51 protein-coding genes and 1 pseudogene (1 of these 52 only partly in view) are annotated in these 57,072 nt (G+C 63.8%); 33 read left to right on the top strand and 19 right to left on the bottom strand.

Annotated elements, in window-relative coordinates; translation table 11 throughout:
- Together CKO40_RS13475 and CKO40_RS13470 are read right to left on the bottom strand one after the other, a co-directional pair.
- Nucleotides 1-899 carry the beginning of a serine hydrolase domain-containing protein gene (locus CKO40_RS13475; RefSeq protein ID WP_200346745.1) on the bottom strand. 997 nt of this gene lie to the left of the window's left edge, so 899 of the gene's 1,896 nt are visible here — the first part of the coding sequence; it begins with the start codon at nt 897-899; the stop codon falls past the left edge of the window.
- Between the two features lie 278 nt (nt 900-1,177).
- Nucleotides 1,178-1,741, bottom strand: coding sequence for a carboxymuconolactone decarboxylase family protein (locus tag CKO40_RS13470; RefSeq protein ID WP_200346744.1), 564 nt, complete (start codon nt 1,739-1,741; stop codon nt 1,178-1,180).
- A gap of 298 nt (nt 1,742-2,039) precedes the next feature.
- Here CKO40_RS13470 and CKO40_RS13465 point away from each other — a divergent pair, with 298 nt between their 5' ends.
- Nucleotides 2,040-2,309, top strand: coding sequence for an HvfA family oxazolone/thioamide-modified RiPP metallophore (locus CKO40_RS13465; RefSeq protein ID WP_200346743.1), 270 nt, complete (start codon nt 2,040-2,042; stop codon nt 2,307-2,309).
- 185 nt (nt 2,310-2,494) lie between these two features.
- Nucleotides 2,495-2,677 carry a type II toxin-antitoxin system VapC family toxin gene (locus CKO40_RS13460; RefSeq protein ID WP_200346742.1) on the top strand — a complete coding sequence of 61 codons (183 nt, stop codon included), beginning with the start codon at nt 2,495-2,497 and terminating at the stop codon, nt 2,675-2,677.
- A gap of 118 nt (nt 2,678-2,795) precedes the next feature.
- On the opposite strand, the gene CKO40_RS13455 is transcribed toward CKO40_RS13460, so the two are convergent.
- Entirely contained in the window at nt 2,796-3,764 is a 969-nt protein-coding gene (locus CKO40_RS13455; protein WP_200346741.1) for an alpha/beta fold hydrolase, read from the bottom strand.
- Nucleotides 3,765-3,838: 74 nt separating this feature from the next.
- Entirely contained in the window at nt 3,839-4,576 is a 738-nt protein-coding gene (locus CKO40_RS13450; RefSeq protein WP_200346740.1) for a hypothetical protein, read from the bottom strand.
- Nucleotides 4,577-4,765: 189 nt separating this feature from the next.
- On the opposite strand from CKO40_RS13450, the gene CKO40_RS13445 reads away from it, so the two are divergent.
- Nucleotides 4,766-5,374 (top strand): TetR/AcrR family transcriptional regulator, encoded by a 609-nt coding sequence (locus tag CKO40_RS13445; RefSeq protein ID WP_200346739.1) that lies wholly within the window; start codon nt 4,766-4,768, stop codon nt 5,372-5,374.
- 173 nt (nt 5,375-5,547) lie between these two features.
- On the opposite strand, the gene CKO40_RS13440 is transcribed toward CKO40_RS13445, so the two are convergent.
- On the bottom strand, nt 5,548-6,993 hold the full coding sequence (locus CKO40_RS13440) for an aldehyde dehydrogenase family protein (protein WP_200346738.1): 1,446 nt from the start codon (nt 6,991-6,993) through the stop codon (nt 5,548-5,550).
- Nucleotides 6,994-7,251: 258 nt separating this feature from the next.
- On the opposite strand from CKO40_RS13440, the gene CKO40_RS13435 reads away from it, so the two are divergent.
- The 5 genes from CKO40_RS13435 to CKO40_RS13415 are packed head-to-tail and all read left to right on the top strand — an operon-like array spanning nt 7,252 to nt 10,564.
- The gene (locus CKO40_RS13435; protein WP_200346737.1) at nt 7,252-7,542 is read left to right on the top strand and encodes a BufA1 family periplasmic bufferin-type metallophore; all 291 of its coding nucleotides are present in this window, start codon (nt 7,252-7,254) and stop codon (nt 7,540-7,542) included.
- A gap of 16 nt (nt 7,543-7,558) precedes the next feature.
- Nucleotides 7,559-8,497 carry an MNIO family bufferin maturase gene (gene bufB, locus CKO40_RS13430; protein ID WP_200346736.1) on the top strand — a complete coding sequence of 313 codons (939 nt, stop codon included), beginning with the start codon at nt 7,559-7,561 and terminating at the stop codon, nt 8,495-8,497.
- Nucleotides 8,491-9,381, top strand: a complete 891-nt coding sequence (locus CKO40_RS13425; protein ID WP_200346735.1) for an HvfC/BufC N-terminal domain-containing protein — start codon at nt 8,491-8,493, stop codon at nt 9,379-9,381. Before bufB ends, CKO40_RS13425 begins: the two co-directional genes overlap by 7 nt.
- Nucleotides 9,382-9,386: 5 nt before the next feature.
- On the top strand, nt 9,387-9,896 hold the full coding sequence (locus tag CKO40_RS13420) for an RNA polymerase sigma factor (RefSeq protein ID WP_200346734.1): 510 nt from the start codon (nt 9,387-9,389) through the stop codon (nt 9,894-9,896).
- Nucleotides 9,893-10,564, top strand: coding sequence for a hypothetical protein (locus tag CKO40_RS13415; RefSeq protein WP_200346733.1), 672 nt, complete (start codon nt 9,893-9,895; stop codon nt 10,562-10,564). The genes CKO40_RS13420 and CKO40_RS13415 overlap by 4 nt, the downstream gene beginning before the upstream one ends.
- Before the next feature lie 9 nt (nt 10,565-10,573).
- Here CKO40_RS13415 and CKO40_RS13410 read toward each other — a convergent pair whose 3' ends face one another.
- From CKO40_RS13410 to CKO40_RS13390, 5 genes are all read right to left on the bottom strand, one after another.
- Entirely contained in the window at nt 10,574-12,253 is a 1,680-nt protein-coding gene (locus CKO40_RS13410; RefSeq protein ID WP_242477028.1) for an FMN-binding glutamate synthase family protein, read from the bottom strand.
- A gap of 15 nt (nt 12,254-12,268) precedes the next feature.
- Complete coding sequence (locus CKO40_RS13405; protein ID WP_200346732.1) at nt 12,269-13,903, bottom strand: acetolactate synthase large subunit; 1,635 nt, start codon at nt 13,901-13,903, stop codon at nt 12,269-12,271.
- Between the two features lie 128 nt (nt 13,904-14,031).
- Nucleotides 14,032-14,598: a carboxymuconolactone decarboxylase family protein gene (locus CKO40_RS13400; protein WP_200346731.1), complete on the bottom strand. Its 567-nt coding sequence runs from the start codon at nt 14,596-14,598 to the stop codon at nt 14,032-14,034.
- A 93-nt stretch (nt 14,599-14,691) separates the two neighbouring features.
- Nucleotides 14,692-15,150, bottom strand: coding sequence for a response regulator (locus CKO40_RS13395; protein WP_200346730.1), 459 nt, complete (start codon nt 15,148-15,150; stop codon nt 14,692-14,694).
- Nucleotides 15,143-15,673, bottom strand: a complete 531-nt coding sequence (locus CKO40_RS13390) for a sigma-70 family RNA polymerase sigma factor (protein WP_200346729.1) — start codon at nt 15,671-15,673, stop codon at nt 15,143-15,145. The genes CKO40_RS13395 and CKO40_RS13390 overlap by 8 nt, the downstream gene beginning before the upstream one ends.
- A 208-nt stretch (nt 15,674-15,881) precedes the next feature.
- Between CKO40_RS13390 and CKO40_RS13385 the strand changes: the two genes are divergently transcribed.
- Nucleotides 15,882-16,103: a hypothetical protein gene (locus CKO40_RS13385; RefSeq protein WP_200346728.1), complete on the top strand. Its 222-nt coding sequence runs from the start codon at nt 15,882-15,884 to the stop codon at nt 16,101-16,103.
- Nucleotides 16,104-16,233: 130 nt separating this feature from the next.
- Here the strand turns inward: CKO40_RS13385 and CKO40_RS13380 are convergent, their stop codons facing one another.
- The 3 genes from CKO40_RS13380 to CKO40_RS13370 all read right to left on the bottom strand — a co-directional run bounded on the left by CKO40_RS13380 (nt 16,234) and on the right by CKO40_RS13370 (nt 17,258).
- The gene (locus CKO40_RS13380; RefSeq protein WP_200346727.1) at nt 16,234-16,671 is read right to left on the bottom strand and encodes a PIN domain-containing protein; all 438 of its coding nucleotides are present in this window, start codon (nt 16,669-16,671) and stop codon (nt 16,234-16,236) included.
- Entirely contained in the window at nt 16,661-16,882 is a 222-nt protein-coding gene (locus CKO40_RS13375; protein WP_200346726.1) for a hypothetical protein, read from the bottom strand. The genes CKO40_RS13380 and CKO40_RS13375 overlap by 11 nt, the downstream gene beginning before the upstream one ends.
- Nucleotides 16,883-17,078: 196 nt before the next feature.
- Entirely contained in the window at nt 17,079-17,258 is a 180-nt protein-coding gene (locus CKO40_RS13370) for a hypothetical protein (RefSeq protein ID WP_200346725.1), read from the bottom strand.
- Between the two features lie 96 nt (nt 17,259-17,354).
- On the opposite strand from CKO40_RS13370, the gene CKO40_RS13365 reads away from it, so the two are divergent.
- Together CKO40_RS13365 and CKO40_RS13360 are read left to right on the top strand one after the other, a co-directional pair.
- A complete protein-coding gene (locus CKO40_RS13365; protein ID WP_200346724.1) occupies nt 17,355-17,606 on the top strand; it encodes a hypothetical protein in 252 nt (83 codons plus the stop codon).
- A 291-nt stretch (nt 17,607-17,897) separates the two neighbouring features.
- Nucleotides 17,898-19,343, top strand: coding sequence for a TrkH family potassium uptake protein (locus CKO40_RS13360; protein WP_200346723.1), 1,446 nt, complete (start codon nt 17,898-17,900; stop codon nt 19,341-19,343).
- 93 nt (nt 19,344-19,436) lie between these two features.
- Here CKO40_RS13360 and CKO40_RS13355 read toward each other — a convergent pair whose 3' ends face one another.
- Complete coding sequence (locus tag CKO40_RS13355) at nt 19,437-20,639, bottom strand: cation:proton antiporter (protein ID WP_200346722.1); 1,203 nt, start codon at nt 20,637-20,639, stop codon at nt 19,437-19,439.
- A 228-nt stretch (nt 20,640-20,867) separates the two neighbouring features.
- On the bottom strand, nt 20,868-21,479 hold the full coding sequence (locus CKO40_RS13350) for a glycoside hydrolase 100 family protein (RefSeq protein ID WP_200346761.1): 612 nt from the start codon (nt 21,477-21,479) through the stop codon (nt 20,868-20,870).
- Between the two features lie 283 nt (nt 21,480-21,762).
- Between CKO40_RS13350 and CKO40_RS13345 the strand changes: the two genes are divergently transcribed.
- From CKO40_RS13345 to CKO40_RS13325, 5 genes and pseudogenes are all read left to right on the top strand, one after another.
- The gene (locus CKO40_RS13345; RefSeq protein WP_200346721.1) at nt 21,763-22,332 is read left to right on the top strand and encodes a phosphate ABC transporter substrate-binding protein PstS; all 570 of its coding nucleotides are present in this window, start codon (nt 21,763-21,765) and stop codon (nt 22,330-22,332) included.
- A 27-nt stretch (nt 22,333-22,359) separates the two neighbouring features.
- A pseudogene (arsJ, locus tag CKO40_RS13340) lies at nt 22,360-23,637 on the top strand (organoarsenical effux MFS transporter ArsJ); the annotation flags it as partial.
- An 859-nt stretch (nt 23,638-24,496) separates the two neighbouring features.
- The gene (locus CKO40_RS13335; RefSeq protein ID WP_200346719.1) at nt 24,497-25,078 is read left to right on the top strand and encodes a Uma2 family endonuclease; all 582 of its coding nucleotides are present in this window, start codon (nt 24,497-24,499) and stop codon (nt 25,076-25,078) included.
- A 442-nt stretch (nt 25,079-25,520) separates the two neighbouring features.
- Complete coding sequence (locus CKO40_RS13330; protein ID WP_200346718.1) at nt 25,521-26,483, top strand: permease; 963 nt, start codon at nt 25,521-25,523, stop codon at nt 26,481-26,483.
- A 131-nt stretch (nt 26,484-26,614) separates the two neighbouring features.
- On the top strand, nt 26,615-26,872 hold the full coding sequence (locus CKO40_RS13325; protein ID WP_200346717.1) for a thioredoxin family protein: 258 nt from the start codon (nt 26,615-26,617) through the stop codon (nt 26,870-26,872).
- 46 nt (nt 26,873-26,918) lie between these two features.
- On the opposite strand, the gene CKO40_RS13320 is transcribed toward CKO40_RS13325, so the two are convergent.
- The 3 genes from CKO40_RS13320 to CKO40_RS13310 all read right to left on the bottom strand — a co-directional run bounded on the left by CKO40_RS13320 (nt 26,919) and on the right by CKO40_RS13310 (nt 28,362).
- Nucleotides 26,919-27,314 (bottom strand): glycoside hydrolase 100 family protein, encoded by a 396-nt coding sequence (locus tag CKO40_RS13320; RefSeq protein WP_338074174.1) that lies wholly within the window; start codon nt 27,312-27,314, stop codon nt 26,919-26,921.
- Nucleotides 27,268-27,897, bottom strand: coding sequence for a hypothetical protein (locus tag CKO40_RS13315; protein WP_200346715.1), 630 nt, complete (start codon nt 27,895-27,897; stop codon nt 27,268-27,270). The genes CKO40_RS13320 and CKO40_RS13315 overlap by 47 nt, the downstream gene beginning before the upstream one ends.
- A 183-nt stretch (nt 27,898-28,080) precedes the next feature.
- Nucleotides 28,081-28,362: a hypothetical protein gene (locus CKO40_RS13310; protein WP_200346714.1), complete on the bottom strand. Its 282-nt coding sequence runs from the start codon at nt 28,360-28,362 to the stop codon at nt 28,081-28,083.
- A gap of 383 nt (nt 28,363-28,745) precedes the next feature.
- Between CKO40_RS13310 and CKO40_RS13305 the strand changes: the two genes are divergently transcribed.
- From CKO40_RS13305 to CKO40_RS13290, 4 genes are all read left to right on the top strand, one after another.
- Complete coding sequence (locus tag CKO40_RS13305; RefSeq protein ID WP_200346713.1) at nt 28,746-29,210, top strand: hypothetical protein; 465 nt, start codon at nt 28,746-28,748, stop codon at nt 29,208-29,210.
- Between the two features lie 504 nt (nt 29,211-29,714).
- Complete coding sequence (locus CKO40_RS13300; protein WP_200346712.1) at nt 29,715-30,155, top strand: hypothetical protein; 441 nt, start codon at nt 29,715-29,717, stop codon at nt 30,153-30,155.
- A gap of 120 nt (nt 30,156-30,275) precedes the next feature.
- Nucleotides 30,276-30,836 (top strand): TlpA family protein disulfide reductase, encoded by a 561-nt coding sequence (locus CKO40_RS13295; RefSeq protein ID WP_200346711.1) that lies wholly within the window; start codon nt 30,276-30,278, stop codon nt 30,834-30,836.
- 54 nt (nt 30,837-30,890) lie between these two features.
- Nucleotides 30,891-31,685, top strand: coding sequence for an SRPBCC family protein (locus CKO40_RS13290; RefSeq protein WP_200346710.1), 795 nt, complete (start codon nt 30,891-30,893; stop codon nt 31,683-31,685).
- Between the two features lie 61 nt (nt 31,686-31,746).
- Here CKO40_RS13290 and CKO40_RS13285 read toward each other — a convergent pair whose 3' ends face one another.
- Nucleotides 31,747-32,232, bottom strand: a complete 486-nt coding sequence (locus tag CKO40_RS13285; RefSeq protein WP_242477027.1) for a YceI family protein — start codon at nt 32,230-32,232, stop codon at nt 31,747-31,749.
- Nucleotides 32,233-32,389: 157 nt separating this feature from the next.
- Here CKO40_RS13285 and CKO40_RS13280 point away from each other — a divergent pair, with 157 nt between their 5' ends.
- From CKO40_RS13280 to CKO40_RS13220, 13 genes are all read left to right on the top strand, one after another.
- Entirely contained in the window at nt 32,390-33,448 is a 1,059-nt protein-coding gene (locus tag CKO40_RS13280; protein WP_200346708.1) for an MBL fold metallo-hydrolase, read from the top strand.
- A gap of 249 nt (nt 33,449-33,697) precedes the next feature.
- The gene (locus CKO40_RS13275; protein WP_200346707.1) at nt 33,698-34,141 is read left to right on the top strand and encodes a thiamine pyrophosphate-dependent enzyme; all 444 of its coding nucleotides are present in this window, start codon (nt 33,698-33,700) and stop codon (nt 34,139-34,141) included.
- 42 nt (nt 34,142-34,183) lie between these two features.
- Nucleotides 34,184-36,697 carry a beta-ketoacyl synthase N-terminal-like domain-containing protein gene (locus CKO40_RS13270; RefSeq protein ID WP_200346706.1) on the top strand — a complete coding sequence of 838 codons (2,514 nt, stop codon included), beginning with the start codon at nt 34,184-34,186 and terminating at the stop codon, nt 36,695-36,697.
- On the top strand, nt 36,694-39,849 hold the full coding sequence (locus CKO40_RS13265) for a type I polyketide synthase (RefSeq protein ID WP_338074173.1): 3,156 nt from the start codon (nt 36,694-36,696) through the stop codon (nt 39,847-39,849). Before CKO40_RS13270 ends, CKO40_RS13265 begins: the two co-directional genes overlap by 4 nt.
- A complete protein-coding gene (locus tag CKO40_RS13260; RefSeq protein WP_200346704.1) occupies nt 39,849-42,503 on the top strand; it encodes a MupA/Atu3671 family FMN-dependent luciferase-like monooxygenase in 2,655 nt (884 codons plus the stop codon). Before CKO40_RS13265 ends, CKO40_RS13260 begins: the two co-directional genes overlap by 1 nt.
- Nucleotides 42,493-43,989, top strand: a complete 1,497-nt coding sequence (locus tag CKO40_RS13255; protein ID WP_200346703.1) for an NAD(P)/FAD-dependent oxidoreductase — start codon at nt 42,493-42,495, stop codon at nt 43,987-43,989. Before CKO40_RS13260 ends, CKO40_RS13255 begins: the two co-directional genes overlap by 11 nt.
- Complete coding sequence (locus CKO40_RS13250) at nt 43,986-45,890, top strand: AMP-binding protein (protein ID WP_200346702.1); 1,905 nt, start codon at nt 43,986-43,988, stop codon at nt 45,888-45,890. Before CKO40_RS13255 ends, CKO40_RS13250 begins: the two co-directional genes overlap by 4 nt.
- A gap of 482 nt (nt 45,891-46,372) precedes the next feature.
- The gene (locus CKO40_RS13245; RefSeq protein ID WP_200346701.1) at nt 46,373-46,693 is read left to right on the top strand and encodes a hypothetical protein; all 321 of its coding nucleotides are present in this window, start codon (nt 46,373-46,375) and stop codon (nt 46,691-46,693) included.
- Entirely contained in the window at nt 46,690-48,027 is a 1,338-nt protein-coding gene (gene chrA, locus CKO40_RS13240) for a chromate efflux transporter (RefSeq protein ID WP_200346700.1), read from the top strand. The genes CKO40_RS13245 and chrA overlap by 4 nt, the downstream gene beginning before the upstream one ends.
- Before the next feature lie 50 nt (nt 48,028-48,077).
- Nucleotides 48,078-48,239, top strand: a complete 162-nt coding sequence (locus CKO40_RS13235; protein ID WP_200346699.1) for a hypothetical protein — start codon at nt 48,078-48,080, stop codon at nt 48,237-48,239.
- 105 nt (nt 48,240-48,344) lie between these two features.
- Nucleotides 48,345-50,486, top strand: coding sequence for an FAD-dependent oxidoreductase (locus CKO40_RS13230; RefSeq protein WP_200346698.1), 2,142 nt, complete (start codon nt 48,345-48,347; stop codon nt 50,484-50,486).
- A gap of 227 nt (nt 50,487-50,713) precedes the next feature.
- On the top strand, nt 50,714-55,870 hold the full coding sequence (locus CKO40_RS13225) for a PAS domain S-box protein (RefSeq protein WP_200346697.1): 5,157 nt from the start codon (nt 50,714-50,716) through the stop codon (nt 55,868-55,870).
- A complete protein-coding gene (locus tag CKO40_RS13220) occupies nt 55,867-56,790 on the top strand; it encodes a diguanylate cyclase domain-containing protein (protein WP_207173640.1) in 924 nt (307 codons plus the stop codon). Before CKO40_RS13225 ends, CKO40_RS13220 begins: the two co-directional genes overlap by 4 nt.
- Nucleotides 56,791-57,072: the final 282 nt, after the last annotated feature.

Here is a 57,072-nt window from a genome sequence, read left to right as displayed (position 1 = left end):
ATCATCGCCTCGATCAGACTCGGCTCAATCACCTGCCTGCCCTCAAGCGCGCCGGCACAGAGCAGCGCGATGCTCAGGCGCGCCATGTCCGAGGCGCTGGTCTCCAAGCCCTGCGCCGGCAGGTCGCGCAGCGGCAGCGGCGCAAAGCGCTGGCCATGACGGTGGCCGATGGCAAAGGTGTCATCGCGCGTCGGCTGCGCGGCAAATCGCGTCTGCGACAACCCCAGCGGCTCGAACAGAGCCTGTTGGGCGTGCTCGGCGAAGGGCGTCTGCGTGACCACCTGCAGCAGATGACCGAGCAGGCTGTAGCCGAGGTTGGAGTAGTTGAAGATCAGGTTCGGCGGAAAGGCGGCGTATTCATCGCGCAAGCGCTCACGCACCTCGGTGAAGGGCTCATCCGACCAGAGGCCCTTGTTCAGATCGGACGGCAGCCCGGAGTGATGACTCAGGAGCTGGCGGACGGTGATCGGCTGCGCGGTCTGGTCGAAACGGGCCTGGAGGCGAAAGCCCGGCAGCACCGAGCCGATCGGCTGGTCGATGTCGATGGTCCCTCGGGCCTGCTGGGCCAGGACCAGAAGCGCGGTGATCGGTTTTGCCAACGACCCGGCGCGGTAGCGGGTCTGGGCCCGGGCCGGGCGTTGCTGCTCGGGGTCGGCGAGGCCGAAGCCCTCGAGCCAGAGGGTGCGGTCGTGGCGCACCAGCGCCAGACTCAGACCGGGGATCTGGTAGTCGGATTGCGCGGCCCGGATCAGTGGGGTCAGGGCCTCACGCAATGGTGCCATCTCATCGACGATGATGGCCCCAGGCTCGGCCTGCACTGGCGCAGGTGCAGGCTCTGGCGCAGATTCAGGCTGGGGCTCGGCCGCAGCCATCGTACTCAGGGCCAGGAGCAGTAACAAGGCGCGTCGTCCCAGTTGCGTCATGTCGCGGTTGTCTCAATCGCAGCAGCAATGCCGGCAGTGTAGACAACGAAAACCACCCAATACAAAAAAAGACGCCGAGTCCAATCCTGGGCTCGGCGTTGCTTGCACCGACCTCAGCCGCCGGTCGGCTCATTCGGGAGACTGGTCTTAGAGGCCCTATCAAAACAGCCGCTTGACTCGCGCAACCTACTGATCTATCTGGCTAGAGTGGGCATTCTGATAGGGCTTCTTAGAAAGTGAAGCGCTCGATTCTTTCAACCCGCCTCACTCGCCCGCCAGGCGCGATGCTGAAACGAGGCGTCCAGCTCGGTGCCGGCAATGTGGTTGGTGTAGTTCGACAGGGTCTTCATGCCGACCCCGAGCACGACCTCCAACACCTGCTGCGCGTCGTAGCCGGCCTCCTGAAACGCGGCGACCTCTGACTCATCGACCCAGCCGCGCGCCTCGACCACCGCGGTGGTGAAGCGGCGCAGCGCCTCGAGTCGCGGGTCAGGCAAGGGTTGACCGGCCCGCAGCGCGTCGGTCACCTCCTGCGGGACCTTGGCCATGTCTGCGAGCACGCTGTGCGCACCCATACAGTAGCCACAGCGGTTCTCACGACTGACACTCAGTAGAACGATCTGCTGCTCCGCCGGCGAGAACGAGGTCTGCTCGAACAGCTCACCCAAGGCCAGGTAGCCCTTCAGGAGCGCTGGCGCGGTGGCCATCTTGCGCATCAGGTTGGGCAGCATGCCGAACTGGCGTTCGGCCTCGGTCAGCGCCGCCACGGCCTCCTGCGGTGCAGAGGTTGTATCGTGATAGGGAAAGCGCGATTGCATACTGTTCTCCAGGGCTCGGTTGGGATGCTCACTGACGGTCACCTACAGAGAACGGACCGGATCAGGCGCCCTATCGTTGCAGCCAGTCAACGGACTTCATCAAAGCGCCACCCTCAGCGATCGCGCGCCTCGGCGCAGGCCGAGCGCGGGATCAGCCCATCGTCATCAACAGCGGTTGAAAGATTCCACCGACCACCGCGGTCTTTAGCGAGTGAGAGCCACTGAACCAGTGCAAGCCGACCGCGGCTGCCGCCAGGGCTGTCAGCCTATCAACCTTATCGTCGTTCGGAGTCATTCCATGTCCAAGCAGATCATCACCCCCGCCGCCATGATGGCCGGCGCCACCCTCGCCGGCACCCTGAGCGTCGCCAATCTGGCCCAGGCCAGTGACAACCCCTTCGTCACCGAACAACTTGAGAGCGGCTATCTGCAGCTAGCCGAAGGCAGCTGTGGCGAGGGCAAATGCGGCGCCAAGGACGATGGCGAAGGCAAGTGCGGCGAGGGTAAGTGTGGCGCCAAGGATGACGGCGAAGGCAAGTGCGGCGAGGGCAAGTGCGGCAGCAGCTAAGGCGATTTCTGTCAAAGCTCATACCGCCTTGCTGGTCTTTTCGCTCGCCTTCTTCGTCGCGCCGCCGCTCACATAGCCCGGCTATGCTCCCGGCGACGCTCCTCGAAGGCAAACGAACATCCTGCGCAATTCGGTACGAGCTTTTCCGGCAATCGCCTTAGCGGGTCGCTAGCCGATGTAATTGGATGACGCGCGAAGATATCCATCGTGCTTGGGACGTCTTCAGGCAATTCTCGGACAAGGGCTGGAGCTTCACTGACTGCACCAGTCGCGTCGTCATGGAGCACGTTGGCCTCACGACAGCCTTTGCGTTCGATGACCATTTCCGGCAATTCGGCCTCGGTCCAGTCGTGCCGATGGACACCTGAGCAACGAACGCAACCGCCGGCAAGGGGCTAACGCTGTCAGGGTTAATCGACGGCTGCATGGTCGTATGGGTGATGCTGCCCTGATGGGAACAGACCCCGGCTGTTCCGTTCCCATCCATTATCCGCTCTCGTCTCGTTTGCTAAACGTCTTCTTGGACCAGTCGCGAATCGCGCCGACGATCGCCTCCGGGGCATCTTCCTGAATGAAGTGGCCCGCACCTTCCAGCAACACCGTTTCGTGATCAGGAAACAGGGACTCAAAGCGATCGCGCTCCGGTTTCTGGAAGGCGAAGTCCTTCTCTCCCCAGAGCAACAGCACGGGTCGGTCGGATAGACGCGGGAGGTTGCGGTAGACATCGCCTAGAAAATCGCTGGCGTTGCGCAGCTGGGCCGGAAAGATGTGGGTCGGCGAACGGCTGTCGGCACGCGAGAAGGGGCCGAGATACATGGCTAGCTCAGGGGCGCTGAGCTGACCGGCGACGCCGCGCGACATGAAGGCCCGCACCACGCCATTGCAGCACCAGGCGCTGAGCTGGCCGGGCCATCCCCCCATCACCATGCTGAAGACCTTGTGCCGCAACCGCTCCAGTGGCCAGGCCCAGGTATTGCCGATCACAAAGCCTTTGAAGCGCTCGGGCTGCTGCAGCGCGAGCTTGAAGCCGATCGGGCCACCCCAGTCCTGCATTAGGATCAAGGCATCCTGGAGATCGAGCCTCTCGACCAGCTGACCAACCGCCTGTGCATGTTCTGCAGGGGTAAAGCCATAGCCGCTGCTCGCCGTCGAGAGGCCGAATCCAGGGTAGTCAGGCACGACCAGTCGGAACTCGTCCTTCAGTCCATGGATGAGCTGACGGTAGAGGAAGGACCAGGTCGGGTTGCCATGCAAGAGCAGCAACGTCGGACCTTGACCCTCGTCGAGGTAGTGGAGACGACTGCCGTCCGGCAAGTCCATGAACTGCGATTGGAACGGATAGCGCGCTCGGTCAAGCACGAACCCATCCGGGGTCGGGTCGGTCAGGGACAGCCAGACGACAGCGCTTGCGATTCCGAGGGCGAGCAGACTCAGCACGAAGACGATGGCATTCATGGCGAGCACTTGAACCACATCGAATGGGACGACACCGAATGGGACGATTTCGAATGGTTTGAAATCGAATCGACCTAAGCCGAGGGATCAACGGTTGGCGTGCCTCTGGTCGCTGCCTGTTCCCGGCGCCCAGGCGCATCGCTTGCGGCTCCAAGGGTGGTCAACCGTTGCAGCGAGACGAGATGCAGCAGCAGGAAGATCGGCACCACGTAGAGCGGAATCAGATCGAATGCGATGTCCGGCGAGTGATCACGCAACACGATCAAGACACCCAGCGTAAGCACCACGACAAAGTCCAAGATCCCAACCAGATTGCCTCCAATGATGGCCCGACGCTCGCGATCCGCATCGAGCCGGTCCGATCCGGTTCTCAGATGCCTGAGGGCGAGGAAGGCGCCGATGCCTGCGGCGATATCGCCCAACCCGCCAAGGTATTGAAACCACAGAGGCAAGGCCGCGGTAAAGAAGAACATGACACCGAACACCGCCCGCATCTGCTGAAGGCGCAGGACATCCCTCGTCGAAATGGCGTCGACGACCTCTCGCAGGGGCCTCCAAGCGCACGCCATCAGAAAACCGATCGCCGTCAGGAGCACGACCGTCAGAAAGAAGGCCAACTGGGGCAGCCCAGTGGCACTGAAGAAACCATTCGCCAGCAGCAGATAGACGCCGGCGAGCCAGAGCATGCAAGTCGAGCCAATGACGGTCAAGAGCGGCGCCCTCGCCCCCGATGAGCGCAAGACGGCCAGGAGCATCAGGGTGAATAGGATCTCGAGGACGACGAGGGTCGCGGCGTAAACGGGTTCGTTCATGCGTTCCTCCGGTCAATGAGCGGGTTGCTTGCGGTCTTGGTGCGAGTCGGGCTCTCTGGGTGAGTACGGACCATGGCTTCAGCAGACTAAATGGTCTTCTGAATCGGAGGATAGAACAGACCAACTGGTTTGTCTATAGTGTGCGAGCCGCTTGATGAGACCACACACAAGGTCACCAGGAGTCCTTCGATGACGAGCAGAAACCCGCAACAGACCAGAGATAACCTGGTGCAGACGGCCTTTCAGGAGATTCATCGTCACGGGTTCCAGGGCATGCGGGTCGATGAGGTGTTGCGGCTATCCGGCCTGAGAAAGGGCGCGTTCTACCATCACTTCAGCAGCAAGACGGCGTTGGGCTACGCGGTGGTAGAGGAGCAGATCAGACCGCTGGTGCGCTCGATCTGGCTCGAGCCCCTTGCAGCGATGGACGACCCCGTTCGTGAGCTGCCCCGGATGCTGGACGCGCTGCCGGAGCGGATACCTCCGATGATGCGCGAGCACGGCTGCCCGCTAAATAACCTGGCCCAGGAGATGGTCGATCAAGACGACGGGTTTCGTCAGCGTCTCCTCGAGGTGCTCAACGAGTGGATCGATGCGCTGGAGGCGACGGTCGAGCGCGGCAAGATACAAGGATACCTGCGCGACGACATCGACAGCCGGGCCGTTGCTCGCTTCATCGTCGCCGCGCTGGAGGGCTGTATCGGCCTCGCCAAGGTTGACCGATCACCAGAGCAATGGAACGCCTGTCGGTCTCAGATTGCAGGCTATCTGGAGACACTGAGGCCGGTCGCAGGGTAGCGCTGTCGTTCTCTCACCAAGGATCGCGATCGGCCGAAATACGCACTGGGAGCATGCCGCGCCAAGGCGATGCTCACTCCGCAGCAGATGAGGTTCAGGGGCCGCTAACACCTGTGTCAATCATGCCGTGATAGCGCGTTGGAAAGGCTGATCCAGCGTGCTCGAACACAGCCTCAATCCGCCCGCCAAACCACCAACTTCTCGATGCGCATGTCCTCGAAGGTATAGGGCATGCCGCCGGTGCCCAGTCCCGATTGGCGTAGTCCGGCAAACGGCATCCAATCGGTGCGGAAGGCGGTGTGGTCGTTGATCATCACCGCCGAGGCTGCGAGCCGATCAGCAGCATTCCGTGCAAAAGCCAGCTCACGCGTGAACACCGCCGCCTGGAATGCAAACGGCAAGGCATTGGCCGCCGCGATCGCCGCATCGATCTCGGCGTAGGGATAGACGCAGATCACCGGCCCGAACAGCTCCTGTGTACTGACCTTGGCCGTGGCCGGCGGATCGAACAGCACCGTCGGCATATAGCAGGTTTGCGAGAGCGGCTCGCCCCCACAGAGCAAGGTCGCACCCTGACCGAGCGCCTCGCGCACCCATTGGTCCACGCGCTCGACCTCGGCCGGGCGGATCAACGGGCCGATGGCGGTCTCGGCCAGGATCGGATCATCGACCTGCATCCCGGCCGCTGCTTCGGCCAGCGCCTGCGCCAGACTCAGCGCCTGATCCTGATGCACGTAGACGCGCTGCACCGAGACGCAGACCTGGCCGGCATGATAGAGACCGCCCTTGGCCAGCAAGGGCGCGACCTGCTGCAGATCGACGCCCCGATCGACCAGCACCGGCGCCGCGCCGCCATGCTCGAGCGCGCAGCGGGCGCCGGGCGCAAGCCTGGAGCGCAGGTGCCAGCCGACCCGCGCACTGCCGATGAAGCTCAGGAAGGCCACCCGCGGATCGGTTGCCAGCGCCTCGGCGGTCGCCGGCGAATCCGTCACCAGCGCCTGCGCCCAGGCCGGCGGCAGGCCGGCCTCGCGCAGCAGATCGATGAACTGCAGGCACGACAGCGGTGTGTCCTCGGCCGGTTTGACGATCACCGGACAGCCGGCCGCGACCGCGGGCGCCACCTGATGCACGATCAGGTTCAGCGGATGGTTGAAGGCGCTGACCGCCACCACCGGACCGATCGGCTCATGGGTGCTGAAGGCCCAGCGCCCAGCACCGGCGGCGGTCGCCTGCATCGGCACCTCGCGCCCGCCGCTGTGGCGTGGCAGCTCCGCGCAGCAGCGCAGGCCGTCGACTGCCCGCTCGGCCTCGACCCGTGCATCGGTCAGCGGTTTGCCGCCCTCGCGGGCGATCAGCAGGGCCAGCTCGTCGATGCGCGTGGTCATCAGCTCGGCGGCCCGGCGCAGGATCGCCATGCGTTCAAAGTCGGGCAGCCAGCCGTCGCGCTGCCGGTAGCAGGCGTCGGCCACGGCGAGCGCTCGCTCGACGCCTTCAAGATCGACAGTGTCGACGGTCGCGATCGGGTGCAGATTGAACGGATTCAGCACCTCGAGCGACCCCGCGGCGCGCACCTCGGCGGCGATGCGATGGCGATGATGTGGATTCCGATCGTCGTTCATGTAGCAGTCTCCGTTGTTCGGCGAATGGCTCGGCAATGCCGAACAAGACCGGATGTTGGCAGATGGTTCATTCAACCATGGTCCTGACTGATTCGTCTGCGGGCTGGACTGATGCCGGCTGGACGAGCACCCGGGGATCGCCCCGGCAATCCCATCCTAGAATTGTGGTAATGCAATAGTCCAGGATCGAGAACCGTCTTGAAGGAGGACAGCGCGCGCCGCTGCCACTTGTTTCTTCAACATCAGAGGATCGCCTCCATGAACGACACCAAAACCTGTGTTGCCAATCATATTGCCGGCATCTTAGCCGCCGGCGCGCTGCTCGCCGCCGGCCAGGCGCAGGCGGTACCGGATGCCCCAACCGCCTGGGAGAAGTGTGCCGGCATCGCCAAGCAGGGCATGAACGATTGCGGCGCACTGGATGGCAAGCACGCCTGCGCCGGCCAGGCCAAGGCCGACGGTGAGCCCACCGAGTGGGTCTATGTGCCCGAGGGGACCTGCACCAAGATCGTCGGTGGCACCGTCGCTGCGACCAAGCCGGCGAAGTAAGCACCCCGTTCGCATCATGCAATACTCCGTGGTCGACGCCACCGACCGCGGCCATGCCCGCTCCGATGATCGGTCGATCGCCGGAGCGGGTATCGGCCTGCGTCATTGCCATCTCGAGCAGGTGCTGCGTGAGCGCCCGCCGGTGCCCTGGCTCGAGCTGCTCGCCGACAATCACCTGGCCGCGGGCGGTCTGGAGCATGCCGGGCTCGAGGCGATCAGCGTTCGCTATCCGCTGACCCTGCACTGCGTCGGCATGAACCTCGCCGGATGCGACCCCTTGGACCACAAGTACCTGCGGCAGATCATCCAGCTGCGCGAGCGCACCGGGGCAGCCTGGGTCTCCGATCACCTGTGCTTCACCGCGCACAACCGCCGCCACTACCACGAGCTGCTGCCCTTCCCGTACACCGAAGAAGCGCTGCGCCACGTCAGCGAGCGGGTGCTGGCGGTACAGGATCTGCTGCAAGCACCGCTGGTGGTAGAGAACGTCTCGGCCTACCTGCGCTTTGCCGATTCCAGCCTGAGTGAGGCGGAGTTCCTCGCCGCCCTGACCCATGCCACCGACTGCGAGCTGCTGCTCGATCTGAACAACCTCTACGTCAATCACGTCAACCACGGCGACGACGTCGACGCCTATCTGGCGGCGTTGCCGCTCGCGCGGGTGCGCGAGGTCCACCTCGCCGGCCATGCGGTGAAGCCGGGCTACCTACTCGACGCCCACAACGATCGGGTGAGCCCGCCGGTGTGGGCGCTGTTCCGACGCCTGGTGCAGGCGCTGCCCGAGGTCCCGGTGCTGATCGAATGGGACAACGACATCCCGGCCCTGCCAGTGTTGCTGGCCGAGGCCGAGCGCGCACGTACCGAGCGCGCCACGGCCTTGGCCGCTAGGACCTCGGCTGCAGGCGTGGCTGCTGACGGACGCACTCAAACCGCCGAGTCGGTCAGCCCATGCTGAGCCAGCGCCAGCGCCAGCGCCAGCGCCAGAGCCAGAGCCAGAGCCAGAGCCAGCGCCCAAGCCTCGCCGAGATCCAGCGGCGGCTGGCCGCTGCGATCGACGATCCCGCCGCGGCCGAGCACCTGGCGCCTTGGCTCGCTGCCAGCGCCCCGGGCCCGCAGCAGGCATCGCCCTCAGCGCTTGAGCGTGTGGCCATCTATCGCGACAGCAGCCGGCGCGCGCGAGAGCGAACGCTGGAGGCGATCTACCCCGTCTGCCGACAGATCCTCGGGCCGCGCTGCTTCGCCCGGCTGGCGGCGGACTACATCGACGCCTTTGCATCACGCCAAGGCAACCTGAACCGCTATGGCGCCGCCTTCGCGTATCATCTGGCCGCGGTGCAGAGCCACCAGCCCGCCTTGGCCACCCTGGCCTACCTGCCGGACTTGGCGCGCTTGGAATGGCACTGGCACGCGATCTACTACGCCGCCGACGCGCCGCCGCTGGACGCCGCGGCGCTGGCACAGCTGGCGCGGCCGGAACAGGCCGCGCGCGTGCGGTTGCGCCTGAGCAGCGCGCTGCGTCGATTGGCCTCTGCCTATCCGATCGCCGCGATCTGGCTGCGCCACCGCGAGGGCGCTGGCATCGTCCATATCGCCGCCGGCGACGGCGATCGCTTGGTGATCCATCGCCGTGACGGGCGCCCGCAGGTCACGCCCGTCACGCCGGCCGTCTTCAAGCTGCTGGCCGCACTGGGGCGTCCGTCGACACAGGCCGCAACGCTGCGCTCAACCTGGAGTCCAACGCTGGGCGAGCTCGCGGCCGCTGGCTATGATCTGACGCCGCTACCTGACTGCATCGCCGCTGGCTGGATCAGCGGTTGCACACTGGGCGAACCGGGCTGAGCGCGATGGCAGACGGCCCCTTCGATCGCGCGATGTTGAACCGCCTGTATCGCTATTGCCTAGCCTTGACCAAGCACGAGGCCGCCGCCTACGACCTGCTCCAGGACGGACTGGAGCGCTATCTGCGCTCGGCCCCGGCCGATCCGGACGACCCGATGGCGCTGCTGCGCCGTATCCTGCGCAATCGCTTCGTCGACGGGCTGCGCAATCGGGGTGAGCAGCTGCTCAGCGAGGCTGTGCCGCTCGAGCCCGAGTGTCTCGCGATCGGCTTCGGTTCCCTGGAGGACATCGCGATCACCACCCAGACCCTGGAGCAGATCTGGGACCGGCTCGGCCCCTTCGACCGCGAGCTGCTGCTGCTCTGGGCGCTCGAGGGGCGGACCGCGCGTGAGGTCGCCGAGCTGCAAGGCGTGCCGCACGGCACCGTGCTGGCCCGTATCCATCGGCTGCGGCGGCGGCTGTCGGCCCAGGCCGAGCAGGATGCCGATGCAATACCGGCGAGGGGCAACGGATGAGCAACCTACGCGAGGCGCTGCGTCAGCGTATCGAGCGCGACCGCCTGAGTGAGGAGCGCCTGGCGGCCTTGGAGGCCCTGCAAGCACGGGCCGAGCGAGCGGTGCCAGCCACCGCTCCTGGCCCTGCTTCGACTCAGCATCAGCCATGGCGCACCCGCCGATGGGCGCTGGCCGCGCTGCCGCTAGTCGTCGTGCTGCTGGTCGTTCTCTGGTGGTGGCAGTTCCCGCCTCCGGAGCAGTCCGAGGCCACGCGGCTGGCGCAGATCGCCGACGAGGTCGCAGGCCAGCATCTACACCTGAAGCCGCTCGAGGTGGAGGCTGGCGACCTGGATCAGGTGCGCCGCTATCTCAACCAGCTCGACTTTCGCCCGCTCGCGAGCGACGCGCCGGCGCTGGCCGATCTCAACCTGCAGGGCGGGCGATACTGTTCGATCCAGGGCGTCCCCGCCGCCCAACTGCGTCTTCGCCCCGACGCGAGCCAAGGCGAGGCGAGCGGTGAAGACGTCGGCGTGCAGACGCTGTATCAGGCCCGCTACGATCCCGAGCACCACGGCCCCCTGCCCGACCGCGACCGCGGCGAGGCACCGGTGCGGCTTCGCGCACGCGGGCTCACCGTGCTGCTGTGGGTCGAAGGCGGCGTGGTATTCGCGTTGGTGCGCGACGATTGAATCGACTATTCATTTCGTCGGCGCGTGCAGCGGCGGCGTAGACTTCCTCGCCGCAACCACAGGCTCAAGGGATGACTCGCGCGGTGGTTCAAGCGGACTGGGCCGCGACCTGTGCTCGGACGCGTGCACAACTTCGATCTGATCACGCGACCAGGTCTGCGGCCAGCTCAAGGCCGCGACGATCTGCCGCTCGGACTCCGGATAGAACTGATCGAGACCAATGGTCCGTCCATCGGCCTGCACCAGATGGGCATGGAAGCGCCGCAGCTCACGCGGGCTGCGCACGCCACAAGAGTGCGCGATGATGCCGACCTCTTGGGAGAGGTTCTGCACGTAGGCGGCGACGCGCACGGCCTTGGTCGGTGAATGCAGGCCACGCTGGAACTTGCGCTGATGGGTGGTGATGCCGGTCGGACAGGTATTCTTGTTGCACTGCAGCGCCTGGATGCAGCCGAGCGCGAACATGAACCCACGCGCCGAGGTGATGAAATCGGCACCGATACAGAGCGCCCAGGCGACATCGGCCGGGGTGATGAGCTTGCCGGAGGCGATCACCCGAATGCGCTCACGCAAGCCGTATTCGTTGAGCTTATCGACCAGCATCGGCAAGCTGACACGCAGCGGCAGGCCCATGTCGTCCATCAACGGCATCGGCGCCGCACCGGTGCCGCCATCGGCGGCATCCACGGTGATGAAGTCTGGCGCTGAGGCCACACCGCGCGCATGCACCATGCCCAGCAGCTCATCGAGCCAGCCATAGGCGCCGAGCACCACCTTGAAGCCGACCGGCTTGCCAGTGACCCGCCGCACCCGCTCGATCAGATCGAGCAGCTCGGCGGTCGTGCCGACATCGGGATGGCGATTCGGGCTGATGCTGTCGACCCCGACCGGGATGCCCCGGATCTCGGCGATCTCGGGGGTGATCTTGGCCGCCGGCAGGATGCCGCCCTTGCCGGGTTTGGCGCCCTGACTGAGCTTGATCTCGAACATCCGCACCTGCGGATGGGCGGCGACGGCCTGCAGGCGCTCATCGCTGAGGTTGCCGGCGGCGTCGCGCACCCCGTACTTCGCGGTGCCGATCTGAAACACCAGGTCGGCGCCACTCTCCAGATGGTAGGGTGAGAGCCCGCCCTCGCCGGTGTTGAGCCAGCAGCCAGCCTGGGCCGCGCCCTTGCCCAGCGCCTCGAGCGCCGGTTTGGAGATGGCCCCATAGCTCATGCCGGAGATGTGAAACAGCCCCGCAGTGGTATAGGGCTGCCGCGCAAAGGGGCCGATGGTGATCGGCTCCGATGGCACCGCATCCTCGCCCAGGGTCGGGAACGGGCAGTTGACGAAGATCACCTGCCCCGGCACCGTCAGGTTACGGGTCGAGCCGAAGGCCACTGTGTTGTCGATGCCCTTGGCCGCACGGTAGACCCAGTTGCGCTGCGCCCGGTTGAACGGCAGCTCCTCGCGGTCCATGGCAAAGAAGTACTGACGGAAGAACTCGCCGAGACGCTCGAACAGATAGCGAAAGCGGCCGATGACCGGATAGTTGCGGCGGATCGCCTGTGACTTCTGGGTGCTGTCGACCAGATAGGCGTAGACGGCCCAGAGGGCGACCAAGCCGATGACGAAGATGAACAGCGCCGACATCAGCTGCAAGGACGTCAGCAGGAAGTCTTGGGTGGAATCGAACATCGAGAGCATCGTCAGCACTCCTCTTCAGACCGGGCACTGCAGCGCGGCGAGGCGCTCGGTCAGTTGCATGTTTTGGGCGTAGTCGACCTGGCAGTCGACCACGGCGACGGTGCCGCAGTGCAGCGCCTCATCGAGCACCGGGATCAGCTGCTCAGCCGATTCGACCCGGTAGCCACGGGCACCGAAGCTCTCGGCGTACTGAACGAAGTCCGGGTTGTTGAAGCCGATCTGGGTCTCGCGGCCGAAGCGTTTGTCCTGGTGCCACTTGATCAAACCGTAAGCGCTGTCGTTCCAGATCAGCACCACGAACGCGAGCCCGAGGCGCAACGCGGTCTCGAGCTCCTGGGAGTTCATTAGGAAACCGGCATCGCCGGTGATGGTCAGCACACGCCGCTCGGGGTGGACCAGCGTTGCCGCCAGCGCCCCGGGCACACCGATGCCCATGGCGGCAAAGCCATTGGAGATGAGGCAGGTATTCGGCGCCTGTGCCTGCCACATGCGCGCGATCCACATCTTGTGCGCCCCCACATCGGAGATCAGGATGTCCTCGGGCGCCAAGACCTGCCGCAGGTCCCAGAGGATCTTCTGCGGCTTGAGCGGAAAGCCGTCGTCCTCGGCGTATTCACGGTTCTCTTGCTGGATCGCCTGATTGAGGCCCAACGCCCAGTTCTCCGGACGGCCCCTGAGGCGTCGGATCAGGCCGTGCAAGGCCGCATTGAGATCGCCGACGACGCCGACCGCGACCGGATAATGGGCATCGACCTCGGCCGGCTGCTGGCCGATGTGGATCACCGGCTGCTCCGGATTGCGGTGCCAGCGCTCGGGATGGTACTCGACCATGTCGTAGCCGACGCAGATCACCAGGTCGGCCCGCTCGAAGCCACAGGCGATCAGGTCGTTGCCCGAGAGCCCGGCGGTGCCGAGCGAGAGCGGATGCTCGCGCGCGATCACGCCCTTGGCCATGAAGGTCTTGGCCACTGGGATGTTCAAGGTCGCGGCGAAGGTATCCAAGGCCGCGGCGGCTTGCGCGCGGATGACGCCATTGCCGGCCAGCACCATCGGCCGCTCGGCCTGCGCGATCAGCGCCGCGGCCTCGGCGAGGCGATCCTCGGGCGGCCAGGGTGTGCGCGGATTCTGCACTCGCAGGGGCGCCAGCTCCGCGACCTCCGCGGCGGCGATGTTCTCGGGCAGCTCGATGAAGCTCGCCCCCGGCTTCTCCAGGGTCGCCTCCTTGAACGCCTTGCGCACCACCTCCGGGATCACCTCCGGCTCGCGCACCGAGGTCGCGTACTTGGAGATGGGCGCGAACAGATTGACCAGATCGACGATCTGATGGCTCTCCTTATGCAGCCGGTGCGTCGAGCCCTGCCCGGCAATCGCCACCACCGGCGCGCGGTCGAGATTGGCATCGGCGACACCGGTGATCAGGTTGGTCGCGCCAGGACCGAGCGTCCCGAGGCAGACCCCAGGTCGGCCGGTGAGGCGGCCATAGACATCGGCCATGAAGGCCGCGCCTTGCTCATGGCGGACGGTGATGAACTGGATCGGGCTGTCGATCAGCGCATCCATCAGGTCGAGGTTCTCCTCACCGGGGATGCCGAAGAGGTACTCGACATCTTCGTTCTCGAGACAGCGGACAAAGAGCTCGGCGGCATGCATAGGGTACTCCAATGATTGAATCGGTCGCCGTCCGAACAGCAGCTTGCATGCCAAGCTCTAAAGAGCTGTTTCAGCGAGCCTTTTTTGCCGGGCGCCGCAACGTCTTCACGGTACGTTACAACGCTTCGTTACACCGATGTATCGGATCGCTTGCAGGCCAGACACGCGGCGGGAAAGGACTGCCCATCGGTGCCGGGGATCTGGTCGCTATAGTGCGCGAGCGTCTTCATGCCGACCCCGAGAATCACCTCCAAGACCTGCTGCCGCTCATAGCCGGCCTCCTCCAGCGCGGCGATCTCGGCCTCATCGATGCGCCCCTGTGCCTTGGCCACCGCGGCAACGAACTGTCTGAGGGATTCCAGGCGTTGATCGGGCACGCAGCTTCCCGCGCGCAACGCCTCGGTCACCTCCGTTGGCAAGTCCATCATGTCTGCAAGCAGACCGTGGGCCCCCATGCAGACGGCGCAGCGGTTCTCGCGACTGACGCTCAGCAGCACCACCTGTTGCTCTTCGCACGAGAGTGAGGTCTTCTCCAACAAGGCACCGAGCGCCAGGTAGCCTTTCAAGGACGCGGGCGCCGCCTCGAGCGTGCGCATTGACTTGGGTAGCCTACCGAAGCGGCGCTCGGCTTCACTCAGCGCCAGCACGCTGTCCTGCGGCGCCGATTGATCATCCGGGTCCAGGCGCGATGGCATAGCGATCTCCTGGCATCGGTGGAGAGGGGGCATTGCGCCGGTGCGGCGACTGGCAGAGCATCGGCGCAACCTTGACCACGATTCGGGAACGGATCAGCGGCTGCTAGCGCACTGGCGCGGATGCTCGTCGGTGGCGGCAAACAGCTGATGAATGCTGTTCAAGTTCACCGGCTTTCGCAGAAAGGCGCGGACATGGGGCGCAAGCCCGGGGTCAGGCTCTAGACCATGGGCGCCGCTCATCAGCACGATCGCGAGCCCCGGAGCGCGTGCGGCCAGCTCCGCCCCGAGCGCCCGGCCATCGCCATCCGGCAGGCGGATATCGATCAGCGCGAAGCGCAGCAGCGGCTGGCGGTCGATGAGCGCTCGGGCCTGGACGCAACCGCTGGCGGCGCAGACCTGGTAGCCGAGCTCGCTCAGCTCCCAGCTCAGCATCTGGCGCAGCGCTGCGTTGTCCTCGACCAGCAGCAGCGGCGCCTCCAGGCGCGGCCCGAGGCCTGCACCCGGGACCGAGCCCCACTCGCCTGGGCTCGCGACGGTCATCAGCTCAGCCACGCTCGCCCAGCGCCTCGCGCAACTTTTGGCGGGCTCGGAACAGCCGTGTGCCCGCGCCCGCGGCGGTCAGCCCCAGCTGCACGGCGATCTCCTGCTGCGAATAGCCGTGCAGCACCTGCAAGATCAGCGGCTCACGATACTCAGCGGGCAGCGCCCGCAGGGCCCCGCGCAACACGAAGGCCTCGGTGGAGGTGTCATACTCCTGGGCGCGCTGAGCGGGGAGCTCGTCGGTTGGCATGGCGCTCTCGCGCGGCTGCGCACGCTCGAAGCGCCGGGCGTTCTCGCGCCGCACGATGGTCTTCATCCAGCCCAAGGCAGCCGCTGGGTTCTTTAAGCGTGCGAACGAGCGCCAGGCCCGCAGCAGACTGTCTTGGACCAGGTCCTCGGCGACCTGCTTGTCACCACAGAGCCGATAGGCGTACTTGAGGAGACTGTGCCGATGGGTCTCGGCGAGGACCTCGAAGCTGGGTGCCTCGATGGCGGTAGTCGATGGGCCGGAGGCCAGTGCAGCAGAAACAGACATGGGCAGGACTCCCGAAGTCGATGAACGAACCTACCCACCCTAAGGCAGCCGGCGTGCCAGTTTTTAACTCACTGTTTTTATTGCACTCCTGAGAGAAGCGATCGTTTGGATAGAACGTTTCGTTAAAACGATCCGTTGCAACGAGGTATCGATTCGCTGTATTGCGCGTGAGCGCGATCCGCAGTGTCCAGAGCACCGCGACCACCCCGTGGCCACCAGCTCCAACGATACCGACGAACTCTCGTTGGTTCCCGGCATGTTCGATGTGACCTTCGGTGATGCGCTCTGGCGCAATGTGGCACTGCGTGCCGATGAGACCGTCGTCCTGCAACCCGCGGTCATACAGATGCAGGGCATCCCCGACGTAGCGTCGAGTTCGCCATCCTTGGCCTGGGTCCCGGCATCCTGGCGGCTGGTTAGAGACCCTTGACGACCCGAAACCCGAAGTGGTCGTTGCCCTTGAAGCGCTCGTCGCTGGCGCGGGTCGCCGACTTCAAGGTCGACTCGTGGTAGTTCCAGGAGCCATGGTGATCCTTGCGGTTCGGCGTCAGCCGCAGGGCTCAATGGGCGCCGCCTGGCAGGAAGGGGTTGGTGATGGTCAGGCCGTCGATGACTTGGCCGTGCTGGAGGTCTTCGCTGAACAGCGTGGAAGAGCTCATCTCTTGCGCCGCCGCGATGATCAGGCTGTCGTAGAGGCCGTAGCCATAGCGCGCCTGGAGCTCAATGCCGCGGTGATAGAGCCGATCGCTCGGCATGACGCGCCAGAGCGGAATCAGAACGGTGTCGAGATAGCGCCGGGCGGTGTCGGCGTCGAGCGGCACTCGAGCCTTGCGTAGGCCGACGTTCAGGCATTCCTGCACTACCTGGAAGCTGATGCAGGCGTTACCGGTCTCGAGGGCGGAACGGACGAGGCGCTCGGCGACCCGGTGCTTGGTCGGATCGGCGTCGTCCAAGTGGTAGACGAGGATGTTGGTGTCCAGGAAGGCCTCAACGCTCATTCATCTCGTCCCGGCTGAGCTTGCGCCCGACACGCACCTTGCCGCGCAGGTCCTGCATGAGCCGGTCGTAGTCCGCCAGGCGCTCATGCTTGCGCGCGTACTCGCTGAGCCAGATGCGGAACTGGTCATTGAGGGTGGTGTGCTCGGCCGTGGCCCGTGCACGGGCGGCCTCGATGCACTGCTCGTCGGCGCTGAAGGTGATGTTCTTCATGGTCGGGCCTCGCATTTCAGTGGCTGCGACACGAGTATAGTGCACACGATGCTCGTGTTCCCAGACGTCGGTCATTACCAACCGATTCCGACCAACGGCGGCGTCTTACAGTCCGAGGTGGTGGATGAGATGGGTCGGCTGGCCCTCGGCACGATATTTGTCGGCGTAGCCGCGGGCCTTGATCTGAGCCAGCTCACTACCCTCTCGCTGGTCTCGTGTCGCCGCGCTGAGCGGGGAGCTCGTCGGTTGGCATTGCACTCTCGCGCGGCTGTGCACGCTCGAAGCGGCGGGCGTTCTCGCGCCGCACGATGGTCTTCATCCAGCCCAAGGCGGCGGCCGGATTCTCCAGCCGCGCGAACGAGCGCCAGGTGCGCATGAGCGCGATCGGTCATCGGTTTGAAAGATCGCCGGCGCTCGGTGGGTCTTCCTCCGATATCAAGTCGCTGTCCGCTTCGCGCAGAGGGCTCAACCCGTGAACTGCCTCGCCTTTCGTCGCCAACTGTTGGTCGATCCGCAAGCACGACAAGCCGATCTGCAGGCCCATGCGGCCCAGTGCGCCCCCTGTGCGCGCGCGCTGCAGCGCGCCCTGGTCTTCGAGGCGAGCCTGAAGGCGGCGTTGTTGATGTACGAAGCCGATGGCGATAGCACGCAGCACGAGGACGAAGCCGATGACAGCAGTGATGCCGACCCGTCGAGGTCGCGCGACTGCGCAACCGGGCTTTGAGCTCGCTGCGAGGGGAGCCACGCGCCATATTCCGATCACGACAGCACCTGAGAGAGCTCGCCGGCCTGGTTTCCGCTGCGCTAAAATGCCGTCGTCTCTCGCCGTCAACACAAGGACTGGCAACCCCGAGCGCCCAAGGCCGCATGACCGACGCCGAGCAGATCACCCGTCAGTTCAAGCGCGCGCCGACCAAACAGGTCGCCGAGTTGTTGGAGACCCTCGCCGCCCCCCAAGCAGGCTCAACAGCTCGAGCCCGACCGTTTCGCGGCCTAATACCGGGACGAGCACTCGATGCACGGACGTGCAATCATCCGCCTGTTCGGCATCCTGTTGCTAATCTACGGCGGCAGCTTTCTGCCATCACTCGGACTCTCCCTGCTCTACGACGACGAGCAGTGGCGGATCTTCACCTCTTCGCTGCTGCTGACACTCGCAATCGGCCTGCTGTTGTGGCTCCCCAATCTTCGGGCGCGCACAGAGCTGTCCGTGCGCGACAGCTTCTTGGTCGTCACGCTGTTTTGGTCCGTGCTCGGCGTCTTCGGCGCACTGCCATTTATGTTCGGCCTGCATCTCTCGTTCACTGATGCCGTGTTCGAGTCCATCTCCGGCTTCACCACCACCGGCGCCACGGTCATCACTGGCCTGGATCAACTGCCACCATCGATCCTCTACCACCGCCAGCAGATCCAATGGCTCGGCGGCATGGGCGTGATCGTACTGGCCGTTGCCATCCTGCCGCTGATGGGGGTCGGCGGCATGCAGCTCTACCGTGCCGAGACCTCCGGCGTGGCCAAGTATGAGAAGCCGACCCCGCGCATCGCCGAGACGGCGCGCGCCTTGTGGCTGCTCTACTTTGGCTTGACCGCGGCCTGCGCCCTCGCCTACTGGGCCGCTGGGATGAGCCTGTTCGATGCCGTCGGACATGCCTTCACCACTGTTGCCACCGGCGGTTTCTCGCCCCACGATGCCAGCATGGGCTATTTCGACAGCTGGGTGATCGAGCTGATTGCGATCGTGTTCATGCTCGCCGGCGGTGTGAACTTCGCCGTGCACTTCCTCGCCTGGCGGCAACTCGATCCGCGCGCCTACGTGACCGATTCCGAAGTGCGCACCTACTGGGTCATCTTCGCTGTCGCATCGGTGTTGGTCGCGGTCAGTCTGGCCTGGACCGGGGTCTACGCAACGGGACTGGAATCGCTGCGCTTCGCCGCCTTTCAGGTGGCCTCGATCATGACCAGCACCGGTTTCGCTACCGCCACCTTCGCACACTGGCCGCTGTATCTCCCCCTGATACTCGTCATCGTGTCCTTCATCGGCGGCTGCGTCGGCTCCACGGCCGGCGGGATCAAGGTCGTGCGGGTGATGCTGCTCGCCAAACTCGGGCTGCGGGAGCTCTTTCAGCTCGTGCACCCGCGAGCCCAGACGCCGGTGAAGATCGGCAAGCGCCCGGTGGGCGATCAGGTGCTGTTCTCGGTTTGGGGCTTCTATGTGCTTTATGTGCTGGTCGCCGTGCTGCTCACGGGTGCAATGATGGGAGCCGGTCTCGACCTCGAGTCGGCGTTCGGTGCCGTGGTCGCGACGCTCAATCTGCTCGGCCCCGGCTTGGGCGAGGTCGCCGCAAACTTCACGAGCGTGAACGAGGTGGTCAAGTGGCTGGCCGTGTTCAGCATGCTGGCTGGGCGCTTGGAGATCTTCACGCTGTTGATCCTGTTCTTCCCAGCCTATTGGCGTCATTAGCACGAGCAGTCCACCCTGCTCCACTAAGCGAAGATCGAACCGCAAGGACAACGAGTGGAGCCTGACCGATGCTCCCTTTGACTCAACACCAGCTCAAGGACGCAGCCAGCGCAGCACCAGCGGCATGCTCATGGCCTGCACCAACAGGGTCCAGAGCACCACGCCATAGGCGATGGACTGGATCGTCCACCAATACGGCAGCTCGACCGGTAGTGATAACGCCAGCGCCAGGGTCACAACGCCGCGCGTGCCGCCCCACCACAGCAGCGGATACCAGGTTCCGGGCAGGCGCTCTGTGCCCGGCAGCCGCACAGCGAGCGGCAACAGCAGCAGCACACCAGCCGCACGCCCCGCCAGGGTGGCGCCGATCCCGATCAGGATCGCCAGCCATTGATCGGTGAACATGACCAGTTGCACGGTGATGCCGGCGACCAGGAACAACAGGCGTTCGGCGAGCCAGGCCTTGTAGGCCCAGAGCACCGACAAGGCCTCGTCGTCGGGCTCCCGGCGCCGGTGTTGACCGAACAGGAGCCCAACGCAAAGCATCGCGACCACCCCGGAGACGCCGAGCTGGATGGCCAGGGCGAAGCCGCCGTAGGCCGTGATCAGGGTGAGGACGCCACGCTCGACGGGCCTGTCCAATGCTCGCCCCAAGCGCACCGCCAGCGCGCCAACGGCCAGTCCGACCACGGCCCCGCCGAGCAGCACGCCGACCATGGCCAGCGCGCTCTCGTCCCAACGCGCCCAGGCCCGATCACCGGTAGCCAGCGCCACCAGGAAGGTAAAGAGCACGATCGCATTGGCGTCGTTGAACAGGCCCTCGCCGTCGAGGAGCAGCTGCAGTCGCGGCGGGGCGCCGGTGCGCCGGAGCACCTCCAACACAGCGGTCGGATCGGTGGCCGACAGCAGTGCGCCGGCGATCAAGGCCGCCAACCACGGAAAGCCGGCCGGATGTCCAATGCCCACGTACAGCAGCGCGGCGGTCACCGCCGTGCACAGCAGCATCACTGGCAGCGCCAGGGTCAGGATCGGCAGCAGGTTGCGCAGCAGATGGCGCGGCGCCAGATTGTAGGCGCCCTCGAAGATCAGGATCGGCAGCAGCAGATGGAAGATCAGGTCGTGAAACCACTGCCAGTGAAGGCCGGTGTCGCCCCCGGTCGCGACCCAAATCTCCGAGCCGACGAAGCCCAGCAGCACCAGGACCGCGCCCAAGGGCGCACCGAGGCGCCGGACCCAGGGCTCCAGCGCCAAGGTCAGCGCCAACAGGATGGCGTAGAAGGACAGGATCGGGAGCATGAGCAGGACCTCTCGTGCGCGCCCCCGAGAGGGCTCACCAAGTCGGGTCGAGTGGCTCAGGGCTGCGTCGCGCCACTCGTGCCGTTCGAGGAGCGGCCGGTACTGACCGCCAACGGCTCAGACCGGAGCGGCGCAGCTGGCCCCCTCCACCGAGCGGCCCAGGTGCAGCAGCTCGATGCGCTCGGGACGCTCCAGCAGTTGGCAGGCGACCAGATAGCCGGCGGCGCTTCAGGTCTGATGCCGGCGTGCCTGCTGACCGACCATGCGGCCTCGACGGCCGTCGTAATACTCCGGCCAGTCGTCTTGGAGCAAGCGCTGCTCGGCATCGCTCAGCGTCCGCTCGACCAGCTCATCGGCACCGGTGCGCAGACCGACCAGGGCCAGCAACCAGAGCAGCACTGGCCAGTTGCCGCCATTGTGGTAGGACCAGGGGCGGTTCTTCGGATCGCAGCCGGTAAGCAGGCGCCAGTCCTGGCCCTCCAACGCCGGGAAGTCACCGGTGAGCTGCACGTCGGCGTCTTCACCAGTGTCCTTGAAGCTGACCGGGATCAGCCCCTCGCCGGGCTTGAAGCAATCAAGCTGGCGCTCGTTGCTCTGCAGGCGCACGGCCGTCGCGAGAAAGTGGCGCACGATCTCGGGGCGGCCGTCGAGCAGGAAGGCGAAGGCGGAGATGGCGAAGTCGCGGGTGAAGACCTGGTCGTAGTTGAGCGCCTCGGTCTCGGGATCATGGGCGGCGACGGTGCCCACCGGCTGGCCGCGATAGGTGACCACGGATTCCTCGAGCAGCCGCCATGCGCGCTGTCTGGCCTCTTGGGTAGTGAGATCGATGTCGGCCGGCATCGGGTGGTCCTCGAGGCTCGGGTTGGGGATGTGATCCGTTTGCCACTTTAGACCCGAACGGCGCGAAATTTCTTTCACTGTTATGCCCACTCGCTCTCCAGGCAACGCGTAAAAACAGTCTGTCAAAGGCTCTCGTCGCTGTTCAGTCGCCTCCAGCCATAGACACCGACCGGTGTCGGCGAGTCGATAGGCTGTCATCAATTTGCAAACATTTGGTCATCCATATATGCGATTCAATCGATAGACTACGGTGAGTTATCGACCCCGCCCCTCGGAGACCACGATGCGCCTTTACGTTCCGTTTGCGACCATTGCGTCAGTATCCATCTTCTGCCTCTCCGTACTCGGTGGATGCCAACAGGAACCCGCTGATCCAGCCAATGCCGTCGGACAAACCACCGCCGATGACGGCATCACCGCTGCCGGCTCGTCATTCGCAGCGCCGATGTTCAACAAATGGCTGGAGGTCTATGGCACAGAGCATGCCGAGCTGAGCCTGAGCTACGCGTCGATCGGCAGTGGCGCTGGCATCGAGCGCTTCCTAGCGCAGAGCGTCGACATCGGCACCACCGATGCCCCACTGCGCGACACTGAGGCCGCACAGATCGACGGCGACTTCGCGCAACTGCCGATCACCGGCGGCATGATCGCCATCGCCTACAACCTACCCGACTTTCCCGGCCCGCTGAATCTGCCGCGCGATGTCTACACCGAGATCTTCCTCGGCAATGCCTTCCGCAGGGATGATCCGCGCATCGCCGCTGCCAACCCCGGCCTCGCGCTGCCGCATCAGCTGATCCAGGTCGTTGGGCGGCGTGACTCCAGCGGCACTACCTTGGTGGATAGGCTGTAGCACTGGGCATTCAGCAGTGGGCAGTCAATGAACACGAACACGCGCAATTACCTAACAGTCACCGCCGGTTACTGGGCCTTCACCATCACCGACGGCGCCATCCGCATGCTGGTGGTGCTCTACTTCCACCAGCTCGGCTATTCGCCCTTCGAAGTCGCGATGCTGTTCCTCTTCTATGAGGTCTTCGGCATCGTCACCAACCTGGTCGGCGGCTGGCTTGGGTCGCGCATCGGGCTCAATCTCACCATGCACATCGGCATGGGGCTACAGGTCATCGCACTGACGATGCTGACGGTGCCGGATGCCTGGCTCGGTGTGGTCTATGTGATGGCCGCTCAGGCCCTGTCCGGCATTGCCAAGGATCTGAACAAGATGTCCGCCAAGGCCACGGTCAAGACGCTGACCGGCGAAGGCGCGGCCGGCGAGTCCAAGCTGTTCAAGTATGTCGCCGTGCTGACCGGTTCCAAGAACGCGCTCAAGGGCGCCGGCTTCTTTGTTGGCGCCGCGCTGCTGCAGGGATTTGGCTTCCGCAACGCACTCTTCATCCTCGCGGGCGGGCTGTTCTTGGTGATGATCATCACCATCGCGCTGCTGTCCTCTGGCGTCGGCAAGCTGAAGGAAAAGGCCAAGTTCACACAGGTGTTCTCCAATACGCCAGCGATCAACTGGCTTTCAGGAGCCCGCTTCTTCCTCTTCGGCGCCCGCGATATCTGGTTCGTCGTCGCGCTGCCGGTGTTCCTCTACGATGTGCTTGGCTGGGAGTACACAGCCGTTGGCGCCTTCCTCGCCCTCTGGGTCATCGGCTACGGCTTCGTCCAGGCCGGCGCGCCGGCCCTGATCCGTCCGAACAAGCTGGGGCAGGGCCCTAGCGGGCGCACGGCGCTGCTCGGCGCGTTGGTACTGGCATTGATCCCGGCGGGCATTGCGCTGGGCATGACCCAGGGGCCTCAGGTCACACCGGTATTGGTCAGTTGGCTGACCGAGGTGACCGGCGCCGACCTCGTCTGGATGGCAACGGCCACAGCGGCCGAGATCCAGAGCGCGGTGCTGATCGGTGGCTTGATGCTGTTTGGCATCGCCTTCGCCATCAACTCTGCCGTGCATTCCTACCTGATCCTGGCTTATGCCGATGCCGACAAGGTCGCACTCAACGTCGGCTTCTACTACATGGCCAATGCCGGCGGCCGCCTCGCCGGAACCGTGCTCTCGGGTCTGATCTACCAGACGCAGGGACTTGAGGGCTGTCTCTGGTGGTCGACCGGCTTCGTGCTCGCCGCCGCCCTGCTCTCGCTTTGGCTGCCCCGCACTCCCCAAACAGCTAGCGCCAACGCGCTGACCCGAACCATTGCCCAGACTGCCGCGTTTCCCCAACCCGCTTTTGTCGATGTCAACGCCCACGTCGAGGCGACACGACTGGCCGAGCTCTATGCGCCGATCGCGGGGCGGGCGCAAGGCTGCTCGGTGCGCGAGGGCGACACCGTCAGCGCCGGACAGGTCCTACTGCGCATCTTGCCAATCGACGCTGATACCGCTGAACACCAGGTCCGGGCGCCTTGGGACGGCTCAGTCGCGCGGGCGTATGCGCGCGTTGAAGGCCGTGAGGTGAAGGCGCAAACGCTGCTGTTTGAGCTCTTCGACCCAGATAGCCTGGTGCTCCGCTTCTCGATCGAGGGCTCGCGGACACTCGGCCTGACGCCGGGGCAAAGGGTGCAGGCTCGCTTCGATGGCGCGCCGGCCAATCCGATAGAGCTGACACGGACGCGCGCCTGGCCAGCTCTCGAGCCGGAGACCGGCCAGCGGATCTTCGAGGCACAGCTTCCAGAGCGAGCCGACGTTGCTATCGGCATGGCGGCGCAGGTGCGGGTTGAGTCCGCCGTGGCCGGTCAAGGTCCTGCATTAACGACGCTCACCGACACCATGCCGACCTAGATTCTCAATAAGTCACGGCACGACCGCAGCCGCAGCCCGCTCACGGACGATGTCCGACAAGGGCGGGATCGTGCCGGTCCTGGTCAACGCCCATCGAGCCTTGAACATTCCCAAACCGCGTCGTCTGCTCGTCTGTTTGCTTCTCCTGGTTGCTATGATTGGAGTCACGCTGCAATCGATGCACTTGCGTGACCGCCTCACGCGACTGTCGCGTTGTCACATAAAACGGTGAATCATGCCAACCGTCCTGAAAGATCGCTTCGTCCCCCTCGAGGACTACTTCGCCCTGGATTCCGAGACCGCGCCCGAGCGCTGGGAATGGCGTAATGGCGATGTCCACTGCATGACCGGGGCCCAGCCGGAGCACAACATCATCTGCCTCAATGTCGGTGCTGAGCTACGCGCGCGGATGCGTGGCTCAAGCTGCCGGACCTTCACGAGCGATCAACGCATCAAGGTCCACGCGGGCAGTCCCTACCTGTATCCCGACGTCTCGGTCGCCTGCGATCCGCGCTACACCCCCATTAACGGACTGCGCACACTGCTGAACCCGATGCTCATCGTCGAGGTCCTCTCGGCCAGTACAGCCCAGGACGACAAGGGCACCAAGTTCATGCAGTACCAAACGATCGAGTCGCTCAACGAATACCTGCTGGTCGATTCAAACGAGGTCGCCGTGCTGCACTACCGAAAGGACGCGGAACTCTGGACCCCGCGACTCTTCCAGCAGGCCAGCGACGAGGTCGAGCTATCGGCGCTCGGCATCGCCATACCGCTCGCTGAAATCTATCTCGACAGCGGCCTCCTTCCCAGCTGAATCGTTCCTGGCTTGCGCGCAACGGGCACTCCCGAGGTCATCTCCGCTTGTATACCCAAACCACGTCAGTCGACGGCAGGGCGTAGCGGAGGGTCGGGGAGCGGTAATCGGGGGTGTCGACGGCATGGAGGCCGTCGTCAAGCCTCCAAGGACGGATTCACGGCGTCCCCCGATTGCCGCTGCCCGACCCGGAGCGGGCTCGAAAAGCCGAAAACTGATCTGCGATGAGTATACCGAGAACCTGAAGACATGCGAAAGATCAACTATATGAAATTCCATATCTTCTAGGCTTGTCAGAGTTAGCCGTCGCCAAGGTCCTACTCAGAACCTATCCAGCAACTGCTTCCCTATTTCAGAGCCAGTGTCTGGCAATCACCGGGAAGTAGACAATGCATCGCTGCCAAGCAAAGACGGCCCCGACACCCATATCCGGAGCCTCCCCATGCCCGACCCCTTCGCCTGGCTCGGCGATCTCATCGCCTATTCGCTAGTCGGGCTGAGCCCGGACTCGGCCACGGGCGCCGCGCTGCAGTTCTTCGTCATGGATGTCGCCAAGATCTTCGCGCTCTTGGTCATCATCATCTACCTCATGGGCCTGCTCCGCGCGCTGATCTCGCCCGAGCGGGTGCGCGAGCTTGTGCGCGGCCGGCCCGATTGGCAGTCGCGTGGTCTAGCTGTGGGCCTGGGCGCGGTAACGCCATTCTGCTCCTGCTCGTCAGTGCCACTGTTCATCGGCTTCGTCGAGGCCGGCATCCCGCTCGGCGTGACCTTCTCGTTCCTGATCGCCTCGCCGATGATCAACGAGGTCGCCGCCGTGCTCTTGATCGGCATCCTCGGCTGGAAGCTGGCCGCGCTCTATATCGGCGCCGGCCTGATCGTGGCCTGGTTCGGCGGCATCATCATGCAGCACTTCAAGCCCGAGCGCTGGGTCGAGGACTATGTCTGGAAGATCCACATGGGCGAGATGGCCGCTCAACGTCCGGACACGAGCCTGCGTAGGCGCCACCAGTTCGCGGTGGCCGAGGTCCGTGAGATCCTGGGCCTGATCTGGAAGTGGGTCTTCATCGGCATCGGCGTTGGCGCCCTCTTCCACGGCTCTGTGCCGGATGACTGGGTGGTCGAGCATCTCGGCGACGGCCAGTGGCTCGCCGTCCCCGCGGCCGTGCTGGTCGGCATTCCGCTCTACTCCAACGCCACCGGTGTGATTCCGGTCGCCGAGGCCATGCTCGGCAAAGGTGTCGCGGTTGGCACCGTGCTGGCGTTGATGATGAGCATCGCCGCACTCTCAGTGCCGGAGATGCTGATCCTGCGCAAGGTCATCCGCTGGCAGGCGCTGGCGCTCTTTGCCGGTGTGCTCGGCGTCTCCTTTATCTTGGTCGGCTGGGGCTTCAACCTCATTACCTGAAGGGTTCAAAGGGCATGAATGCTCGACTCAACCATCCGCTGCCCAGTGTGCGGCTTCAGCCGCCGATATCCCCTGCCGCCGATGCAGCCGGGCGACGGGACCTGCTGCCAACCCCTACCTGAGGTGCATTCATGAAACGGATCAAAGTGCTTGGCTCCGGCTGCCGCAATTGCGAGATCACCGCGAAGGTCATTCAACAGGCGGCCCAGGAGGCCGGCGTCGAGATCGAGCTGGAGAAGGTCACCGACATCGCCCAGATTATGGGGTATGGCGTGATGTCGACGCCGGGGGTGGTCGTCGATGGCGTTGTCGTCCATTCCGGTGGCGTGCCGGGTCCAGATCAGGCGCGCGCCTGGGTGACGGCGGGCACCGAGAGCGCCGACGCGTGATAGCGCAAGACGGCGGCCTCCTCAGACCTGTTCAAGAGCCTTTGGTCTAGTCAGAGCAGAGCGCGAACCCACCCACCGAGCGGTTCATCGCCCCCTGCAGGGTCAACAGCCACCAGAAGCCGGAATCCACCGGCGCCACCCGGGCGATCGCCGCCTCGCCGAAGTCGCCGGTGAGCCGCTCGTCGACGCCGTCCCCGGTCACCTTGAAGCTGGCCGGGATCAGCCCCTCGCCGGGCTTGAAGCAGTCGAGCTGTCGCTCGTGGCTCTGCAGGCGCACGGCGGTGGTCAGAAAGTGGCGCACGATCTCGGGGCGGCCGTCGAGTAGGAAGGCGAAGGCGGAGATGGCGAAGTCGCGGGTAAAGACCTGGTCGTAGTTGAGCGCCTCAGTCTCGGGATCATGGGCGGCGACGGTGCCCACCGGCTGGCCGCGATAGGTGACCACGGATTCCTCGAAGAGTCGCCAAGCGCGCTGTCTGGCCTCTTGATTCATCGGTGCTCCTGTGATCCGCTTGAGCGGTGTCTAAGGGCTTCTCGAGGATCACCCGCGCGAAGCCGTCTTGCTCGCGGTTCAGGCCGGCTGCGGCCAGCTCCCGCAAGATCGTCGGCGCCACCGACGGCGGTGTAGCGAGATAGAACAGCCGGTTGGCCGTGGGTTGGTGGCTCAGGGTCTCGCTCAGCCGCCGGTAGGTCTCGGCCTCGGTGAAGTCGCCGGGCAGATAGTGCAGGCGCTCGGCAAAGGCGTTCCAGGCGGCCTCGTCGAGATGGGGGATCTCGGCGGAGGCGGCGGTCGCGTCTTTGAGCATGGCGCGGAAGTCACGGTCGTCGATCGGATCGCGGCTGATGCCGATGATCTGCAGCTCCGGCGCCAGGCAGCCCTCGCCGGCGAGATGAAACAGCGCCGGGATCAGCTTGCGTCGGGTCAGGTCGCCACTGGCACCGAAGATCACCAGGACGCTGGGCTCGGCCTGCGGCAGCTCGGCGCGTGGGAGCTCGACACGGGTGGTGAGATCGATATCGGCCGGCATCGGGTGGTCCTCGGGGCTCGGGTTGGGTCGATGTGATCAGTGGATCTGATCCGTTTGCCCCGTTGAGACCCGAGCGGTACGCGTTTTCTTGCAGTGCTCAGTGATAGGTGCTGGCTCGGCACCCAATCCTTGGCCCGCACAGCTCCGAGCATCGACCTGCGTCCCCTCGGCTAGCCTTCGCGCTCACCAGAGGGGCTGGCCGCTGCGTTGCCAAGCCGCGACCTGCTCACGGAAGGCCGGCGGACCATGGACGAAGACCTGCTGCTGCGCGGCGTAGCCACCGTCCTCGCTCAAGGTTTGCGCGGTATAGAGCAGCGGGCGCTGTTGGCGCTCGGCGAAGGCCTTGAGCCAAGCCAGGGCGCGCGGGGGGATGCTGCGCCCGACCGGGACCGCGACATCGACCGGCCGGCCCTGCCAGCGACGTTTGGCGAACAGCACGATGACCCCGGACTGGTCAGGCCGCATCCACTCTGGCAACGCGCGCCCAGACCATCCGACCAAGAGGCGCGATAGCTCATCGGCGTGGGATCGATTGGGCAGGCTGGCATGACCGCCCGCGGGGCCGTTCCATCGGAACTAGCAGCTTGCGTCTGCTCAGCGTCGAGGCGACTCACCGGGTTGTCAGGTTGAGCAACCCGGGTGAAAGACATCGACCATCCGCAATGTAACAATGGCCGAGAAGATAACGACCGTTTCCGCGCATTTGGCCACGGGCTTCGCTGATCAGGACGAAATATTTCAGTTCCCCAGCAGGTCCATGTGGTATCCAAGCGCGCTCGAATTCGCGCCCCGTTTCCTGCTCGTGAACGACCCATCCTCTAAGCGGAACTTCTCGGGAGCAAAACGCCATGCAGCGAAGCCAACTCCATTCGGGTCAACGCACCACCGTCGTTGCAATCCTCGGCATGCTAGCGATGCTGAACACGGGGTTCGTGAGCGGCGAGACGTTCACAGGCCGCCTCAACGGCTTGCGCTGCGCCGAAGACGGCCAATTCTGTCCCGTCGAGAATCTCGATGCGCATCTTTCCTTCGAGCAGGACTTCGTCCTGCAGCAAGCCGATGGCGAGTACTACTTTCTGTCCAATGTCCCGCGTGACACCAAGGTTCGCCACGTCCGGAAGAAGGTCAAGGTCGTTGGCACCGTTATCGAGCTTTACCGCTCGATTTCAGTGGAGTCGCTGCTCGTCGATGGGGCTGATGGGTATCGAGAGGTCTGGAGCCCTGCTGCACAGCTAAAGGCGTTCGACCAGATCTTCAGCAGTGGTTGGAAAGACGGTTCGACAACAAGCGAACAGCTCGGCGAGCTGCGTTAACGTCGGCGCCTAAGAGGCCCCATCAAAATGGCCGCCTAGCCTGCACGACCTGGATGCCGAGGTCTGTATCGCCGGCGCAGGTGCAGCGGGCATCACCTTGGCCAGGCGGCTCGCGGCGTTGAGCCACTAGGTGTGTCTGCTCAAGGCTGGCGGCCTCGATTATGAGGTATGAGGCGGATACCCAGGACCTCTATGCGGGCATCAACCGGGGCTTGGCTTATTACGACCTGGACCTGGACCAGGCCCGATTCCCACCCCGCTCCCTAGCGCTTGATCCATGAGCGTCTGAACCGCATAGCCGCACGCGCGCACTCAGTCGGCCGCTTTCGCCCTTCGAACCACCACCACCGGCTGCATAGCTGGCGCAAGAGGGATGGGCCTGAAAGACGCGGTCAGGTCAACCGGTCTAAGCCAGTGACGGGAGGCGAGCGCCATGGTCGCCCTGCCACCCCGCCCTGATCAAGCCATTTCACTCGGTAAGACCGTCCAATCAGGAGATCGCTCATGAAGACCGCAATCACCCATCCGCTTCGCACCGTCCTGCCGCTGCTCGGGCTCGTCGGCGCTCTCGCTAGCGGCACCGCCCTGGCGGAAACGGTCACCGGCAAGATCAACGGCCACGGCTGCGCCCACGGCGGCCATACCTGCCCGGCCGACAAGCTCGACCCGCATCTCGCCTTCGAGCCGGCCTTTGTGCTGCAGCAGCCCGATGGCGAGTACTTCTTCCTCGCCAACGTACCGCGTGACGTCAAGGTTCGGCATGTGCTCGAAGAGGCGCGCGCGACCGGCACCGTCGACAGCACGCACAACACGATGGTCGTCGACGAGTTCATGGTGAAGACGGCTGATGGCTTCGAGACGGTCTGGAGCCAGCAGGCGCATGAGGACATGCATGACTATGTCTACGGCGAGGGCTGGTTCCAGTTCAGCGGCGAGGTGCAATAACCGGTGGCACGCCAAGACCCGGCCAGCGTGACTGGCCGGGCTGTCGGATTCCAGGCACACGCTGCAGGCGTGCGTGAAGCGCCCGATTGGTCAGCCGCTACTCGCTGCGAGGATTCCCCGATGTTATCTCCAACCGACGCGTTCGAGTCCGTCCCATCTCGGGCGCTGAACCGCCGCCGGCTGCTTGCGTGCCTCGCGGCGTTGCCATTCTTGGCCGCGACAGCACCTGCAGCCGCCGCCAGCAGCGGATTGCAGCGGCTGCAGCCAAGGCCGAGCGCCCCGGCACTCCGGCTCACCGCGCTCGACGGGAAAACCTATGATCTCGGTGCCCAGCAGGGCCGCGTCGTGGTGGTCAACTTTTGGTCCGTCTATTGCCGCGCCTGCAAGGCCGAAATGCCGGCCCTGGATGCCCTGGCGCGCCAGCATCCCGAGGTCGCCGTCTGGGGCGTGGCCGCAGGCGACAGCCCGGAGACGGTGGCCGCCTTCGCCGAAACGGTCGCGGTCGGCTTTCCGTTGCTGCCGGACCCGCAGATGCACGCCGCATCGGCCTGGTCGGTGCCGGTGCTGCCGGTAACCGATGTGATCGATCCGCAGGGCCGGATCGCGCTGCGGATGATCGGCGAGGCGCACTGGGATCAGCCACCACTGCGTGACCAGGTGCTGGCATTGGTCGCGGATTAGCGAGGTGACGCGACCACGCGTTTGGTTGCTGCCACCCGATAACCAGAGGCCAAGATGCGAAAGCGATCGCTCCCTTTGATCACAGTGCTGTCCTACTCGCTGCTCTTGTCGTCGACAGCACACACAGCGCAAGCAGAGACTGCGACCAATACACCGCTGCGGAGCCATCAGCAGGCATTGCAGGCATCTCGGGCGCAGCGTGCCAAGACGGGCGGGCCAACACTGGATGCCGAGGCTCGCACTGTCATGCAACGGGCCGCTGAGGACCTCGCGGTCGGCGAGCAGGCGCCCGACTTCAGCCTGCCGAGCGCATTCGGTGAGCCGATGCGACTCGCCGATGCCCTCGGGGCGCGCACGGCCGAGGTCCTGATGCTGCAGATCAGCGAGTCGGATCAGCAATACCGTATCCGAGCCAGCTTTCTGGTCGACGCGCCATTGGCGGTCGTCCATGCGCTGCTCACCGATTATGAGCAACTCCCGAGGCTCAGCCCATCGATCCTTGAGAGCGAGGTCGTGGCTGCGCCGACGCCGACGCAGGCGCGGGTCAGAACGCGCATTCGCGCCTGTGTCCTGATCTATTGTCAGACACTGCGGCGGGTCGAAGAGGTGCGCGCGAGCCCGAGACGCCTCGTCGCGGTCATCATTCCCGAACAGAGTGATTTCGCCGCAGGACGCACCGAGTGGCTCCTGACACCGCAAGAGGATTCGGTTCGGGTCGACTATCGCGCTCAGCTGGAGCCCGGATTTCAGCTGTTTCCCCTGCTCGGCCCGGCGTTGATGAAGGCCGGCCTTGAACGAGAGCTGCGCACCTTCCTCGGCCAGCTCCAGGCCCGCGCAGCCTCGATGTGATCTTCTATGGCAAGACCGGGGCCTAGCCTTCACCGGTCTCAGCGGCGTCGTCACTCCGTCACTAGCCGTCCTGGCGCACCCCTTCGATCGACAGAATGATCTCGACCACCTGCGAGGCGGGCCCCAGGTCATAGTCGATGCCGAAATCCTTTAGCGCAAAGCGGGTCGAACCCTGAAAGCCGCGGCGGAAGCCACCCCAAGGGTCGGGTCCAGCACCGATCTGCTCCACCTCGAGAGTCACCGGCTTGGTGACACCATGGAGGCTGAAGTCGCCCGTGACGGTGCCAGTGCCGTCCTCGTCGAGCTCGACGGCGGTGCTCTTGAAGGTCGCCTGCGGATAGCGCTCGACATCCAGGAAGTCGTCTCCACGCAGGTGCTTGTTACGCTCGGCGTGATTGGAGTCGATGCTTGCGGTCTCGATCTCGACCTCGATACTGGCGTTGTCGGGGTCCTCCGGGTCATAGCTGAAGGCGCCGCCGAAGTCGTTGAAGCGCCCGTAGAGCCAGCCATAGGTGTCGTGGCGATTGCGTAGCATGGCTTCGGCCAATGGGCTCTCAATGGGCTCTCAATGGGCTCTCACGGACAGCCGGCGAGGTGGATGGCGAAAGAAGGCTGCCACGGAGGCGGTCCTGACGAGTGATCTGCAGCGAACCCTCGCGGCCATCTCGGCCGTCATGCCTCCACCCCAACACGACGCCATCACCATGCAAGAGACCCCCGATCGTGCCGTTTCGTTTCGCAGCCGCTTCCGCGGCACCTTCGCGCTGCGCTGCCACCGGCTCGCTTCGTTATGGACCAGCCTGCGCGGCGATGCCGCGGCCCAACCATCAAGACGATGGCGGCTCGCGACACTGTTGTTGATCCTGGCCGGTCTTGGCGCTGGTAACGGCACCGCGGCCAGCACCTGCAAGGCGCCGGTTGCGGTGCAGGTGCTCGGCTCCGGCGGCCCGGAGGCCCAGCAGGAGCGCGCCAGCGCGGGCTATCTGCTGTGGCTGGAGGGCAAGGCGCGGGTGCTGGTCGACCTCGGTGGCGGCTCTTTCGCGCGCTATGGTGCCAGCGGGGCGCGCTTCGCCGATCTCGATCTGATCGCGCTCACGCATCTGCACGCCGACCATGCGACCGACCTGCCGGCGTTGCTGAAGAGCGGCTATTTCAGCGGTCGCAGCCGGGCGCTGCCGATTGCCGGCCCAACCGGCGGCGGGGATTACCCGGATCTCGAGGGCTATCTGCAGGGGTTATTCGCTGCGCAGACCGGGGCGTTCGGCTACCTCGCCGGTTATCTCGATGGCAGCGATGGGCTGGTCAGGCTGGAGCTGCGCATGCTGGAAGCCGACAGCCGCGAGCCGATCCCCGTGCTCGAGACCGATGAGTATCGGATCAGCGCCATCGGCGTCAGCCATGGCCCGGTCCCGGCGCTGGCCTATCGCATCGATCTGGGCGATCAGCGCATCGTCTTCAGCGGGGATCTGAATGGCGATGATCCCTGGTTCGTCGACTTTGCGCGCGATGCCGATCTGTTGATCATGGGCCATGCCGTGCCGGAGCAGGCGGGAGCGGTCGCCGCACGGCTGCATGCCCTGCCCTCGGAGATCGCCGAGATTGCCAAGGCCGCCGCGGTCAAGCATCTGGTGCTCAGCCATCTGATGCGCCGCTCGGAGCAGGCACTGGACGACAGTCTGGCGCGGATTCGCGGTGTCTATGAGGGCGAGCTGAGCGTCGCCTCGGATCTGGACTGCTTCGGGCTCGAGCCGCCGGGCCGGTAGCACGGTGAGGCGATGACGCGGTGACGTGTATGAGGCGGCTCAGAACTCCAAGCGCTGTCCCTGCTCGGCGGCAAAGGCACAGCGGCCCTGCCCGACAGGGATCTCGCCGGCTATCAGTAGACAAGAGCATCCAAGACGCCTTTCGCAAACGCCAGAAAACGATCTCCTTCGTGCAGGTTTGCCATGAGGAGGCCGCTGCCCTTGCCGCCTGGGCTAAGCCAAGTACCCGGGCAAGCACAGTGGGCGCTGATGGAGAAGCGCGGCACCCATCAGGGCAAGCTGATGAAGCCGCAGGTCGTCGCCTGGGAGCTCAGCAAACGACTGCGCGACGATGCCATCGCCTCCTGCGACTCCGTCACCATTGCCGTCTGGTGGGCGCGCCAAATCCCGGTCAAGGCCGGGCAGATGTATTCGCTCTCGGGCAATCTGGCGACCATGGCCCCGGGCCTGCCCTATTCCATTGGCGGCCAAGTCGCCTATCCCGAGCGCCAATTGGTGGCTTTTGTCGGCGACGGCGGCTTCTCGATGGGCATGGCCGACTTCGCCACGGCAGTGAAGTACCGCCTGCCGATCAAGGTCGCGATCATCAACAACACCGGTTTATGTTTGCAAGTCTTTACAGGTCGGAGGTCTTCCTGTCGATATCATCTATGGAAGCCCTTGGTAAACCTGTTTATCCTCCTTGGTTATTAGAGTGAAAGACGTCAATCGACTCGTTCGGGGCGGGTACCAATCATGCGCGACAGCTCCAGCGAGATTGCAATTACCGGAATTGGATTGAGGTTTCCGGGAGCAGCCAATCCTGATGAACTTTGGGATTTGCTCATCCAGGGACGCTGTACCACAGGGAGCACACCCTTCGGTCATGGCGGGTTTCTTCCGGATATCGATCGTTTCGATCCTCAATTCTTTGGCATCTCACCTCGCGAGGCGCGCGGAATTGATCCTCAGCATAGGCTCCTGCTTGAGGTTGTCTGGGAAGCACTTGAGGACGGGGCGATGGGACCGGAGAGCCTGCAAGGCTCCGCAACCGGCGTCTACGTCGGGATCTCGACGACGGACTACGGATTAGGACTCTTAGGAAGCGATCCCGCGGCCTTCAGTCCAACTGGCACCGCGCCCTCGATTGCGGCCAACCGAATCTCCTACTGTCTTGACCTGCGTGGACCAAGTCTCGCCGTTGACACGGCCTGTTCATCGTCGCTCGTTGCCCTGCAACTTGCCTGCCAAGGAATTCGCTGCGGCGACATCACGGCTGCACTCGTAGCCGGGGTCAATCTGGTCCTCAACAAGGCACTCACTGAGTCGTTTGCCGCTGCGGGCTTTATTGCCTCTGACGGTCTTTGCAAGGCATTCGATGCGCGAGCGGACGGTTATGTTCGCAGCGAGGGCGCGGCAGCAGTTCTGCTGCGACCGTTGAGCATCGCGCTCACCGAGCGTGAGCCCATCCATGCCGTCATCCTGGGGTCGGCGATCGGCCAGGATGGACGCTCTGCGGGTCTGACGGCGCCCAATCCCCATGCGCAGACCGCAGTGGTTCAAGCCGCCTTGGCAAATGCTGGGCTCACGCCGACCGATATCGATTATGTCGAGTGTCACGGCACCGGGACGCGAATCGGTGATCCGATCGAGATCAAGGCGCTTGGTAAGGCCTTGGAAACAAGCACTCGATCTGAGCCGCTGCCGATCGGTAGCGCTAAGTCGAATCTTGGTCACCTTGAAGCTGCCGCAGGACTAGCAGGTCTGGTCAAGGCCGCTCTGGTTGTTGCACGTCGCCATGTGCCGCCGACCCTGCACATCGAAGCACCGAATCCGCTCATCCCGTTCGAAGCCCTGCGCATCACTCCTGCGCGTGCCGCAATCAAATTTCCTGAAACGGACCCGATGATTGCAGGTGTCAGTTCGTTCGGCTTCGGGGGTACCAATGCCCATGTCATCCTACGTGGCCCAACCGTCGACGAATGCGCCCGTCCACTGTCAGACGATTCGCATCCAGACGCCAACGATGTGCCTTGTCTCCTCTGTCTTCATGCCAGCAGCGATGCATCGCTGCGAGAGATAGCCGGAATCTGGGGTGCATTCATCAGCGAGACCGATGCTCGCTTAGTCGATATTGCCCGGACTTTGAACTTAGGACGCGCGAAGCTCGAGTACAGGAGCGCCATTGTTGCGCGTTCAAGAGAAGAGGCGAGTCTTGCCTTAGAGCAAGTCGCCAAACCAGAACGCAGGTCCTCGATTCGAGGCATCATTGGGCCGGAGAAGGTACGGCTTGGTGAAGATCCAACGGTCATTTTCCGCTTCTTTGGCGAAATGACCGGCATCGCCGCGCAGGATCTCGCATGCCTTACCGGCGGACTCGATGTTCACAGCGAATGGGGGCGATTGCGGGCGTGCCTACCTGGCAACTTGGAGGCCGCTCTCAAGGATGCGCTCACAACTGAGCTGACGCTTTCCAGCATCTGGCTAAGTCTCGGTGTCCGCCCGGCACACCTCATTGTCTCCGAAAAGCTCCACCGATGGGCGCCGCACTTGACCGAGATACTAGGCCTTCCCGCGGATGCAGCAGCACCGACGGACTCCGTAAGCGGCCTTGTTATTGATCTGAGGCTTGGTCCCCATCAGGATGCGAGTGCATTGCGCGCTCAGTTTCTGATGCAGGTCGGCGAACTGCATGTGAAAGGCGTTGGGGTTGACCTCGCCGGCTTGGAGATCGGCCAAGACAGCCGCTTTATTCGAGGGCCCATTCTCGGCTTCAGCCGAATGGGCGCTTCTTTTTGGGCAGGCAGTGCGGGAAGTGATCGCGTTGCAAACGCATCAAGACACCAAGCAACGCAAGGATGTGCCCTTGAAACAAGCGCGGACTGCGACCCGCCCAGGGCAGCCCCTAACGCGTTTGAACGGCTGGAGGCGCTCCTTCGGCAACGGGTTGCCGAATGCCTCGATCTTACTGTCGACGAGATTGATCCGGATCGGAGTTTCTTCGATATGGGCATGGATTCAATGATTGCAGTCGAGCTCCAAGCGCAGCTTGAGCAGGATCTCGCGTGTTCCATCCCCGAAACGGCAGCGATAGAGGGTCCCACCGTTCGTCGTTTGATGACGTTTCTTGCCGAACGTGTTCTGAGGTGGTCCGCACCGATGTCATCCAGCCAAGCACCATCGCAATGTACATCCTCCTCTTCTGAAGTACCAACTGCATCGAAGGATGATCTCGAGAGCATCGAGCAACTCTTGCGTGAACTGCAATGACGACCGCTGGCACAACCTCGAGCATGCCAGATGAGGCTCGCGTCTCCGCAGTACTCGCTGCTGCCCGGAGCAAACTCGAGGAGGTTCACCGCCTGCGTTTTGAGCCAATCGCAATCACTGGTATAGCCTGCCGTTTTCCGGGGCCTCCGGGACTTCGGGGGTTTGATTCGATGCTCCAAGCAGGTGCCCATGCAATCCGTGAGATCCCCGCCGAGCGTATCGATCCATCGGTCCTTCCGAGCCCGCGGTTCGCAGGCCTCCTTGACCTCGAATACGATCGTTTTGATCCGAGGTTTTTCGGCCTTTCCCTCAGAGAGGCGCGAAGAATGGACCCGCAGCAACGCATGCTGCTCGAGCTCGCCTGGGAAGCGCTAGAATCCGCCGCAATCGCTCCAGAGTCTCTCCGCGGCTCGCGCACGGGCGTGTTCCTCGGGATCGGCCAGAACGATCATGCATTGCGTGTCTTCCGAGAGCCGCCAGAGAAGATCGACGTCTATGACGGCACCGGCAATGGATTCGCCTTTGCGGCTGGCCGTATCTCCCATGTCTTCGACCTCCAAGGTCCGAATCTCGCCATTGATACCGCTTGTTCGGCGTCACTGGTCGCGCTCCATCAGGCCATACTCAGTTTACGGAACGGCGAGTCAACCCTCGCGCTGGTTGGGGGGATACAGCGAATCCTGTCCCCCGAGGTGACGGTGTTTCTCCGTAAATCAGGGGCGTTAGCTCCGGATGGCCGGTCCAAGGCATTTGCAGCGACAGCCGATGGCTTCGGCCGCGGTGAGGGTGGTGCGATGATCGTCCTCAAGCGCTTATCGGATGCACAGAAGGATAACGATCGCATCGTCGCCATCGTTCGCGGGACCGCCATCGGTCACGGCGGTGCGTCGGGTGGATTGACCATTCCTAACGGGGACGCGCAAACCGACCTGTTGCGCAGTGCTCTTGCTAACGCCCGTCTCGCCCCTGATGAAATCGACTTCGTCGAGGCGCACGGGACGGGCACACCGCTTGGTGATCCAATCGAGTTGCGCGCGCTTGGCGAGGTGTTTGGAAAAGCACGTGGTCATGCCGGACCTTTAGGCGTTGGCTCGGTTAAAGCCAATATCGGGCACCTCGAGGCAGCAGCGGGGGTGGCAGGGATCATTAAGGTTGTATTGGCTCTCGAAAAGGAGATTTTTCCGCCTCAGCCAGCATTCGGAGCGCCAACACAGCGGGTCGATTGGGAGGCGCTCGGGCTAGAGTTGGTCACTACGCACCGACCATGGCCTCGAGAGAACGCCCGTGACGATGCCCCGCGTTCAACTCGACGCGCCCTTGTCTCGGCCTTTGGGATGGCCGGCTCGAACGCCTGCGCGGTTATCGAAGAGGCGCCCCGGGGAGCCGGGATTAAAGACGCGGACAGGCCAACGGAGGGGAACCATCATGTGATTTGCCTTTCCGCCGGCTCCCGTGAAGCGCTGGAACAGTTGGTCACGGAGACAGTGCGCTACCTCGGCAGTCACCCCGATCTTGATATTCCCGGTCTGGCTCGGACGACCCAGACCGGTCGCTCTCATCTACCCTATCGCGTATCGATCAGCGGGAATACGCTCCCCGACATCATACAGGGCTTGACGACAGCTCCACGGCGACGTGCTGGTGGTCAGCGGCCACGCATCGCTTTTCTCTTCACCGGCCAGGGTAGTCAATATGCCGGAATGGGGTCCGATTTGTTTGCCACTGAGCCGCGCTTTCGGCAAACGCTGGAGCATTGCCAGGATGTCCTTCGCACGACTCATGCGCTGGAAACGCAGGCCTGGGACAGTACCGAGCTCACCGCAGTCATGGATGGTCGATCAGCGGGATTGATCGATCGAACGCTGTGGACACAACCTGCCCTCTATGCCTTGGAGTGCGCGCTGGTTGACCTTCTCGCGGCTTGGGGAGTACGCCCCGACATTGTTGCCGGACACTCCGTTGGTGAGTTCGCGGCAGCCTATGCAGCGGGGCTATTCGAGCTTGAGGCCGGTCTCAGACTCGTCGCTGCTCGCGCGCTTGCGATGGAGCAAACGCATGCGGTCGGTCGTATGATCGATGTCAACACTGATCAGGCGACCGCCATCGCAGCGATCCAAGACTTCGCAAACGAAGTCAGTATCGCGGCCATCAATGGACCACGCCGTTTGGTGCTCTCCGGGGCAAGCGCTGCCATTGACACGCTTGAGCGTCAACTGACCGCTGCCGGGTGCTCGGTGCGATCACTTGTCGTCAGTCATCCTTTCCATTCGCCGTTGATGCAGTCTGCTTGTGGTCCGATCGTCTCGGCCGCCAAGAGAGTCGAACATCGCTCGGCACGCATTGACTTCATCAGCGGAGTCGATGCTGCGCGTACCCGGTCGCTTGAGCCTGACTACTGGGGACGCCAGGCAGTTGCTCCCGTGCGTTTTGCCGGGGTGGTGGATACGCTCCTCGGCGCCGACGTCGATGCAATCATTGAGATCGGGCCCCGCCCTGTTTTGTTGTCATTCGTCCGTGCCTGCGCTCAGGGCCGTCCCCTCCCGCCTCTCCTGGCGGCGATGGATACTCCAGGCGTTGATGACAAAGGGCGCACCTTGTGCCATATGCTCAGTGAGCTGCATGGAGTCGGTGTCGCGATCGATTGGCATCATTACCGATCCACCCGCCCAGCCCGGCCAGTGGAGTTGGTCCACACACCTTATGATCGTCAGTCCTTCAACCTCAGCGAAGAAGAGCGCACACAGGATGTGAATCGACTCCTAGTGCGGGAGTACGTGCTGGATGAGACGCAATTGCGCGGAACCGATGAACATCGGCTCGACGGGAATCCATTTGCGCCAGGCGTCACTTACACCGAGATGGTTCGATCACTGATCCATGACGCTTTCGGATCGGTCGAGCACTGGCTTGAGGATGTCGTCTATCAGGCGATCTTTTTCTTTCCGCCTGAGCGGCGGCGTGCTGTTCGAGTATCGCTTGATCTCGAGGCGAGCGAACCCGTTACCGATGCACGGAGCGGCTTCAAAGCTGCAGGCTTTCGGGTTCACAGCCGCGACGCCGAGGGAGGTGACTGGACATGTCATGCTCAAGGGCGTGTTCGCTTTGAATCGCCGGTCGAACCAAACCCACAAGCCCTGAGCAGGCACGACTGATGGACATTGGCCTGTTTTTCTTTTCGAGTGACGAAGAGGCATCCTCGTTAGGAAAATATGATCTCGTGCTGCACGCGGCTCGTTTTGCCGACAGTCACGGTTTGTCGGCAATTTGGGTGCCAGAACGGCACTTCGCATCGCTCGGTTGTCTCTACCCAAATCCTCTCGTTCTGCTCGCCGCCTGTGCCCGGGAAACGTCACGAATCGCACTCGGTACCGGTAGCCTCGTTCTACCACTGCACGATCCGTTGCGCGTCGCTGAAGAGCTTTCGATGGTCGACAATCTATCCCAAGGACGAGTCCGGCCTGCCTTTGCCTCGGGTTGGACACCAGCGGACTTCTGCTTCTTTCCTGAGCGTTACGCGAAACGCCATGCCTACCTCGAATCGGCGATTCAGTCGGTCCGCCAACTCTGGCGGGGTGAGACGATAGAGCGGACAGCGGGTGACGGTCAACGCGTTGCTGTTCGGATCTTCCCAACGCCCGTCCAACCGCAGCTGCCGGTAGCCGTTACTGCCGCTGGAAATCCGGCGACCTTCGAAATGGCTGGTCGCATTGGCGCGAATCTTCTGACTCACATGCTCGATCAGGACGAGTCTGGTCTGAAGGAGCGAATCGCACTCTACCGCCGAGCTCGGGGTGACGCGGGCCATGACCCGATGGCGGGGCGGGTCACTCTGATGCTGCATACGTTTCTCGGTGCTGATCATGATCAGACTCGTGATGCTGCACGGGCGCCCCTCTGCAATTATCTGCGTGCCAACGCCGGACTGCTGAAAGGGCTTGCCGCGAGTCGCGGTCGAACAGCGAATATCGATGCCTTGCCCGCTTCCGAAGTCGATGCGTTCATCGGCTTCCTCGTCGATCGGTTTGCAGCCGCGCGCGCATTAATCGGTCAGCCTGATCGTCTTATTGGCTTTGTTGAGCGACTCGCGCAGGCCGGTGTCAACGAAATCGCATCCCTGCTGGATTTCGGCCCTTCCACGAGCGAGATCTGCGATCGCTTGAAGTACATCGCCACACTGGCGGAGGCCGTGCGTGAAATCAGGCCGATGCCAGCAGATGTCGCCTACGAACAACCTCGATCGCCGATCGACGCGATTCGAGGGCGCTGCCCAGAAAGACTGGATGGCCAGGGCTTTTACGCATTAGCCGAACGGTTCGGCGCGACGCTTGGTCCTTCCTTCAAGGGCATCCGTGAGGTTTGGCTAGGCACCAATGAGGCGCTGGCGCGCATCGAGGTCCCGCGTGGCTGGAATGAGCGACCGGCGGGCATCCTGCGCGGGCGTTCCATCGCGATCCATAACGCCCTCATGTTGCCGGCTTTACTCTTCGGGCGCGCGCTGCTTGAAGGTCAAGAGGATCAGGCGAGCTTCATGATCTTACCGACGGGGTTTACGTCGCACCGTGAGCTTGCCGAGCTTGGACCCGTGATTTGGGCGCATATGCGCAGAGCGGAAGGCGCAACTCGGCCTACTCAAAACCAGAGACGAACGGTTGCCGGTGATGTCGACATGCTTGCGCCGGATGGGACAATCTTGATCGAGGTCCGCGGTTTCGGTTACGCCGTGCTCGGGGATGTTGATCAGTCACCGAGTGAAACGGCCTCAGCCATCGACGTGTCCGACAGCGTTCCGCCTGCCGCCGTGACGTTCAAGGATGCAAGTGACCTCGAACGCCTTCTGCGGGAACGCGTGGCCAGTGTTATCGGCTTTAGGGCTTCCGAGATCGCTCCAAGCGAGCCACTGCGAAACCTCGGACTCGATTCGATCATGGCGATCGAACTGCGGGGGGTGATCGAACGCGACCTGGGATACAGAGTTTCCATTGTGCGCTTTTTGGAGGGGGTCACGATTCGCGACCTAGCGGCCGAGATTGCGATCAAACCGCCTCAAGCGATCCCGAACTCCCCTGTTGAGGAAGGGCCGCAAGTGGTCTGGTTGCGACAGGCTCACCAAGGCCCTTGTCTCGTCCTGGTTCATGCACTGGATGGGGAGCTTTTCGTCTATGCGCCGCTGCTGGCTCGCCTTCAGGCCGATGTCCCTATCGTCGGCCTGCGCTTAGGAACCACCGTCCCGGAGGCGGTGGTTACGATCTCCGAACTCGCGGCTCACTACATCGAGGCCCTTGATGCTCAAGACCTATCGGGGCCGTATGTGATGGCTGGGTGGTCGCTGGGCGGTGCGCTCGCACAGGAGATGGCTCGTCAGCTTGAGGGTCAGGGCCGTGGCGCGGATGTCGCTTTGGTGATGCTGATCGATGTCTTGGCCAAGGCAGAAGATCACAGTGCTCTCTTCAGTCCAGAGAAGGATCTTAATTCAGCTCAGCAGGTGCTTGATCGTTTGGTTGAACGCGGCGCGTCCCCCGATACGCTCGATCCGCAAAAGGTGCATATCCTTTTCGAGGCCCGTCGCCGTCATCAACCAAACCCCTATCGAGGCAGCATGGTCTTGTTGCGGGCGACCGAGGCGCCGCAGCCCCTGATGCGTGATCCAGGTCTAGGTTGGTCCGCATTATCAGACAGGCTTGAGGTCGTACCCATTCCCGGCGACCACTTTACGATCCTGTCCGAACCCAACATCAGTGTGCTCGCCCAGAGAATCCGGCATTTATTGCATAAACTCGCAACTCCTGGAGCAAAGCATGAACCCTGAACAATTGGACTTGCGCGACGCTATGGAGGGCGTCGATGAGGTCGATGTGGTGATTGTCGGTGGGGGCCCCGCTGGCTCGAGCGTGGCCACTTTTCTCGCCGACCGCGGCTATGACGTCTTGCTGCTCGAGCGCACGAGTTTTCCGCGGTTTCACGTTGGTGAGTCACTGCTCCCGATGAGCCAACCGATCTGGGAGCAATTGGGTGTTGCCGAGAAATTGCAGCACTTCGGGCAGACATTCAAGTATGGTGCCGAATGGCGGGTGGCGCGCCCGGCGCAGGACTCCGAGGCTCCCGGATACGATAAGACCTGTATCCGCTTCCACGTTGTTCCACGCCAGTCGATCGGTCGCCGTATGTACGCCTACCAGGTGGTCCGGAGCGAGTTCGATGAGTTACTCCTCCGACACGCCGAGGAACGCGGCGTAAAGGTTATCGAAAAGGCTTCGGTCACGGAGGTGCTTTTCGAAGACGGGACTGCGAGAGGTGTGCGCTGGTCTTTGCGCGCGAATGAAGCGGACGCGGGCTCGACGTTCCTGACCCGAGCGCGCTTTATCGTTGATGCATCAGGACGCTCCAGTCTCCTGGCAAGGCAGCTCAAACTCCGGTTGCCCGACCCACATGTCCGGACAGCGGCCGTCTTCGGTCACTTCCAAGGAATTGACCGCGAGCGCGGCATCGACAGCGGGAATATCATCCTCCATTTTCTAGAGGGAAGCTGGGTCTGGTTCATCCCCCTTCGCTCGGGTTTGACGAGTGTGGGCCTAGTTGCAAACGACCCTATTCATAGGGAATGGCGTCAGCGCCGGCCGGAGGAAATCCTGCGCACGACGATCATGTCCGATCCCATCATGGCGCCCCTGTTCGAATCTGCCAAAACGGAGGGTCAGGTCCGTGCAATTTTTGATCTTCCATACCACTCGCGTAAGGTAGCAGGTGATGGTTGGATGCTCGTTGGCGACGCAGGGTTCTTCGTCGATCCGCTATTCAGCTCTGGCGTCCACGTTGCGTTCTCAACGTCACAGCGCGCAGCAAACGCAATCGACGAGTGCTTGCGCAAGCGTTCGTTCCAGCCGCTCAAGCATTATGCCCAGTGGAACCGGCGCTATTGGCAACGTGTCTCAGGAACCGTGCGTCGTGTTTACCGGCTTACCCGTTACCGACAGGCGATTTCGTTCTTTGTAGCAGTGACGGGTCGGTATGGAAACCATTGGGATAATTTTTATTTGCGCCGCATCAACGCTTGGGGTCTTGGAGCCTTCGATCGTTTCCGTCTTTGGCTCATCGGTGCCTGGGTTTTCCTTGATGTTCTCTACTTGTTTGGTCGATTAAGGCATCTCCTTCAGGGAGAGACAGGCTGGGAATCTATTCGGACTAAAGCAGCTCCCACCGACCAATCACAAGGCGCTGCGGCGGGAGGTGCGGTACCGGAGGATGCGTTGATAACAAGCATCACGGCCCGATCCGAGATCGATCTGCAGCGATGAACACGTTGGGAGCAGATGCGACGATAATCGATGCGCTCGATCATTGGGCGAGGGTCCAGCCTACTGCTCCAGCGCTTTCATTCCTTGATGAGGCTGATGGTGCAGCGCACGTTTTCAGCCACGCTGATCTGGCTAAGGCTAGTGCGCGCTTTGCGGCTGGATTAAGCCAAATCATTAAGCTCGGCGAAGTTGTTCCTCTTCTTTACCGTCCGGGACCGGACTTTGCCATCGCTTTCCTCGGGACCTTGCGTGCTGGTGCGATTGCCGTTCCGCTTCCGCCACTGAGCCGGGGCATTGGGGCGACTCCAATCTCGCGCTTCCTGATGGACTGCGACGCCCGCATACTGGTCGCCGGGCCAGGATACCTTGACCTGCTGAAATCAGAAAATACGCTGAACGACAGGGTCCAAGTGCTTGACGCTGCAGAACTCAATTGTGACCTCGGATCGAATGAAGTCTCTCCAGGACCAGAGAATATCGCCTTCCTTCAGTATACATCCGGATCGACAGGAACCCCGCGTGGAGTTCGCGTTAAACATCATCATCTTCTTGCCAACCAGCGAATGATCGGGGAGTGGTTGGGTTCTGATGCCCAGTTGACCTGCCTCAGTTGGCTCCCTCACTACCACGATATGGGACTTGTCGGAGGGCTTCTTCATCCTCTCTTTGTGGGAGGACAGGCGCTGCTGATGTCTCCGGCGGCATTTCTCCGTCGCCCTGTCGCTTGGCTGGAAGCGATCGAGCGATACCGGGTCAATATCTCCTTGTCACCCAACTTCGGTCTCGATTACGTGTTGCGTCGCGTCACGCCTGACCAGCGTTCCAGGCTCGACCTATCGGTTCTGAGGGTGCTGCTTTGCGGGTCCGAACCGGTGCGAGCCGGAACGCTCGAGAACTTTGCAGCAGCCTTTTCCGCTGCCGGCTTTCAATCACATTGCTTGACCCCCTGTTATGGCCTGGCAGAAGCGACCCTGTTCGTAGCCGGACACGCAATAGGAGAGCCAATACGCACGATTGTGCTCGATGGACGCTCATTGGTTGGGTGTGGACGCGCAGCAACAGGAACAAGGGTCGCGATCGTTGATCCGGTATCCGGATGTGCTCTTCCAGAAGGAGAGATCGGTGAGATCGAGATCACCGGCGACGCGATCGCTGATGGCTATCACGGCATGCCCCAACACTGCTTTAACAGCCGCTTTCGTACAGGGGATCTGGGCGTTGTCGAACGAGGCGATCTATTCGTCTTAGGGCGAATATCGGACTTGATTATCGTACGCGGTCGAAACATTCACCCTCATGATATCGAAGATACGGTACTGGCTGCAGATTCGGATGTTCGGACTTCTGGCACGGTGGCCTTTGTGTTAGAGGTTGAAGGCGCTGAGGAAATCGTTATCCTCGCCGAGGTTGAACGCCGGATTCGCTCACCGATGCGCGATATCGCGACGCGTATCGCGCGGGCGGTAGCAAGAGATCAGGGTGTTCGCATCGACGAAGTGGCTCTAGTCCGTGCTTCGTCGATCCCTAAGACAACGAGTGGTAAATTACGCCGAAAAGAGGCACGCCGCCGGTACTGCACTGGCGAGATGACGGTACTGCACCGCTACCGTCCCCCGAACTTTGAGGCGGCCGCATTCCCGGAAACGGGGCCGCTGACCCATGACCATATTGGAATCGAAAACTGGCTCATTCACTGCCTGAGCAGGGCGCTACAGATTGATCCTGAGCGGATTGACCGGAGGGTCCCGCTTGCTGACCATGGATTAGACTCGGCTTCAGCGGTTGAGTTGGCTGCTAGATTTCGATCAGAGTTTAAGATTGATGTCGATGAAACGGTCTTTTGGGAACACCCGACTCTGCGTGACCTTGTTGACTATCTTGCAGTGCAGCTGGAGCGATGATGTTTCTCGCCCGGTATCCCGCCCAGTATCCCGCCCGGTATCCCGTCAGTGAACGGATAGCCGAGTGCCTGCGCGCTGCCACCCGGTTGCCAGGTGTCGGCGCCCACGGGCTCGCGCAGATCCAGCAGCCGGTCCGCCACCTCTGTTAGGGGATTGCCGGAAAAGCTCGTACCGAATTGCGCAGGATTTTCGTTTGCCTTCGAGGAGCGTCGCCGGGAGCATAGCCGGGCTATGTGACCGGCGGCGCGACGAAGAAGGCGAGCGAAAAGACCAGCAAGGCTGGTATGAGCTTTTTGACAGAAATCGCCTTAGCTCTTACGCACATTCACCGCCCTATGCTCAAGCTATTTCGCAAGCATGAGCCGAGGCTTTCCCGGGTTGATCACACCGGTGGACGAGTCGGAGCAGGTGGACGAGCGCCGGCCGTAGCTTGTGGAGAGACGAGCCTGCGTGTGCGGCGCGCACGGGGCAGTATAGACGGGATGACGGACGAGGCCGATCGAGCGCGGGTCAGACGACCCGCCGGTGAGGAAGGCGCAGGCGAGCTAGAACGGCAGCACATCGTCAGGATCGAGCAGCTCGAGTTGCGCGTTGCGGCCTGTCTCTTCTGCGAGTTGCGCCGGCATCTGCGCGCCGTATTAGGTTTCGCCCCGCTTCCTGGACACCGGGACCAGCGGCTGCCTCCCGCTGCTCGCCTGGCTGGCGATACTGCATGGGCTGCTAAGGTACGCGTAGCCGATGCCCATCATCTGCTCGATCATGGCCGCATCACCGCCCTGAGCGCCCTGAGCACCTTGAGATGACCGACGAACAGACGCTTGCGACAGTTGAGTCCGGCCGCCCGAGCGAGGTCTTCGTTGCCTTTCTCAAGCTCGGCCTGACCTCGTTTGGCGGTCCGATCGCGCATCTTGGCTATTTCCGCGAAGAGCTGGTCGTGCGTCGGCGCTGGCTGAGCGAGGCGGCCTATGCCGATCTGGTTGCGCTCTGTCAGTTCCTGCCCGGACCAGCGAGTAGCCAGGTTGGCTTCGCGCTGGGCTATCTGCGCGGCGGACTGCGCGGCGCGCTGCTCGCTTGGGCCGCCTTCACCTTGCCCTCGGCGCTGCTGCTGCTGGCCTTCGCGCTCGGCGCCGATGCCGTTGGCGGTGCGCTCGGCCAAGACCTGCTCCAGGGGCTCAAGCTGGTCGCGGTGGCGATCGTCGCGCAGGCGGTCTGGGGCATGGCGCGCAACTTGGCGCCCGACCGCGAGCGGGCCACCATGGCCTTGGCCGCGGTCCTGCTGATCACCTTCGCGCCGAGCGCGCTGGGCCAGATCGCCGCGATCCTAGTCGGAGCATCGGCTGGCCTGCGCTGGTGTCGGCCGTCCTCCGCGTCTGTCAGCCCCGCGCAAGCGCTTACCGTGCCGCTGCCACGCGGCATCGCGGCACTGCTGCTGGGGCTGTTCGCGCTGCTGTTGTTCGGACTGCCGCTGCTGGTCGCGGCCGGCGCCGCGCCTGGCCTTGCGCTGTTCGAGGTCTTCTACCGCGCGGGCGCCCTGGTGTTCGGCGGCGGTCACGTGGTCCTGCCGCTGCTGGAGGCCAGCCTGGTCGAGCCCGGCTGGATCAGTGCCGATGCCTTCCTCAGCGGCTACGGCGCTGCGCAGGCGGTGCCGGGTCCAGTGTTCACGGTCGCCGCCTACCTCGGGGCCATCGCCATGCCCGATGCCGCCACCATGCCGGCTGCCATCGCCATGGCGGATGGTACTATCGCCATACCAGGCGCCAGCACCAGTCCGACGGGTGCCATCGCCGTGCCTGGCGCGAGCGCTGTGCTCGGTGCGGCCATCGCGTTGCTCGGCATCTTTCTGCCCGGGATGCTGTTGCTGATGGGCGTGCTGCCGTTCTGGGGCCGCCTGCGCCAGCATCAGGGGGCGCGTGCGGCCATGGCGGGTGCCAATGCCGCCGTGGTCGGTATCCTGGGTGCGGCGCTCTATCAGCCGCTGTGGACCAGCGCCGTCGGCTCAGGGGCGGACTTCGCCATCGCGCTCAGCGGGTTCGTGCTGCTCACGGCCTGGAAGGCGCCACCCTGGTTGGTGGTGATACTCAGCATGCTGGCAGCGAGCCTGCTTGGCGTCTTCGGCGAAGCCTGGTCAGAGGCCTGAAACGGCGCGTCAATCTTTGGCGGCCGCGAAGATTGACAGAGCGCAACCGCATGATCAGCGGTTGGGTTGAAGGTTGCAAATCGCCATCTGCGGGCGTGGCACGGCTCGATGCCGGTGGCGGCAGATCGTCGGCTAAGGCGATTTCTGTCAAAGCTCATACCGCCTTGCTGGTCTTTTCGCTCGCCTTCTTCGTCGCGCCGCCGGTCACATAGCCCGGCTATGCTCCCGGCGACGCTCCTCGAAGGCAAACGACAATCCTGCGCAATTCGGTACGAGCTTTTCCGGCAATCGCCTAAACGCAAACCCTCGGGACAGCCATGCGACCCACCCTCATCCGAGCGCTCATCCTCATCCTCGTCGCGCTGCTGATCAGCAGCTATTTCTGGCTCGACCTGGGCCAATACCTCAGTTTCGATGAGCTGCGGCAGCGCCGCGACCAGCTGATGGCGTTTACCGAGCAGCATTTCTGGGGCATGCTCGCCGCCTACATGGCCATCTACATCCTGATGGCCGCGCTCTCGCTGCCCGGCGCGGCGATCCTGACGCTGGCCGGCGGCGCGCTGTTCGGGCTGGTGGCTGGAACCATCGCCGTCTCGTTCGCCTCCAGCATCGGCGCGACCCTGGTCTTTCTGGCCGCCCGCTTCCTGTTTCGCGACAGCATCCAGCAGCGCTTCAAGCAGCGCCTGCGCGCGATCAACGCCGGGGTGGAGAAGGACGGTGCCTTCTACCTGCTGGCGCTGAGGCTGGTGCCGGTGTTCCCATTCTGGGTCATCAACCTGGTCATGGCGCTGACCCCGATTCGCGCCTGGACCTATTACTGGGTCAGCCAGGTCGGCATGCTACCGGCCACCCTCGTCTACATTAACGCCGGCACCCAGCTCGGTCAGATCGAATCGACCGGCGACATCCTCTCGCCCGGGCTGATCGGCGCCTTCGCGCTGCTGGGACTGCTGCCGCTGCTCCTGCGCCTGCTGCTGCGCATCCTGCGCAACCGAAAGGTCTACGCCGGGCACCAGAAGCCCAAGTCTTTCGACTACAACCTCATCGTGCTCGGCGCCGGCTCAGCCGGACTCGTGGCGGCCGCTATCGTCGCCACGGTCAAGGCCAAGGTCGCGCTGATCGAGAAGCACAAGATGGGCGGCGATTGTCTGAATACCGGCTGTGTGCCGTCCAAGGCGTTGCTGCGCACCGCGCGGCTCGTGCAGCAGGCGCGCGAGTCAGAGCGCTTCGGCATCAAGTCGATGAGCGCCGAGTTCTCGCTGGCCGATATCATGCAGCGGGTGCGAGACATCATTCGCAAGGTCGAGCCGCATGATTCGCCCGAGCGTTATCGCGCTATGGGCGTGGACGTGATCGAAGGCGAAGGCCGGCTGCTTTCACCCTGGGCGGTGGCGGTCAACGGCGAGACCAAGACCGCGCACAGCATCATCCTGGCCACCGGGGCCGAGCCGCTGGTGCCGCCGATCGACGGCCTGACCGAGATCGACTACCTGACGAGCGACACCGTCTGGGCGCTCGACGCGCTTCCCCGGCGGTTGGCAGTGCTTGGCGGCGGACCGATCGGCGCCGAACTGGCCCAGGCGTTCGCCCGGCTGGGCGCCAAGGTCACGGTCATCGAGATGGCCGAGCGGCTGCTGCCGCGCGAGGACCCGGATGCCAGCGCGCAGCTGATGCAGCGCTTGGAGCACGAGGGCCTGCGTCTGGCCACCGGCCACCAGGCCAAGCGCTTCGAGGCCGTCGGTGACGGCGGCCGGGTCATCTGCGAGCACGGGGGCGAAGAGGTCAGCATCGAGTTCGACCGCGTGCTGATCGCGCTCGGACGCAAGGCGCGTACGCGTGGATTCGGCCTTGAAGAGCTGGGCGTGCGGGTCAGCGACCGCGGCACCCTCGAGACCGATCCCTTCCTGCGCACCAACTTTCCGAACATCCTGGTCTGCGGCGATGTCGCCGGCCCCTACCAATTCACCCATGTCGCCGCGCATCAGGCCTGGTTCGCCTCGATCAATGCCCTGCTCGCGCCGTTCTGGTCGATCCGCGCCGACGACCGCGTGATCCCCTGGGCCACCTTCACCGAGCCCGAGGTCGCCCGGGTGGGCCTGAACGAAACCGAGGCCCAAGCACAGGGCATCGACTATGAGGTCACCCGCTACGGCATCGATGACTTGGATCGCGCGATCACCGACAGCGCCGACGCGGGCTTCGTCAAGGTCCTGACCGCGCCCGGCAAGGATCGCATCCTGGGTGCGACCATCGTCGGCGCGCAGGCCGGCGAGCTGATCGCCGAGCTGATCTTGGCGATGAAGCACGGCTTGGGCCTGAACAAGATCCTGGGCACCATCCATATCTACCCGACCATGAGCGAAGCCAATCGCTTCGCAGCCGGCGAATGGAAGAAGGCGCGCAAGCCCGAGCGACTGTTGCGGCTTGCGGAACGCTTCTTCGCCTGGCGCAGAGGCTAGCCTCGGGCCGCTCAGCGCACCTGTATCCAAGCCGTGCGCCCGAGCTTGGCGCACAGCAGCAGCCAAGGAACCCACCCACCCGCCTGCATCGGCGCCCTCTCGGGCCATTGCCGCAGCCCAGTCTGTGGGAGCAGGGCCTCCTCGCGTCAACCGATCTTGTCTCTGTTCTGGTGGCTCAGAGGCCGGTTTCAGTAAAGTACTCAGCAAAGAAACCCGCCGAGGTCCCCATGCTCTTCCCGACATTACGCAGTATCGCGACCGCGGACGTGGTCACCCTCCCCGCCACGGCCACCCTCGCCGAGACGGTCGCGACGATGAACCGCCATAACATCCGCGACGTTGTGGTCTGCACCGACGCAGGCTACCGCTTGGTGCTCTCGAGCATGCTGCTGTCGGTCCAGATCCAGGGGCTGCCGATGTCGACACCGCTCGCGGCGCTGGAGCTGCCGGAGGCGGCCCTGCTGGACCCGGATGCCTCGACCTTGGACGGGCTCAAGGCGATCCGCAACCACTCCGAGCACATCTGCCTGGTCGACCAGGGCGGCCAACTGCAGGGCATCGTCAGCTACACCGACCTCGCCGGCAGCCTCGACCCGCAGGTGCTGGCCGAGATGCAAAGCCTCGGCGAGCTGCTGCATGGCATCCAACCGCAGGTCGTGCTCGAGAGCATGCCGCTGCAAGAGGTCGTGCAGCGCATGGACCAGAGCCATGTCGATGCCAGCATCATCGTGCGCGAAGGGCGCCCGGTCGGCATCCTGACCCAGCGCGATCTGCTCAAGCTGCTCGTCGCCGAGCCCGATTGGCAAGCGCCGGTGCGCACCGTCATGAGCGCGCCACTGCTGACCCTTGGCGAGGAGACCACCATCGCCGAGGCGCTCGGCTTCTGCCGCTATCATCGCATCAAGCGCGTAGTGGTCGTGGATGCCGAAGGTCACCTCCTCGGCGCGGTCAGCCAACGCGACCTGGTCAGCCTCTACTACAACCGCTGGTTCGTCATCCTGAAGGACCATCAACAGCAGCGTGAAGCGCTCAACCGCGAGCTGCAAGAACAGGAAAAGAAATTCCGCGTCCTGTTCGAGCATTCGCCTGATGCGATGGTCGTGATCGATCCGGCCGACGGCACCACGCTCGAATTCAACCGCCGAGCGCATGAGCAGCTCGGCTACAGTGCCGAGGAATTCGCGCGACTGCGCCTGAGCGACTACGAAGCCAAGGAAACCCCCGAGGAGACCGCCGCTCACATCCAGACGATCATCACCCAGGGCCATGACAGGTTCGAGACCCTGCATCGCCACAAGTATGGCCATCTATTGCCGATCCAGGTCTCGGCTGTCTACATCGAGCTGAATCAACAGCCACGGTTGATGGGGATCCTGCGCGACATCAGCGAGCACAAACAGGCCGAACAGCAGCTCATCGAGAGCCGCGAGCGCCTGCAGCTCGCCGTCGATGCCGCCGAATTCGGCATCTGGGAATATCACCTCGCGCAGGACCGATTGATCTGGGACGCGCGCATGTTCGACCTCTACGGCATCGATCCGGCGCGTTTTCGAGGCCGTTTCCAGGATTGGGCCGAGACCCTTCCAGCGGACTCGCGCCAACAAACCGAGGCCGCCCTCCAAGCGCTGATCGATGACGATCAACATTTCGATATCGAGTTCCAGATCGGGCGCGCCGACGATCGCGTCCCGCGCATGCTCCGCGGCCTCGCCCGCGTCATCCGCGATGAGCAGGGACGCGCCCTGCGGGTCGTCGGCATCAACGAGGACGTCACCGACCGGCTCTTGGCGGCGCAACGGCTCGCCGCCGAGGAAGCCAAGTTTCGCGGCCTGTTCGAGCGCTCACCGGTCGGCATCGCGATGAACGATTTCGCCACCGGCGCCTTCCTCGAGTTCAACGCCGCCCTCATCAAGCCCACCGGCTATAGCGCGGCGGAGTTCCGCCAACTCAATTACTGGGATCTGACGCCCGAGGAATACCTGCCACTCGAGCAGCAGGCCCTCGAGGTGATGCGCGCGACCGGCGTCTATGGCCCCTTCGAGAAGGAATACATCCGCAAGGACGGCAGCCGCTACCCAGTGCTGCTCAAAGGCTTCAAGACCCAGACCCCGGAAGGGCGCGAGGTCATCTGGTCGATCATCCAGGATATCTCTGTGCTCAAGGCCGCACAGCGCGAACTGCAAGATCGTGAGCAGCGCCTGCAACAGCTCGCGGCCCAGAGCCGCACGGTGATCTGGGAGGTCGACGCCGAAGGCTGTTTCACCTATCTCAGCGCTGTCGCCGAGGCCGTTTGGGGCTACACCCCCGCCGAGCTCGTCGGCCGCGCCCACTTCTACGACCTGCACCCGGCGAAGGGGCGCGACGGCTTCAAGGCCAAGACGCTCGATGCCATCGCGCAACGGCAGATGCTCCAGGGCCTTGTCAATCCGATTGTGCGCAAGGATGGCCGGGTCATCTGGGTCAGCACCCATGCCTCGCCCGTCCTCGCCGATGACGGCGCCTTGCTGGGCTACTGGGGCAGCGATCTCGACATCACCGAAGCCAAGCAAGCCAAGGATGCGCTGGAGGCAGAGAAAGAGCGTTTCCAAGGCATCTTCGAGAATACCGGCAGCGGCGTTGCCGTCTTTCGCCCCGTCGACGACGGCGACGATTTCGTCTTCACCGAGTACAATGCCGCCGCCGAGCGCATGGACCATCGTCAACGCCAAGACCTGATCGGCCGCCGCGTGACCGCGTGTTTCCCGGCGGTCGAAGAGATGGGGCTGCTTGCGGTGTTGCGGCAGGTGGCCGGTACCGGCGAGCCGGCCGAGCAGCCGCTCGCCCATTACGACGATGCCAGTCTCAAGGTCTGGCGCGAGAGCACCGTCTTCAGGCTCTCCTCGGGCGAGGTGGTGTCGGTGTACAACGACCTCACCGAGATCAAGCAGGCACAAGAAGCGGCCGAGCGCGCCAACCGGGCCAAGAGCCAATTCCTGGCCAACATGAGCCACGAGATCCGCACGCCGATGAACGCCGTCATCGGCCTCTCGGAGCTGCTGCTGGAAACCCCGCTGAGCGACAAACAGCGCGATTACCTCGGCAAGATCCGCGACTCCTCGCGCATGCTGCTCGGCATCATCAACGACATCCTCGATTACTCCAAGATCGAGGCCGGCAAGCTGGAGCTGGAGTCGCGGCCGTTTCACATCGATGACCTGCTCGATCAGATGCAGACCCTGTTCGCCGCCGCTGCCGAGGCCAAGGGGATCGAGCTGATCTTCCACAGCAATACCCAGGGGCTGCCGGCGCTCGAGGGCGATGCGCTGCGCCTGGCGCAGGTGCTGACCAACCTGCTGAGCAATGCCATCAAGTTCACCGAGCAGGGCCAAGTGGTCTTGGAGCTCCGGGTCCTTCCCGGCCAGGATCACCAGGCCTATCTGCGCGCCGAGGTGCGCGATACCGGCATCGGCATGACCGAGGCGCAACAGCAACGGCTGTTCCAGCCTTTCACCCAGGCCGACTCCTCCACCACCCGCACCCACGGTGGCACCGGCCTCGGCCTGGTGATCAGCCGCCGCCTATTGGAGCAGATGGGCGGTGTGCTGCGGCTGGCATCGCACCCGGGCCAGGGCAGCACCTTCGGCTTCGAGCTGAGCCTGCCGCTGTCCTCGCAGCGCGCGCAGACGTCCCGACACACCGCGGCCACCCCCACCGGCGCCCGCGTGCTCGTGGTCGATGACCACGACACCGCGCGCCAGGTGTTGCGCGAGATGCTCGAGCAGGAAGCATTGCGGGTCGTCGAGGCCGACAGCGGCAAGGCCGCGATCGCCGCCGTCGAGGCCGCCGAACAGCAGGGCCTGCCATTCGATTTCATCCTCGTCGACTGGAAGATGCCCGGCGCGCTCGATGGGATCGCGACCCTGGAGCGGCTGCACGCGCTGCGCGCGCAGGGCGCGTTGACCGACACCCCGATCCCGGCGCTGATCATCAGCGCTTACAGCCAGTCCGGGCTCTGCGAGTATGCCTCGCTCTATAGTGCCTTCCTGAGCAAGCCGGTTACCCGACGCGCGCTGCTCGACGCCATGGCCCAGGCACGGGTCGAGCACGCGCGCAGCCAGTGGGCGCCGGATACGCAGGACGTGGTGGTGCCGGACCTTGCCGAGCGCAGCATCCTATTGGCCGAGGACAACAGCCTGAATCGCGAGGTCGCCACCGCGATGCTGCAAAAGACCGGCGCGCGCATCATCGAGGCGCACAATGGGCGCGAAGCAGTCGACACGCTCGCCGAGCAAGCGGTCGATCTGGTGCTCATGGATCTGCAGATGCCAGTGATGGACGGCTTCGAGGCCAGCCGCCGTATCCGCGCCCAATACCCTGAGCTGCCGATCCTAGCGCTCTCGGCTGCCGTCATGGAAGACGATCGCAAGCGCGCCGAAGCCGCCGGCATGAACGACCACCTCGCCAAGCCGATCGAGAAACAGACCCTATTCCGCCTGCTCGCGGCCTGGCTGCCGGCTCGGCACGCGTCGACGCCGACACCCGCGCCCAACGTCCGAACGGACCTTGCCTTCGCGACCGAGCCCGCAGCCAATGCGCTTCGTCCCACACCTCGCGGAGCCAGCTCCGGAGGCGCGCCTGGACCTGCTGACCCGATCCCTATCCAGCCCAGTTCGGCGGCCTCCGCCGCGACGTTGCCTGCTCGGCTTGAAGGGTTCGACCTACAGCGCGGACTCGCTCGTTTCGATCAGGATGCGGCGCTCTATCTGAGCCTGTTGAACCGCTTCCGGATGCAGCTCGAGGACGACTTCGCCGGGCTCGGCGAACAGCTCGATCAGCCGACATCGGATCAGCCTGCATTGGATCAGCAAGCACCGACCACGGAGACGAAACACCTGATTCATACCCTGAAAGGTCTAGCCAGTCTTCTTGGCGCCGAACGCCTCGCGGCCGCAGCCACCGAGATCGACCGCCTCTGCCATCGCGATGCGCCGATACCGGCGGCCGCGCGGGCGGATCTGGCTCAAGCCCTGAGTCAAGCCCGCACCGGTCTGACCGCGCTGTCGAGCCGAGCCACGAGCAGCGATTCGACCCGGTTGGTCCAGCCTACTGGTCCAAGCGATAGGGGCATTCCCGACCCCGAGCCCGATCCCGAGCAGGTCCGAGACGACGACCCGCAAGCGGCCATCGGGCGTATCGAGCAGATGCGCCAAGCCCTCGAAGCGGGTGAATTGGTAGACGAGGCACGGATCGCCGAGGTCCTCGCCCTGGTCCGGCAGTCATTCGACGATGCGCTGGCGCTGGAGCTGCAAACCCACATCGAGACCTTCGACCATGACCGCGCGCGCGAGCTGCTGAACCAAATCGCCACGCGCGTCGCTGACCGGCAGCACGAGGCATCAGATTGAGAGAACAGCGCCCCACCCTGCTGATCGTCGATGATCAGCCCGCCAACATCCACGCCCTGGCCAAACTGCTCAAGGACGATTATCGGATCATCACCGCCACCAACGCCGCCAAGGCACTGGAGCTGGCCCGGCGCGAGCCGGGGCCGGATCTGATCCTGCTCGACATCCTGATGCCGGACCAGGATGGCTATGCCATCTGCCGCGAGCTCAAGGCCGATGAAGCCATCCACGCCATCCCGGTCATCTTCGTCACCGCGTTGGATCAGGCCCAGGACGAGGCCAAGGGGCTACAGCTCGGCGCCGCCGATTACATCTCCAAGCCGTTCAATCCGACCATCGTGCGCGCGCGGGTCCACAATCAGGTCAGCCTCAAGCTCAAGACCGACCTGCTCGAGCAGATCGCGCTCCAGGACGGCCTGACCGAGATCCCGAACCGGCGCTATTTCGACCGCAAGCTCGCACAGGAATGGAATCGCCAGTCCCGTCATCAGCAACCGCTCTCGCTGCTGATGATCGACATCGATCACTTCAAGCCTTACAACGATCATTATGGGCATGGCGCCGGCGATGACTGTCTGCGCCGGGTTGCGCAGGCCTTGCAGCAGGTGCCGAAGCGTGCCGCGGATCTGGTCGCCCGCTATGGCGGCGAGGAGTTCGTCGCCTTACTACCCGAGACCGACAGCATCGGTGCTCGCCAAGTGGCCGGTCGGATGCAGGAGGCAATCCACGCACTCGCCCTGCCGCATGCGTACTCGCCGGTCGCGGACCGCATTACCATCAGCATCGGTGCAAGTGTTTCTCTGGCGGGACAACCGGCAACGAGCTCCGAAGCTTTGAAGCAGGCCGCTGACCAAGCCCTCTATCAAGCCAAGGAACAGGGACGTAATCGACTCGTATGGGATTCGCCAAACCCCAGCTGAAACGCGTCTGCGAGCTGGGTCATCAAGTCTTCCATTTGTGCTATATTGATCAAGGCGTAGTTGCTCAGGAAGGCGCTGCACCGGCTTTTGTTGCACAAAGAGATTCGACGAGGTGAGAGCCGCATCCTCATTGGTCGGTGCTTGGTATGTTGAATACCTAAGGCGATTTCTGTCAAAGCTCATACCGCCTTGCTGGTCTTTTCGCTCGCCTTCTTCGTCGCGCCGCCGGTCACATAGCCCGGCTATGCTCCCGGCGACGCTCCTCGAAGGCAAACGAAAATC

Source organism: Halochromatium glycolicum (genome assembly GCF_016584085.1).
Classification (GTDB): Bacteria; Pseudomonadota; Gammaproteobacteria; order Chromatiales; family Chromatiaceae; genus Lamprobacter; species Lamprobacter glycolicus.
This window is presented reverse-complemented; position numbering and strand designations above follow the sequence as displayed.

Coding starts and splice junctions, on each gene's coding strand:
- CKO40_RS13260 (WP_200346704.1), top strand. CDS start 39,849: ATGGACATTGGCCTGTTTTTCTTTTCGAGTGACGAAGAGGCATCCTCG.
- CKO40_RS13360 (WP_200346723.1), top strand. CDS start 17,898: ATGCACGGACGTGCAATCATCCGCCTGTTCGGCATCCTGTTGCTAATC.
- CKO40_RS13400 (WP_200346731.1), bottom strand. CDS start 14,598: ATGCCATCGCGCCTGGACCCGGATGATCAATCGGCGCCGCAGGACAGC.
- CKO40_RS13255 (WP_200346703.1), top strand. CDS start 42,493: ATGAACCCTGAACAATTGGACTTGCGCGACGCTATGGAGGGCGTCGAT.
- CKO40_RS13455 (WP_200346741.1), bottom strand. CDS start 3,764: ATGAATGCCATCGTCTTCGTGCTGAGTCTGCTCGCCCTCGGAATCGCA.
- CKO40_RS13415 (WP_200346733.1), top strand. CDS start 9,893: ATGAGCAACCTACGCGAGGCGCTGCGTCAGCGTATCGAGCGCGACCGC.
- CKO40_RS13375 (WP_200346726.1), bottom strand. CDS start 16,882: ATGAAGAACATCACCTTCAGCGCCGACGAGCAGTGCATCGAGGCCGCC.
- CKO40_RS13270 (WP_200346706.1), top strand. CDS start 34,184: ATGCGCGACAGCTCCAGCGAGATTGCAATTACCGGAATTGGATTGAGG.
- bufB (WP_200346736.1), top strand. CDS start 7,559: ATGCAATACTCCGTGGTCGACGCCACCGACCGCGGCCATGCCCGCTCC.
- CKO40_RS13450 (WP_200346740.1), bottom strand. CDS start 4,576: ATGAACGAACCCGTTTACGCCGCGACCCTCGTCGTCCTCGAGATCCTA.
- CKO40_RS13355 (WP_200346722.1), bottom strand. CDS start 20,639: ATGCTCCCGATCCTGTCCTTCTACGCCATCCTGTTGGCGCTGACCTTG.
- CKO40_RS13380 (WP_200346727.1), bottom strand. CDS start 16,671: ATGAGCGTTGAGGCCTTCCTGGACACCAACATCCTCGTCTACCACTTG.
- CKO40_RS13300 (WP_200346712.1), top strand. CDS start 29,715: ATGAAGACCGCAATCACCCATCCGCTTCGCACCGTCCTGCCGCTGCTC.
- CKO40_RS13290 (WP_200346710.1), top strand. CDS start 30,891: ATGCGAAAGCGATCGCTCCCTTTGATCACAGTGCTGTCCTACTCGCTG.
- CKO40_RS13390 (WP_200346729.1), bottom strand. CDS start 15,673: ATGTCTGTTTCTGCTGCACTGGCCTCCGGCCCATCGACTACCGCCATC.
- CKO40_RS13435 (WP_200346737.1), top strand. CDS start 7,252: ATGAACGACACCAAAACCTGTGTTGCCAATCATATTGCCGGCATCTTA.
- CKO40_RS13470 (WP_200346744.1), bottom strand. CDS start 1,741: ATGCAATCGCGCTTTCCCTATCACGATACAACCTCTGCACCGCAGGAG.
- CKO40_RS13420 (WP_200346734.1), top strand. CDS start 9,387: ATGGCAGACGGCCCCTTCGATCGCGCGATGTTGAACCGCCTGTATCGC.
- CKO40_RS13405 (WP_200346732.1), bottom strand. CDS start 13,903: ATGCATGCCGCCGAGCTCTTTGTCCGCTGTCTCGAGAACGAAGATGTC.
- CKO40_RS13305 (WP_200346713.1), top strand. CDS start 28,746: ATGCAGCGAAGCCAACTCCATTCGGGTCAACGCACCACCGTCGTTGCA.
- CKO40_RS13350 (WP_200346761.1), bottom strand. CDS start 21,479: ATGCCGGCCGACATCGATCTCACTACCCAAGAGGCCAGACAGCGCGCA.
- CKO40_RS13345 (WP_200346721.1), top strand. CDS start 21,763: ATGCGCCTTTACGTTCCGTTTGCGACCATTGCGTCAGTATCCATCTTC.
- CKO40_RS13370 (WP_200346725.1), bottom strand. CDS start 17,258: ATGCGCACCTGGCGCTCGTTCGCGCGGCTGGAGAATCCGGCCGCCGCC.
- CKO40_RS13230 (WP_200346698.1), top strand. CDS start 48,345: ATGCGACCCACCCTCATCCGAGCGCTCATCCTCATCCTCGTCGCGCTG.
- CKO40_RS13310 (WP_200346714.1), bottom strand. CDS start 28,362: ATGCGGCCTGACCAGTCCGGGGTCATCGTGCTGTTCGCCAAACGTCGC.
- CKO40_RS13245 (WP_200346701.1), top strand. CDS start 46,373: ATGACGGACGAGGCCGATCGAGCGCGGGTCAGACGACCCGCCGGTGAG.
- CKO40_RS13315 (WP_200346715.1), bottom strand. CDS start 27,897: ATGCCGGCCGATATCGATCTCACCACCCGTGTCGAGCTCCCACGCGCC.
- chrA (WP_200346700.1), top strand. CDS start 46,690: ATGACCGACGAACAGACGCTTGCGACAGTTGAGTCCGGCCGCCCGAGC.
- CKO40_RS13335 (WP_200346719.1), top strand. CDS start 24,497: ATGCCAACCGTCCTGAAAGATCGCTTCGTCCCCCTCGAGGACTACTTC.
- CKO40_RS13225 (WP_200346697.1), top strand. CDS start 50,714: ATGCTCTTCCCGACATTACGCAGTATCGCGACCGCGGACGTGGTCACC.
- CKO40_RS13460 (WP_200346742.1), top strand. CDS start 2,495: ATGACGCGCGAAGATATCCATCGTGCTTGGGACGTCTTCAGGCAATTC.
- CKO40_RS13275 (WP_200346707.1), top strand. CDS start 33,698: ATGGAGAAGCGCGGCACCCATCAGGGCAAGCTGATGAAGCCGCAGGTC.
- CKO40_RS13445 (WP_200346739.1), top strand. CDS start 4,766: ATGACGAGCAGAAACCCGCAACAGACCAGAGATAACCTGGTGCAGACG.
- CKO40_RS13325 (WP_200346717.1), top strand. CDS start 26,615: ATGAAACGGATCAAAGTGCTTGGCTCCGGCTGCCGCAATTGCGAGATC.
- CKO40_RS13250 (WP_200346702.1), top strand. CDS start 43,986: ATGAACACGTTGGGAGCAGATGCGACGATAATCGATGCGCTCGATCAT.
- CKO40_RS13280 (WP_200346708.1), top strand. CDS start 32,390: ATGCAAGAGACCCCCGATCGTGCCGTTTCGTTTCGCAGCCGCTTCCGC.
- CKO40_RS13440 (WP_200346738.1), bottom strand. CDS start 6,993: ATGAACGACGATCGGAATCCACATCATCGCCATCGCATCGCCGCCGAG.
- CKO40_RS13410 (WP_242477028.1), bottom strand. CDS start 12,253: ATGCTCTCGATGTTCGATTCCACCCAAGACTTCCTGCTGACGTCCTTG.
- CKO40_RS13295 (WP_200346711.1), top strand. CDS start 30,276: ATGTTATCTCCAACCGACGCGTTCGAGTCCGTCCCATCTCGGGCGCTG.
- CKO40_RS13330 (WP_200346718.1), top strand. CDS start 25,521: ATGCCCGACCCCTTCGCCTGGCTCGGCGATCTCATCGCCTATTCGCTA.
- CKO40_RS13265 (WP_338074173.1), top strand. CDS start 36,694: ATGACGACCGCTGGCACAACCTCGAGCATGCCAGATGAGGCTCGCGTC.
- CKO40_RS13425 (WP_200346735.1), top strand. CDS start 8,491: ATGCTGAGCCAGCGCCAGCGCCAGCGCCAGCGCCAGAGCCAGAGCCAG.
- CKO40_RS13235 (WP_200346699.1), top strand. CDS start 48,078: ATGATCAGCGGTTGGGTTGAAGGTTGCAAATCGCCATCTGCGGGCGTG.
- CKO40_RS13465 (WP_200346743.1), top strand. CDS start 2,040: ATGTCCAAGCAGATCATCACCCCCGCCGCCATGATGGCCGGCGCCACC.